Origin of the sequence: Rhizobium tibeticum (genome assembly GCF_900110205.1) — a bacterium.
In the GTDB taxonomy this organism is placed as follows: Bacteria; Pseudomonadota; Alphaproteobacteria; order Rhizobiales; family Rhizobiaceae; genus Rhizobium; species Rhizobium tibeticum.
Window position 1 is genome coordinate 112,330 of sequence record NZ_FOCV01000010.1, and the last position, 57,671, is coordinate 170,000.

Consider the following 57,671-nt stretch of genomic DNA (forward strand, 5'->3'; position numbering starts at 1 on the left):
CGATGCCGGTCCGCATTATCGGGCCGGTATCGAAATCCGGCCTTTCATGTTCGGATGGAACCGACAGTAATAGTCGACCGGCGTGGTTGCCTTCAGCACCAGATGTCCCGATTTCCCTGGAGGAATAACCACCTCCCAGTCCCCCTTCACGGTCGCCGTGTGGGCAAGGATGTCCTTGTTGATCCATTCGATCGTATCGCCCGGCCTTGCGCTGATCTCGGCGGGCGAAAACCTCATCTTTTCGATTGTTACCGTGACTGTTTCCGCCCGTACTGGAACGACACCAATGGTCAACGCAGGTACCGCAACGATCCACAGATGCCGTCTCAGCATGTCGGCATCTCCTATTTGAGCTCGGCAGCGACGTGCTCGGCGTGCTGCTGATGGCCTTGGAAGATTTTCAGACCGGTTTCGAGCAGTTCCTTGAGTTCGGCATTGCTCGCCGACGGGATCAACAGCGTCTCGAGAGCGCCATTGACCTGCTTGTGGTAGGCCACCTCGTTGGCGACATAGGCCTTGTCGAAGTTCGCGCCGTTGAGCGCGGCGAGTTTCGCTCGCTCGTCGGTCGCAGCTTTCGTCAGCGTCTTGCTCGTGTCGTTGTCCTCTGGCGTAACCTTGAGTTTCTTGACCAATGCGAGGGCCTGCGTATTCACGGCCTCATGATCTCGCACCATGTCCTGAGCGAAGGCGACAACCGCCTTGTTTTTGGATTTCGAGATCGCAAGTTTTGCTGCCTCTACGTCGATGACGCCGGCGGTATAGGCGATGTGAGCGATCTGCGCGTCCGTCGGCTTGTCTGCAGCCCATGCCGACGGCACAATTCCAAGCAGGCAAAGCGCGGTCAGGGTGGCAATCTGTCGAGTATGCATAGGAACCTCCTTCGCCCGAACCGGTAAGGCCGGGCGTTATTGTCTGGAACGAAGATTGGATGCCGGTTCGGCCGTTAGGTTCCCGCGATTAATCGAGAAAACCGAGACGGCTCATCACCGCGCTCGTCAGACGCTCGCAGCGGCGGCCGGCAAAGGGAAATGCGGAAAGGAGCACGGGACCGATCTGCTGGTCGAGGCGCTCGCGCACCAGACGCCTGGCACGATGCAATCGGGTCTTGACGGTTTGCGCCCGTATGCCAAGCAGCGCCGCCGTCTCCTCGACACTCAACCCCTCGATGACCCGCGCGACAAAGACCGTTCGGTAGATATCGGGCAGAGCGTCTGTTGCCTGCTCGACCAGTTGCAAGATTTGCCGTTGCGCCATGGTCCGCTCCGGATCGCCGGTGTTGTCGACAGGGAATTGCACGATCGTCGCTCCGCCGCTCTGGTTGGCGACGTTCGCAACGCCCAGGCTCCGCCGCTTTTTGCGCAGCCGCGCGAGGGCTTCGTTAATCACAATGCGCGATAACCAGGTCGCGAGCGACGAGTCTCCCCGGAAGCGGTTAAGATGTGCAAATCCCAGCACATAGGCTTCCTGAACAACGTCCTCCGCCTCGCTGTCGTTGCGAACGATGCTTCTTGCGAGGCGATAGAGCCTCTGATTATGAGCCTTCATGATTGCGCGAAACGCATGGCGATCGCGGGCGACCGCGCGGCGTGCCAGCTCGACATCGGCCAGCGTATCGAGTGCGTCGGCCCTATCGGTTCGAATGTGCGACATCTTCATCTCCTTAGCATGGCTTTAGATGGAGCTCGATGGAGAAGGTTCCCGAAACTCATGCGCCCGTGCCGGGAGCGGGCCAGACGCGTTGCCATGACACATGGCAGCCAGATCGATCTTGGCGCGCTGCCCGCGCCCGTTTTTCGGTGAACGCGTTTGACACAGCGCAAAAGGATGCCGACATTGCCGTAATGGCTTCACCGAAGTGGCCGCGGGAATGGACCCGACACGGTTTCTGGATGGGATGGACACTATGAATCTCAAGGACCCCACGCTCTTTCGTCAGGCAGCCCTGATTGGCGACACATGGATCGAGGCCGATCCGTCGAACGCGATCGAAGTCAACAATCCGGCGACCGGCGAAATCATCGGCCGCGTACCGAAGCTTGGCGCGGCGGAAACAAAGGCCGCGATCGAGGCGGCAAGCGTTGCCCAAAAGGGGTGGGCGGCACGTACCGCCAAGGAACGCTCGGGCATCCTTCGCAAGTGGTTCGAGCTGATGATTGCAAACAAGGATGATCTCGGCCGCATCCTGACGCTCGAACAGGGCAAGCCAATTGCCGAAGCGACCGGCGAGATCGTCTATGGCGCAAGCTTTATTGAATGGTTCGCCGAAGAGGCGCGCCGCATCTATGGCGACCTCGTCCCTGGCCACCAGCCCGACAAGCGCATCATGGTGATGAAGCAGCCAATCGGCGTGGTGGCCGCAATTACCCCCTGGAACTTCCCGAACGCCATGATCACCCGCAAGGCGGGACCAGCCTTTGCTGCAGGTTGCGCCATGGTGCTAAAGCCTGCCAGCCAGACGCCCTTTTCGGCGCTGGCGATTGCAGTACTTGCCGAGCGTGCCGGCCTGCCAAAGGGACTGCTTTCTGTCATCACCGGTTCGGCACGTGAAATCGGCGCCGAGATGACCGGCAATCCGACTGTCCGCAAGTTGACCTTCACCGGTTCTACCGAGATCGGCGCCGAGCTCTACAAGCAGAGCGCTGCGACGATCAAGAAGCTCGGGCTGGAACTCGGCGGCAATGCACCGTTCATCGTCTTCGACGACGCCGACCTCGATGCCGCCGTCGAGGGCGCGCTGATCGCCAAGTTCCGTAACAACGGCCAGACCTGCGTGTGCGCCAACCGGCTGTACGTGCAGGACAGCGTCTATGATGCTTTCGCACAAAAGCTTGCGGTGGCGGTCGGTAAGTTGAAGACTGGCAATGGCTTCGACGAGGGGGTCATTCTCGGGCCACTGATCGATCAGCCAGCACTTGAAAAGGTCGAGGAGCACGTTGCCGATGCGCTCGCCAAGGGCGCGAGCGTCGTGCGGGGCGGAAAGCGCCATGCGCTCGGCGGCACCTTCTACGAGGCGACGGTGCTCGCCGACGTTACCAAGGAGATGGTCGTTGCGCGCGAGGAGACCTTCGGGCCGGTGGCGCCGCTCTTTCGCTTCAAGGACGAGGCCGATGTGATCGCCCAAGCCAACGACACCGAGTTCGGGTTGGCCTCCTACTTCTACGCCAAGGACCTCGCCCGCGTTTTCCGGGTGGCCGAAGCCCTGGAATACGGCATGGTTGGCGTCAACACCGGATTGATCTCGACGCCAGAGGCACCGTTCGGCGGCGTCAAGCTCTCCGGCCTTGGCCGTGAGGGTTCAAGATACGGGATCGAAGAATTTATCGAGATCAAATACGTCTGCCTCGGCGGTATCGGTTGAACGCCTGGGACCGGTGCCAGGGCGCAATCCTTACGCTCTTTTGCTATGGACGGCAGGGCTTTTGGGGCTGCGGTCCATCGCAACGTGCATACCTGGAGTACGATTTTATTCGTCGACGTAGAATTGTACCGACCGAAATGAGGATGTTCATAGCGAGAGCGTGATTACCTTAGCCATGGTTATTGCACGTCTTTCGTGCCATATTAGTGATCAGCACTGTTCAACATTTGAGTCGCGATCTGGCGCGAAAAATGGAGACGATGAGATGCTACATGGCCTTCCCGAGCCAATTTCGAATTCCTGTAAGTCTTTGAAGGAACGAATACTAGCTTGTGCCGTTTTTTCAATGAGCGCGCCGACAGGGCGGCAATCCCGTCTTAATCAACCGGCCGCGGGAGAAAATCATGCAAAAGGGTGAAAGCGACGTCTTTGATCTTTTCTCGGAGATTTACACAAGCGCCGCGCAAGAAGAACTGAGCCTACAAGAATACCTGCTAGCCTGCCGCGATGACAAAAGCCTTTATGCGACCGCGCAAGAGCGAATGGTCGAGGCGATCGGCGAGCCGACGCTGATTGATACGAGCGCCGATGAGCGGCTGGGGCGAATTTTCGCCAACCGCACAGTCAAGATCTATCCGTCCTTCGCTGATTTCTACGGCATGGAGGACACGATCGAGCGGATTGTCGGCTACTTCAGATACGCCGCGCAAGGGCTCGAGGAACGCAAGCAAATCCTCTATCTCCTTGGGCCTGTCGGGGGCGGCAAATCGTCGCTTGCCGAGCGCCTCAAAAGGCTCATGGAGCAGCGCCCGATCTACACCCTGGCCGTCAATGGCAAAATCAGCCCTGTCTTCGAATCTCCTCTGGGCCTCTTCCATCCGGAACGGATGGCGGGTCTCTTGGAAGATAAGTACGGGATTGCGCAGCGCCGTCTCACGGGTCTGATCTCGCCTTGGGCAACGAAACGGCTCGATGAGATTGGCGGCGATATCTCGAAGTTCAGCGTCGTCAAGCTGACGCCCTCCCGTCTGCGACAGATTGCGATCGCCAAGACCGAGCCTGGCGACGAGAACAACCAGGATGTGTCTGCGCTGGTCGGCAAGGTGGACATCCGTCAGCTCGAACATTTCAGTCAGGCCGATCCGGATGCCTATTCCTACAGCGGCGGACTAAACAGGACGACGCAAGGGCTTCTTGAGTTCGTCGAAATGTTCAAGGCGCCCATCAAGGTATTGCACCCGCTGCTGACCGCCACGCAGGAAGGCAGCTATAACGGCACCGAGAACTTTGGCGCCTTCCCGTTCCAGGGGATTGTCGTTGCTCACTCCAACGAGTCCGAGTGGTTGCAATTCAAGAACAACAAGAACAACGAGGCCTTCCTGGACCGCATCCTCGTCGTCAAGGTGCCGTATTGCCTGCGGGTCACCGAGGAGCGGCAGATCTACGAGAAGCTGCTTCGTGAGAGCGAACTGGCAAAGAGCCCATGTGCCCCTGAAGTGCTCGAGAATCTCAGCCGCTTCACGGTAGCAACACGCCTCCACATACATGAGAACTCACCGCTCTATACGAAGATGCGCGTGTATGACGGCGAAAACCTGAAGGACACCGATCCCAAAGCAAAGTCCGTTCAGGAGTATCGCGATGCGGCCGGCGTTGATGAAGGCATGACCGGTATTAGCACCCGCTTCGCCTTCAAGGTTCTCTCAGAAACCTTCAACTACGACACCAAGGAGGTGGCCGCCGACCCAGTGCACCTGATGTACATCATGGAACAGGCAATCCGACGCGAACAGTTTTCCAAGGAAACCGAGGCGCGCTACCTTGATTTCATCAAATCCGAGCTTGCTGCGCGTTACGCAGAATTCATCGGCCATGAAATCCAGAAGGCTTACCTGGAATCCTATAGCGAGTATGGGCAAAACCTGTTCGACCGCTACATCGCATACGCGGATGCATGGCTGGAAGATCAGGACTTCAAGGACTACGACACCGGCCAAATCCTCAACCGCGAAATTCTCGACAGCGAGTTGTCGCAGATCGAGAAGCCCGCAGGCATCGCCAATCCCAAGGACTTCCGCAACGAGGTCGTGAAGTTTACGCTTCGCGCCCGGGCTAGGAACCATGGGCGCAACCCTTCCTGGACGAGCTATGAAAAGCTTCGCGAAGTGATCGAGAAGCGCATGTTCGGCCAGGTCGAAGATCTCCTGCCGGTCATCAGCTTCGGCTCCAAGAAGGACAGCTCGACGGAAAAGCAGCACGCCGAATTTGTCCAGCGCATGACGCAGCGTGGCTACACGGTTCGCCAGGTCCGGCGGCTCGTCGATTGGTACATGAGGGTCAACAAGGCCGGTTGACGATGCCGAACCTGGGGATTGGCAGATGCCGAATTTCATCGACCGCCGGCTCAACCCGAAGGATAAGAGCCTCGGCAACCGGCAACGCTTCCTGAAGCGTGCCCGCGACGAGCTCAAGCGGGCAATCAAGGAACAGGTCAAGTCCGATAAGATCGCCGACGTGGATGCTGCCCATGGCGTCCCGATGCCGAAGCGTGGCGCGGGAGAGCCTACCTTTCAGCCTGCTTCTGGCAGCGGTGAGCGCGAGTATATTCTTCCGGGCAATAAGGAATACATGGCGGGCGACAAGCTATCGCGACCGCAAGGCGGTGGCGGCGGCGGAGGCCGCGGCGCCGGCCACGGCGAGAGTGAGGATGATTTTCAGTTCATCCTATCCCGGGATGAAGTTCTCGACCTTTTCTTCGAAGATCTTGAGCTGCCTGACATGGTCAAGCTGAACCTGAAGGAAACGGTGACCTACAAGCCGCATCGCGTCGGCTTCAGCACGGCCGGCACGCCCACCAACATCAATGTCGGGCGCACCATGCGCAACAGCTACGGCCGCCGCATCGCCTTGCAGCGACCGAGCGAAGCGGCGGTGAAAACGCTTGCGGACGAGATCGCCGTCCTGGAGTCAGAGGAGAATCTGTCGCTGCCGAACCGGCGGCGCCTGCAGGCGCTGCGCGAGGAACTGGAGCAGCTGGAGCGCAGGCGTCGGCGTATTTCCTATGTCGATCCGGTCGACATTCGCTTCAACCGCTTCGAGCGCCAGCCGCTCCCCAATGCCAGCGCCGTGATGTTCTGCCTAATGGACGTATCGGCATCGATGGGCGAGCGTGAAAAGGATCTTGCCAAACGCTTCTTCGTTCTGCTCCACCTGTTTTTGACCCGCCGCTACGAGCGGATCGATATCGTCTTCATCCGCCACACCGACGAGGCGCGCGAGGTCGACGAGGAGACGTTCTTCTACAGCAAGCAGAGCGGCGGCACGGTGGTTTCCACGGCCCTTGAGGAAATGCTTCGTGTGATCGACGAACGGTATCCAGCGCATTTGTGGAACATTTATGCCGCTCAGGCTTCCGACGGCGACAACATCAGCGGCGATTCTGAACGCTGTGCGGCACTGCTGCGCGACCAGCTGATGCGTCTTTGCCAATATTATGCTTATGTCGAGATCATCGACGAGCGCGAAACGGAGATCTTTGGAACAACCGACAATGGCACGTCGCTGTGGCGCGCCTACCGCACCGTCGATGGGGCGGTGCCGAATTTCCAGATGACGCGGATCTCCAGACCAGCAGATATCTATCCAGTTTTCCGCAAGCTCTTTACCCGACAGCCTGCCATGCGCACGCGTAAGTAAGGGACGACCGAATGGCGAGACGCTCGAGTTCAGGCCTGCTGTTTGACGGTTCCGACTGGAATTTCGCGACCCTTTCGCGCGCCTACGATGCCATCGAGACTATTGCGCTCGATGAGTTGGGATTGGACGTCTATCCCAACCAACTGGAGATCATTTCCTCGGAGCAGATGCTGGACGCCTATTCCTCAGTCGGCATGCCGCTGATGTACCAGCACTGGTCTTTCGGCAAGCACTTCATCTTCGAGGATCACCTGTATCGTAAGGGACAGCGCGGTCTCGCCTATGAAATCGTCATCAATTCCAATCCCTGCATTACCTATCTCATGGAAGAAAACACCATGGCGATGCAGGCGCTCGTGACCGCGCATGCGGCCTTCGGCCACAATCATTTTTTCAAGAACAACTATCTGTTCCGCCAATGGACCGACGCCGGTGCCATTTTGAGCTACATGGACTTCGCCAAGAAATACATTGCCAAGTGCGAGGAACGGCATGGATTGAGCGCTGTTGAGGCAATCATCGATTCCGCCCACGCCTTGATGGACCAAGGCGTCTTTCGCTATCGTCGCCCGCCGCGCCTTTCCTCCGAAAAAGTCAGGGAGCGCGCACGCGAGCGACTGGAATACGAGGAGCAAACCTACAGCGATTTGTGGCGCACGCTACCACTGGCAGCGGAACATCGTAATCCGGAGGATGCCGAACGCGACGCATCGGAACGCAAGAAGGTTCTCAACCTTCCAGAGGAGAACCTGCTGTACTTTCTCGAAAAGCACAGCCTCATCCTCGATCCCTGGCAACGGGAAATTCTTCGGATCGTGCGCGTCATTGCGCAGTATTTCTATCCGCAGCGCCAAACCAAGGTGATGAACGAGGGCTGCGCGACCTTCGTGCACTACACGATCATCAACCGGCTCTTCGACCAAGGCAGGATCAGCGAGGGGGCGATGCTCGAATTGCTGAAAAGCCACTCGAATGTAGTGTTTCAGCCAGCCTTCGATGACCCCCGCTTTCCCGGCATAAACCCCTATGCCTTGGGGTTCGCGATGATGCAGGATATCGAGCGCATCTGCATGGAACCGACGGCGGAGGATCGCGACTGGTTTCCCTCGTTTGCCGGCAATGGCGATTGGCGCGGAACCTTGCTTGACGCCTGGGCGAACCACCGAGACGAGTCATTCATGCTGCAATATTTAAGCCCGGCAATTATCCGCAAGTTCCGATTGTTTCTGCTCTCGGATCGCGCCACCGACAGCTATTGCGAAGTGGCCTCAATCCACAACGAACGTGGCTATTCCACAATCCGCTCAGCGCTTGCCCGCAGCTACGATGTCGGTGCCAGACAGGCTGATATCCAGGTGATCGACGTCGACCTCCTTGGCGACCGACAGCTTCGTCTGCAACATAATGTGAAGAACGGCATCCTTTTGGAAGAACGCACCCGCGATGCCACGCTGGGTCACATTCGCCACCTCTGGGGCTACGACGTCAGCCTGAGCGGCGTCGATGCTGCAACCGGCAGCGTTCTCTACGAGTGCTCGACAGACGAGATGTGACGCGCGACGTTGGTCGTGGCCGGCGCGGACACGCTTGACCGGATTGCCGCATCTTGCACCGTTCAAAACGTCAATGCTTGTCCTCTTCGGCATGTCTTCGCCGGATGCTTCGCACGACAAGCCACATGCCGGCAACGACGATCGGAACGGAAAGGCCGGTCAGCGTCTCGGGAGAGAGCTCGAAACCGACATTGTGGGCACCTTTTGCCACATAGCCGAAGAGCCCGACGACATAATAGGAGATTGCCGCCACCGAGAGACCCTCGACCGTCTGCTGCAGACGTAGCTGCAGCTGGGCCCGACGATCCATCGAATTCAGCACCGTCGTATTGATACGCTCGAGTTCGACGTCGATCCAGCTTCGCAACAAAGCCGTGGCCCGGGCGAGCTTGCGCGAAAGGTTCGCCTGACGCTCCTCGACCGACTGGCAGGTTCGCATGGCCGGAGCCAGCCGCCGCTCCAGGAAAGAGCCAAGCGTCTCGCTGCCGGGCATCGCAGTTTCTGCGAGCGCGCGAATGCGTTCCTGAACGATGTCGTAATAGGCGCGGCTGGCTCCGAACCGATAGAGGCTGAGCGCTGCGTTCGCCTCGAGCTCGGCCGCCAGACGTGTTATCTCCGACAGCATCTGATCCGCCTCCTCGCGAGCGTGCAGCTTCATTCGCTGCGTAATTGCGGTCAGGCCAGACTCGATCTGGCGGATTTCAGGCGAGAGCGATTGGGCAAGCGGCAGGCCCATCATTGCAAGCGTGCGATATGTCTCGATGTCGAGAAGACGCTGGACCAATGCACCCCGCGCGCTGTCCGACATGCCGCGATCGATGACCAGAAATTTCGTCAACCCATCGCCGTCCTGGCGGAAGTCGGTAAGGATCGTTGCCTGGCCGTTTCTCAGTTCGCTTCGGCAAAGGCTTGTCGGATCGAAGACGGACATCTCCTGCGCGGTATCGGGCGTGTCATGCCGGATTTCCAGACGAATCCCTGATATGAAGGGGCCCGGCGGCGAAAAACTGTCACCGAAGGGGTGCACGGCGATCGGCGCACCAAACCTCTCCGGAGCCGGGCAATCCCAAAAGTAGGTTGAAAACTCAGTGTGGCGTTCCCAGCGCAGAGTACCCTGGCCCCAGCTTATCGCATGATGACTGGTTTCGCGGGCGGGCGGAGCAACGCCGCTGGAACGGGAAAGATCGGCAAGCATCTCGTGGTCGTTGTCGCCCGCGCTTTCCGTCAAAAAGGCCAACTGGAATATGACACGTGGTGCCTGAACAAGCGCATAGGGTCGCGCATGAATTTCCCCTAAGGCACGTAGTCGAAGATCCGCAGGCGGAAAGCCAAAGCTTCCTTGCGTCATGCGTGCATTCCTTTCGATGGAGGGTTTTTCGGTTATCGATACCGATGCTGCGAGCGGGCTGGGTTTGGCACGAAACTGCTGGATTGGTCGCTTCCTTTCGGCAGCAACGCATTCTAACACCCCTTGCCAACCCGCAAGGAGATTTCGGATATCCATGATGATGTCCCCACATCGGCCCCTCAGCCGACGGCATGCAAGCATCTCGTCATATGCCTGTCCAGCGTGATCCGTTCGCGCGACTGTTTGCCACAGGTCAGCCGAACCATACCGCGGGCAATGCATCCGCGGTGCGCTGACGAGACAGCACCAGCGAAAATCGGAGGCGTTACGAGAGGATGGTAGAAACGGCTCTGCTATGACTGCGCTTGCTGCGCACGGTTGGCATGCACCTCACAGGAGCCCTGAAACCTCAAAACTCATCCTGCACGCGGACTCGGATCTGAGGCTGGCCTTCTCGACGCTAAGTTCTCGCTGAGCGGTTTATGATAAGACGGCCGATGTCTTTAACAGTATCCTCGATCTCAGGGTTGGCAAGGAAATCCCAAATGTGCGAGATGCAGAAACTGGTTGACTGGATCATCGGCAAAGGCTTGTCCTCCGACCGTATCGACGAGATCTTGGAGGGCGTCGCGGAAGCTCTGCTCGGACTGGGATACCCCCTAGTCCGAGCCTCAATCGCTATGCCATCTATCGATCCCCTGCAGCGAGGTTTCTCGGTCACATGGTCGCGCTCAGCAAGCATTTCGGTGGAGATTCAGGGCCATGGCGACGCAGGGGAGGAAATGTTTCGGAGATCGCCGATTTCGTACCTCCTGTCGAATGATCTTCTATACGGTCGCTGGAAGCTACCTTCAAAAGCAAGCTCCCATTTTCCGCTATTGCAAGAACTCGCAAACGATGGAGCGACCGACTATGTGATGAAGCTTATCGGCTTTCCTGAAGGAACCGCCCTCGGTGGTGTCGGATTCTCCTTGGCAAGTAACGGTCCTACCGGCTTCTCGGAAGGACAAATCACCAACCTGGACAGGTTTTTGCCCGCCCTTGCGCTCGCCTGCTACAGGATTGCAGCACTGCGTATCGCAACAGATATGCTCGCCGTCTATACCGGTAGCCGTACGAGTGGCCGGATACTCAACGGACAGACGCGGCGTGGCGACGGAACGGCTATTTACGCGGCTATCCTGCTCGCCGACCTCAAGGATTTCACTTCGCTCAACGAACGTTATGCGCCCGATCGTATCGTGACATGGCTAAACCAGCATTTCGAGGTCATAGGACAGCCCATAGAGCAGGCCGGCGGCGAGATTCTGAAGTTTATGGGCGACAGCCTTCTCGCGATTTTTCCGGCGGAGATCGACAATCCGACCGATGGATGCGAACGAGCACTTTCGGCAGCCAGGATGGCGATGGACGCCAACGACACGCTCAACTGGAAGCGAGTCGACGCTGGGGAGCCGGCGATCCCGATCGATATCGTCCTCCATGTCGGCGAGGTGTTTTATGGAAATGTCGGTTGCACTCGCCGCTTGGACTTCACAGCGATCGGGAAGGCTGTCAACGAAGCAGCTCGCATGGAGAAGCTGTGCGACAACGTCGGTCGCAATCTATTGGCATCCGCGATGTTTGTATCGCGCGTTCAGGCTGATTTCGAAAAACTCGGAAGCTTTGCGTTGAAAGGCGTTGCGAAGCCTGCCGAAGTCTATGGATTACAAAGGTGAACCCACCTCGCTTCGCGAACACGCGCTTGCAGGCTTGTTCCTAGAGCCCGCGATACGGTTATCGCTCCCGAAGTGACATCGCCGGCTTTTTCGAGGATCGACTTGTCGCTCCCCTTAGTATGCAAGGGTTACCTCGTAAGAACGAACAGTGCGCTTTGATGGTTCGGATCTGTCACGGGCGCTAAATTCCGGCTTCTTTTTGCAAGCCTATAGCAATGCCGTTTGATTTAGATCCGCCCGCATGGTGCGCGAGCCCCACAGCGGCAAAACGTGGTGTCGTCGAGGACGCCTCCAGCCAATTTGCAACAGGAGGCGATTATACCCGCACAAACGCTTCCAGTATCCCAAGGTCCCCTTATGATCGATTTCATGACCGAGTTCTGTCAGCGGCTCATCGGCAAGATGCGGGAATAGCGCTGCTCCGCGGCAGGCTCACGATAAATGGTCCGCCGCAACATAATCGTGATGGAACGACTCCCGATCGAATGGATTGAAACCTTCTGTGCAACTGCGCTGAATCGAAAGGCTGTGGAAAGTCAACTTGCGACATCATGCCTTATGCGCAGATCGGGTTCCGGATCGCCGCCGCTGTGGTATTGCCCGATCTTACTCGGGAGAGATTCGATGGCCATAATCGATATTCTGACGTCTGTGGCTGTCGCTGCAACCGTGACAGCGTCCATCTCACCGTCTGAGACCAACACCCCGGTCTTCCGGCCGCTGGGCGTTTCGCAAGATGCCTTGCCGTCAGTGCTCGGCTGCAAACCGATCCATGGCGCCCAGCCGGATGCGACAGGCCAATACTCGTGCAACAATCTGCCCGGCGGAAATGACCTCTTTGACCAATATGTGCTCGCCTATGTCCGCGGGATGGGAATCTGCAACGTCGTCGCGATCTCCCGCTACATCGACGACGATCAGCGCGGCACGACGACACGACAGGTCTACAAAGAAGCGACGTCTCTGCTCGCTTCACAGTTCGGGCCGGCGGACGAGAAGGTCGACCATGTCGCCACGTCCAAGTTCGGGAAGGACGGAATGTTCAGGCAGGCGGTCATTGCACAAGAGCGGCAGGTGTTCGAGCAATGGGACAGCCTGGGTACAAGGTTCCAGAATGCCCAGTCGGCCAGCGTCACCATTTCGGGAAGTGAGGACTGGGGACTGGCGGTCTACAGCATTTTTCGCTTTGCCCACAACGATGTGTGCCTGAGCAATCTGGAGCACCAAACCGGATTGTCTGGCGAAGACGGCGAGTGATCGCAGCTCCGGCGACCGCACGCAAAAAGCCGCCGTTCGCCCGAGCGGCGGCTGGAAGACGGGAGCAGCAATCAACTCCAGTCAATATGTAAACAGTGCCCGCAGGCGAGCGAATAAACCTGGTCGTTCCGCGCCAAGAATACCGCGTACATAGTGAGCAGCTGTCGCAGCGCTGACCGTCGCGCCGAAATGGCAGTAGCAAAGAACGTTATGCAGTTCACCATCGGTGAGACCGAAGAACCTCTTGCCCTGGCCATAGGTATCATCCTCCAGCCCGGCTGCTCGTAGGATCGGATCCTCGAAGGCGACCGAGATCGGCGAGTTATCGCTACGCAGGAGCGATAGGACTGACGTCGGCTGATGTTCGGTCTGGTAGAGGGTTGCCAGTCGTCGATGCGGACTCATCTCGAGGAGCTCCACCCAGCGCTCGAGACGCTCGCTTCGCGACATGATGCGGTGCGGATATGCCTGGTCGATATCCGCAATATTTTGCAGTTGCTCCAATGTCTGATGTTTCATGGTGGGCTCCATTTGGCTGAAATCTGCGCAGCCCCATTTACGCGTACGCCCTGATAAATGAGCTAGGGGACGATGAAGCCCAATCAAGATCGCGCGAAGGAATTATGCGGACGAAAAGCAAGTGGAACGACAGCCCGCGTTCGCATCGCCCTCGCCAGGTCAGCGCAAATGCGGGTTGCTCGCTCCCGCGGTTCAACTCGCAGATCTCATGACTGCGTCAGACGCACAAAATTAGACTGCCGTCAGCCTTGCGCAGCCTTGATTTTCAAACGCCGTTTGCCAAACGCGAAGCAGTGCCAAGCTTCTTTCGGATATCGTTGAAGAACGGCAATCGGTCCAAGGCAACAAGTCCATTCCGAAAAATAATGTCGCGCTCGGAGAGCATCTAAGTTGACAACGATGGTAAAGTTTCGCAGGAGCGTACAAAACCACAACTGCTATCCAAATGGGAACAAAGAGGGCGCATGTCGACAGCCTTTCTAACAATGTCACAGATTGCCTTTCAAGCCGACGGGAGGAGCATCCTTTCGGGAATCGACCTGACATTGAAGAGCGGACGCGTCCATGGCCTGGTTGGGCAGAACGGCAGCGGCAAGAGTACGCTTCTGAAGATCATGGCCCGACAGATCGCCCCGACCTCAGGCGCCGTCGATCTGAAAGGTGAGCCTCTTGCGCGCTGGGGCGGCAGAACATTTGCCCGGCAGGTCGCCTACATGCCGCAATTTACCCCTGCAACCGATAGTATGACGGTGCGCGAACTGGTGGCGCTCGGCCGCTTTCCCTGGCACGGCACGCTCGGCCGCTTCACCGACGCCGATCAAAAATTGGTCGACGAAGCCATAGAGCGCACCAATCTCCATCGTTTTGCAGACAGCTCGCTCGCCAATATGTCCGGTGGTGAGCGGCAGCGCGCGTGGATTGCATTGATGCTGGCTCAGAACGCGCAATGCCTGCTTCTTGATGAGCCAACCTCGGCGCTCGACCTCCTGCACCAGGACGGCGTCCTGGCGCTGCTGGGCGAACTCAGCCATGAGCGCCGGCTGACGATCGTCGTCGTCCTGCATGATATCAATCTGGCCGCCCGCTATTGCGATGAGATCGTCGCTCTGAAGAATGGCCGTATCTTGGCACACGGCAGGCCGGCCGAAATCGTAAGGTCCGATGTGCTGAAATCGGTCTTCGATTTGGAGATGGGCGTTTTTCCGCATCCAGTCAGCAGCGACCCCATCAGCTACATCCTTTAGGTAGAGGCCGTCATGACCGGGTGACAGCCTGAGGCCCGCAACAGTTTATGGGGCCTGACCTGGGGTGCGGTGTCTCTCATTGACGACCCACGAAGGAGCGCTAGCTGAACTGGCAGATTTAAAAGACAAAGTTACTAGGATGGACGAAACAGGTGTGGGCTGGCCAGCGTCGTCATCTGGTCGGCCAGCGATTCAAGGCGGTGGTAGGCGCGTGAGCAGCATCCAACTTCCCGATGGCGTAGAGGATCATAGCCGCTTCCAAAGACGGGTCTGGGCTGTCCAACGTCTTGCCTGGATCCTCTTTGCCATAATACTTGTTGCTTGTCTGTTGGGATTGCTTGGACGCGGCGGCCCCTTCTCCTCGCAAACGGTGACGCTTGCCGGCGCAAGCCTCGAGATCCCATCAATTTCCCGTTGGAACGCCCCTGATCAGATCAGGGTAACGTTTGCCTCATCGGCGGATGCGCGAACGCTGCTGGTGAATAAACAGTTCTTCGAAGCGTTTTCTGTCGAAACGATCGATCCACCTCCGATGACGACGATTGCCTCCCACGGGCGCGTCGGGTACGCATTTCCGCCCGACATGGATGCAGAGATGGTCGTCGTACTCAGACTGCAAACGCAGTTTCCCTGGCTTCATGAATTCGAAATCGGGACTGGCAGTGATATCGTCAAGCGGTCCGTTTTCATTTTCCCATGAGGTGAGATGATGGACGCGGTCGTTCGCGGTCTTGCGATATATTTCATATTGTTGTTGATCATCCGCTTGTCGGGGCGCAGAACCTTGGCGCAGATGACGCCGTTCGACCTCGTGATCGTGCTGGTGATATCCGAGACGACGCAGCAGGCCATGCTTGGAGAAGACTTCTCCATAACCAACGCCATTCTCCTGATCCTAACACTCTTCACCACCGACATCCTGCTGTCTTATATCAAACGCTGGTGGCCCCGCGCCGCGCATGTCATCGATGGGTTACCGACGGTACTCGTCAGCGACGGTGTCTATGACGAGGCAGCGCTGAGGGGATGCAGGCTTGACCGAACAGATATCCTGGAGGCTGCGCGCAGCCAGGAGGGCATCGAGTCGGTAAAGGACATCAAGTTCGCCATCCTTGAAGTGAGCGGCAACATCAGTATCATCAAGAAGAAATAACTCACTCATCTGCTTCATGCCGCCCAGCCGGTCAAGGGAGCAAGATAAGTTCAAACATGCATGGCGCATCCGACCGTAGGTAATTCGCCTTACCCACAGCCGGATGCCTGTTGGTCCGGGAGGGGCTGGGGACGGCTCCAAGATCAACCACCGAAATCTGAGGAATGTAGGCGCGTGTTGCTATCGCCGCTTTCGACGATGTTTCGCCCTTTGTTCCTACTACATAACGTCGAGCGGTCCAAAGAGTACACGATCTCTCAACCAAGGGATGAAAAACACACCTGTCCGAACTCGTCTATTGTCTCTTGCTCGGCTCCTGGTGGCCGAGAACCGGTGGCAGATACTGGCATCGGTGCGAGCCAGCACGACGTCGCCGCGCCCGCAGACCGCGAGCCGCCGGAACGGTTCTGCAGGCGTGGGAAGAGGTGCGAAAATTCGCGCTTCTTTGTCGCCAATGCAACCGGATGAAGAAAGCGGCAAAGCGTGGCCCTCCGGGAACATTTGGACGTCGCACAAGTTCACCCGACATCATTCCGGAATTGAGGAGGATGGTCATGAAATCGTCGACATCTGACGGCGGGCGCCAGTCCGCCAGCGCACTCAGAAAGGAAACTCGTCAGGAGGAGAGGAAGGTCGAGGAGAGGAAGGGCTCCGCGCTTTCCAAGGGAGCCGAGAGGGTGGAAGAGCGTTCGCGCTCCAGCGACGGCAAAAGTGCCGGCCAAAAGCAACATTAAAGGCTGCACGCCGTTGCCGGCAGCACTTTGAAGTGCTGTTGCCATGGGAAAAACGGAAAAACCGGCACATATACAACGCCAGAGCAGCGACGACCGAAGGAAGCGCGCTTCTGCATGCTATTTGCTTGAGCCAACCGTTTGGAGAAACCACGCTCGCGGGTGCGGGGCGGACTAAGAGGGCCGGCGCCGATAGGATCACTAGCTTTGGGAGGCAAGCACAGGCCGCCGCGCATTTCCAGCAACCATAAAAAGGAGTGCGAAGGGCTATCGCCTACGCGAAATTGTGGAAATACCTATCCAGTGGAGCCGTATGCATTGCAACAAGGTGACAGACGCCTGCTGTAATGAGTAGGGTTTCCACGTTAAGAAGGGGAACTTACTATGACCACCACCAACGAAATTGCGGACAAGATTGCCGGTGAACACAGCCTCACCAAGGCGCAGGGCAAGGCCATTGTCGAGGCAGTGTTTGCAGCGATCACCGGTGCGGCAACATCCGGTGCCGAAACCTCTATTCCAGGATTCGGCAAGTTCAAAGTCAAGGACACACCGGAACGTGAAGCCCGCAACCCGGCAACCGGCGCGACCATAAAGATTGCCCCTGCAAAAAAGGTAACCTTCACGCCCGCCAAAGCGCTGAAGGATGCGCTGAACAAGTAGTACTCCGTAGCGCTGCCAGATGAGTTAAAAGCGCAACGAAGTGAAGCAACTCTCGGCCGCCTGGCCGAGTGATATTGGGACCTTCTAGCTGGCCCGCTTCGGCGGGCCTTTTTTCGTATCTAACGGCCAATCGAGGCGTTGATCATGCCGCTGCAGCCGGGTCACCGATGGGCAGCAGTGCCGGATCACGAGGTGGAGCATTGGGATTTTTCGGATCGGAAGGATCCTCAGCAGGCCTCGGAGGTGGCCTGTCTTTGGTTCGATCCGGAAAGTCTGGCGCAGACGTCGGGACATCTGGGGTTTCTTCAGGAGTGGGAACTGTCGTAGGCATTGGGATTCTCCTTTGCCCTTCGAAACGACACCGATGTTGGATGGTTCCCGCTCTTCAGCGGCAGATACGGCAGATTTCGTTCCACCCGGCGCAAATTGGCAAATCAATTGTCGTCCAAGTCGCCATCCCCGTGTCGCCCTCTCATCTTCCACACTTTGGACTTGTAGTCTTGTAGTTCTCATGCCGCCGATGCTCTGAGACCGATTGCCCGATGAATCGCCTGCCGCAGTTGCTCCTGGGTAAATGGTTTCGTCAGCCGCACCAACTCGGTAAGACCCTGTTCGTCGGGAAGCTCTGCATATCCCGAAGCAAGCACAACCGGCAGTTGCGGAAATGAAGAGAAAATCATGCGGGCAAGCTCTGCGCCGGTCATGCCCGGCATCGAATGATCGGTTATGAGGATATCAAAATGCTGGCCTTGCGCGAGCAATTCCAACGCTTGGGAGGCAGACGTTACATCGACCGCGACGTGGCCGAGATCTTCAAGCATCGCCACCGTACCCATGCTCACCAACGGATCGTCATCGACGACGAGCACGGAAAGGTCGCCACCCGCCCGAAGGTCAGCCTCCGCTGCGACTTCCAGGTCGGCCTGTGCCGTTGTGTCCACGCGATCGGCAACCGGCAACCAGAGAGATACCGACGTGCCGATCCCCTGTTTGCTTGTCAATGCGAAGGCACCCCCCGATTGGGCCGTCAGTCCCTGTACCATGGACAGTCCCAATCCGGTCCCTTTCCCAGGGCCTTTCGTCGTAAAGAACGGTTCGGTGGCTCGCGCCGCTGTGGCTTCATCCATCCCCACGCCGTCATCGGACACGCATATGCGTACGTATCGTCCAGGACCGATGGACGTCGGCAAAGCGACCAGATCGGCGTCGACGACCAGAGTGATTGTGCCTGCGCCATCCATTGCATCGCGTGCGTTCATAAACAGATTGAGCAAAGCAAGCTCGAGCTGATTGCTGTCCACGAGGATATTGGGAATATCTTGTGCGAGATCGAGCGTTACCTCGACGCCTGGCCCGACTGCCTTCTTCAGAAGATCCTCGATACTATCGAACAACCGCAGAAAATCGACGGTGGTCGGCTTCAGCTCCTGCCGTCGCGCGAATGCCAGCAGTCGCTGCGTCAAGGCCGCGCCGCGCTCGGCTGCCTGAATTGCATTGTTTACCAGTCGCTGTTCGCGAGCGTCTTCTGGCAGCCGCTTCTTCAACAGGCCGAGGCTTCCGAGGATCGCCATCAGAAGATTGTTGAAGTCGTGCGCCACCCCACCGGTAAGCTGCCCAATCGTGTCCAGTTTCTGGGCTTCGAACAATTGCGCGAGCGCCTCCTCGCGCTCACGTGTTCTTTGCTCGATACGGTGCTCGAGCTCCTCATTCAACTGACGCAGTTGTGTGGAAGAAGCCTCCAGTTCGGCTGTGCGTTGACGCACTCTGTTCTCGAGGTCTGCATTCAGTCGTTCAAGCTCTCTTGTTTTGCGATAGAGCTCCGTAAAGACGCGAACCTTTGCCCGCAAGACTTCCGGGACGATGGGAACAGACACATAGTCGACGGCGCCGGCTGCGTATCCACGTAGCCGGTCGGGCTCAGCCATCATGACGGCCGACACGAAGATAATGGCAGTACTCTGGTAACGTGGATGCTCCCGGATCATGCTGACGAGTTCAAAGCCGTCCTGCTCGGGCATGCAGACATCGACCAGAATTACGGCGATGTCGGTGCGCAGAAGGTGTTCTAACGCCTCCCGCGCGGACTGCGCCTTTATGAGATTTTCGCTGAGGTCTTGGAGGATGACCTCGTAGCTCAGAAGCTTCGACGGCTGGTCGTCCACGAGGAGGATGTTGACAGTATCCACGACGATCTCCCTAGCGGTGCAGCCACATGCGCAGTGCCGAAAGCAGTTGTTCGGTATTGACTGGCTTTGCCAGGTAGTCGGAGGCGCCCGCTTCGAGGCACTTTTCACGGTCCCCCTTCATTGCCTTGGCTGTCAGTGCCAGAATCGGCAGGCGCCGGAAGCGCGGCTGGGAACGAATGACTTCCATCGTCTCGTAGCCATCCATGCCAGGCATCATGATGTCCATCAGGACAATCGCGACGGCGGGCGCGTTGTTCAACACATCAATCGCCTCGCTGCCGGTGGTGGCGGTCAGGACCTTCATGCCACGCCGCTCGAGCACACTGCTGAGCGCGAAGATGTTGCGCGCATCATCATCGACGAGCAGCACCGTTTCGCCGACAAGATCCTCGTCGGAGCTGTGGAGAGCCTCGAGCATCACTTGCTTTGCTTCGGGCAGGTCGGCGACGACGCGATGGAGAAAAAGCGCGGTCTCGTCCAGCAGTCGCTCAGGCGATTCAACACCTTTAACGACGACGCTGCGGGCCATACTGTGCAGACGGCTGTCTTCCTCCGGAGAAAGTTCGCGGCCGGTAAAGACAACGACTGGCACCTCGCGAATGGCGATGTCATCGCCCATTTTCTCCAGGACTTGGAAGCCAGTCATATCGGGCAATGTGAGATCAAGGACAACGCAGTCGGCCGGGTCGCGTCGAAGCGCGGCCAAGGCTTCGGCGCCAGATGCCACGCTTTCTATATCGATATCATCATGGCCAAGCAGCGCCGCAACACTCGCGCGCTCCGCCTCGTTATCCTCCACGAGAAGCAGTCGCTTGCGGCGAGGCTTGGCATAGTCCTTGAGGCGTGACAGGGCGCCACCCAGGCCTTCCGGCGTTGTCGGCTTGCTGAGGCATGCAAATGCTCCCCGCGTCAATCCATGTTGCCGGTCCTCATCGAGACTGATGATCTGAACAGGAATATGACGCGTTTCGACGTTCTGCTTGAGTTGGCTGAGCACGCTCCAGCCGAGCATGTCGGGCAGGAAGATGTCGAGAGAGATCGCCGTCGGCTTGTAGTCCTTGGCCAGTGTCAGTGCTTCACTGCCGCCCAGCGCGACGATGACCTTGAAACCATTGTCATGAGCCAAATCCATCAGGATCCGCGCGTAATGAGTGTCGTCTTCCACGATGAGAAGCACCGTGTCGTCGGCTGCTATTTCCTCGCGGTCGTCCTCCAATCGCTCCAGCCTGTCGGCGCGCCGGCTTGCGGCAATCTCGGCGAGTTGTACCACATTCGTCCGATCAGGCGCGATCCGAGCGGAAGCGCTGCCGGCACCGGCATAGGTGAGCGGAAGAAGAAGAGTGAAGGTGCTGCCCGCGCCCGGGGAGCTGCGAAGCTGGATCTCGCCCCCGAGCAGGTTTGCGAGCTCGCGGCTGATGGCGAGCCCCAGCCCCGTGCCGCCATACTTGCGACTCGTCGATGCATCTGCCTGCTGGAATGCTTCGAAAATGATGCGCTGCTTTTCCGCGGGAATACCGATGCCTGTATCGATGACCTCGAAAGCAATGATGGAAGGCGCCGACCGCAGCGAAGGATGATCCACCGACGCGCTGCCCGTTCCCGTCGATACACGCAGCGTCACCCCGCCCTCGGCGGTGAACTTGAAGGCGTTCGACAAGAGGTTCTTCAGGATCTGCTGCAGGCGCTTGGAATCCGTCATGATACTGTTCGTGACATCCGCGGCGATTTCGACGGAAAATGCGAGGCCACGATCATCCGCCTCGTGCCTGAACGGTCGTGCCATCACCTCAAACAGATTGTTGAGCGAGATTTCCTCAGCGTCGACAGAAACGGTACCGGATTCGATCTTCGACAGATCGAGTATATCGCTGATCAGGTTCAAGAGGTCCGTGCCTGCTCCGTGGATCGTCTTGGCGAATTCCACCTGCTTCGCCGAGAGATTGCCTTCGGGGTTTTCTCCGAGCTGCTGGCCGAGAATGAGGATCGAATTGAGCGGCGTGCGCAATTCATGCGACATATTGGCGAGAAATTCCGACTTGTACTTCGATGTCAGGGCGAGTTCCGTCGCCTTCTCTTCCAGGGCACGGCGGGCCTGCTCGATTTCCTGGTTCTTCGCCTCGACCTCGAAGTTTCGCTCCTCGAGCTGTTGGGCTTTCTGTTCCAACTGCTCGTTGGTCTGCTGCAATTCACGCTGCTGCGTTTGAAGTTCGGTTGCAAGCTGCTGGGACTGCTTGAGCAGGCCCTCCGTTTGCATGGTCGCCTCGATGGAGTTGAGGACGATCCCGATCGACATGGTCAACTGGTCAAGAAACGACAGCTGCAGTTCGGTGAATTGGCCGGCCGAAGCAAGCTCGATCACCGCCTTCACCTGACCTTCGAAGTGAACCGGAAGGACGACTGCGCTGCGTGGCAGGGTAGAGAAAACGCCCGAACTGATCGGCACCACGTTTCCCGGTAGATCGGTGATCACGATCGCCTTCGCGTCGCTGGCGCACTGTCCGACAAGTCCCTGACCAAACTCGAGGCGCACCGGATGGGACGTCTCCGTTCCCTGGGCATAAACCGACAGAAGCGACAGGAGCGGTCGGTCGGCGTCCGACTCGACCTGATAGATGACACCCTGCTGCGCGCCAACCAGTGGCGCCAGCTCCGAGAGCAGCATCTTTCCGACCAGCGTTAGGTCGCGCTGCCCCTGGAGCATGTTGGTGAACCGGGCTAGGTTGGTCTTCAGCCAATCCTGCTCGGTGTTGCGCTCCGTCGTCAAACGCAGGTTGTCAATCATGGTGTTGATGTTGTCTTTGAGCTCGGCAACCTCGCCACGCGCCTCAACCTGGATCGAACGCGTGAGATCGCCCTTGGTGACAGCCGTTGCCACTTCCGCGATCGCGCGCACCTGTGTTGTCAGGTTGGCGGCAAGCAGATTGACGTTGCCTGTCAGATCCTTCCAGGTGCCTGCCGTGCCAGGGACGTTGGCCTGACCACCGAGCCGGCCCTCGACACCCACCTCACGGGCAACGCTCGTGACCTGGTCGGCGAAGGTTGCCAAGGTATTCGTCATGTTGTTGATGGTCTCGGCAAGTGCTGCGACCTCTCCCTTCGAGGCGACCGTCAGATTCTGCTTGAGGTCGCCGTTGGCAACGGCCGTGACCACCTTGACGATACCACGCACTTGTTCTGTGAGGTTGGCAGCCATGACGTTGACGGTGTCGGTCAAATCCTTCCAGGTGCCCGCCACGCCGGGAACCTGTGCCTGTCCGCCAAGTTTGCCCTCCGTTCCCACCTCACGCGCGACACGTGTCACCTCGCCCGCAAAGGCGTTCAGCTGATCCACCATCGTATTGATGGTGTTCTTGAGCTCCAGGATCTCGCCCTTGACGTCGACAGTGATCTTGCGTGACAGGTCACCGCGGGCCACCGCTGTCGTCACTTCGGCGATATTGCGCACCTGGGTGGTGAGGTTTGCGGCAAGAAGGTTGACGTTATCCGTCAAATCTTTCCAGGTTCCCGCGACACCAGGGACAACCGCCTGACCGCCGAGGCGACCGTCCGTGCCGACTTCACGGGCGACACGCGTCACCTCGCCGGCAAAGGATCGCAGTTGATCGACCATCGTGTTCAGCGTGTCCTTCAGGAGAAGAATCTCGCCACGGACGTCCACGGTGATCTTGCGTGACAAATCACCATTGGCGATCGCAGTCGCGACCTCGGCGATGTTGCGGACCTGCGCAGTCAGGTTGCCGGCCATGGAGTTGACGCTGTCGGTGAGGTCCTTCCAGGTGCCCGCCACGCCTGGAACCTGTGCCTGGCCGCCAAGCTTGCCCTCCGTTCCCACCTCACGCGCGACACGGGTCACCTCGCCCGCAAAGGCGTTCAACTGATCGACCATCGTGTTGATCGTATTCTTGAGCTCCAGAATCTCGCCCTTGACGTCGACAGTGATCTTGCGTGACAGGTCACCGCGGGCCACCGCTGTCGTCACCTCGGCGATATTGCGCACCTGTCCGGTAAGATTCGATGCCATGGAGTTGACATTTTCGGTCAGATCCTTCCAGGTCCCGGCAACGCCCGGCACCTGTGCCTGCCCCCCGAGCTTGCCTTCCGTACCCACTTCACGCGCAACGCGGGTTACTTCCGAGGCAAACCGGTTCAACTGGTCGACCATCGTGTTGAGGGTTTCCTTGAGCTCAAGGATTTCGCCGGACACCGATACCGTTATCTTCTTCGACAGGTCGCCGTTGGCAATCGCGGTCGAGACTTCGGCGATGTTTCGCACCTGAGCGGTCAGATTGCCTGCCATCGAGTTGACGCTGTCGGTCAGGTCCTTCCATGTGCCAGCAACGCCAAGGACGTTTGCTTGCCCACCCAGTCTGCCTTCGGTTCCAACCTCACGGGCCACACGCGTCACTTCGCCGGCAAATCCGTTCAGCTGATCGACCATGGTATTGATTGTTTCCTTGAGCCTCAGGATTTCACCGGAAACGGGTACGGTAATTTTCTTAGAAAGATCGCCCTGAGCGACGGCAGTGGCGACCTCCGCGATATTGCGAACCTGGCCCGTGAGGTTCGATGCCATGGAGTTGACCGAGTCCGTCAGGTCCTTCCATGTCCCGGCAACGCCGCGCACGTTGGCCTGCCCGCCCAATCGGCCTTCGGTTCCAACTTCCCTTGCCACGCGCGTCACCTCCGAGGCGAAGGCATTCAGCTGATCGACCATCGTGTTGATGGTTTCCTTCAGCTCCAGGATTTCGCCTTTAACGTCGACGGTGATTTTTTTCGACAGGTCGCCATTGGCAATCGCGGTGGAGACCTCGGCGATATTGCGAACCTGGGCCGTGAGATTTCCAGCCATCGAGTTGACGTTCTCGGTCAGGTCCTTCCAGGTACCGGCCACGCCGCGAACGTTGGCCTGCCCGCCGAGCCTGCCCTCTGTGCCGACCTCTCTTGCCACGCGCGTCACTTCCGAGGCGAAGGCGTTGAGCTGGTCGACCATCGTATTGATGGTTTCTTTCAGCTCAAGAATTTCGCCCGAGACGGTTACGGTGATTTTTTTCGAAAGGTCGCCGCTGGCGATCGCGGTCGAAACGTCGGCAATATTTCTGACCTGCGCGGTCAAGTTGGAGGCCATCGAATTGACGTTGTCGGTCAAGTCCTTCCAAGTGCCGGCAACCCCAGGCACCTGCGCCTGCCCGCCAAGTCGTCCTTCGGTACCAACTTCACGCGCCACGCGCGTCACTTCTCCTGCGAAGCCGTTGAGCTGGTCCACCATCGTGTTGATGGTTTCCTTCAACTCAAGGATTTCGCCCGACACGTCGACGGTGATCTTGCGCGACAGGTCGCCGCGCGCAACGGCCGTGGTCACCTGGGCGATGTTTCGGACCTGAGCGGTGAGATTGCCACACATCGCATTGACCGAGTCCGTCAGATCCTTCCAGGTTCCCGCGACACCTGGCACCAGCGCCTGACCGCCAAGCTTACCTTCGGTCCCGACCTCACGGGCGACGCGCGTGACTTCGGATGCGAAGGATCGCAGCTGATCGACCATTGTGTTGATGGCCTCTTTCAGTTGAAGGATCTCGCCGCGCACATCGACGGTGATCTTCTTGGACAGGTCTCCGTTGGCGACTGCGATCGTCACGTCGGCGATGTTTCGCACCTGTGCCGTGAGGTTGGATGCCATGGAGTTGACGCTTTCGGTCAGATCCTTCCAGACGCCGGTCACCTCAGGTACCTGCGCCTGCCCACCAAGCTTGCCGTCAGTGCCGACTTCTCGGGCAACGCGGGTCACCTCCGAGGTAAAGAGGTTCAGTTGCTTGATCATGGTGTTGACGATGTCGGCTGAACGCAGAAACTCGCCTTTGAGGGGCCGTCCTTCGACATCGAGCGGCACCGTCTGCAGCAGGTCTCCCTTTGCCACAGCCGTGATCGTGCGCGTAACTGCGGTTGTTGGCCAAAGCAGATCGTCGATCAACTGGTTGATCGAGCCTTCCATTTCAGACCAGGAGCCATCGGAAAGGCCTAGACGCACCCGCGTGCTCGTCCGTCCGTCACGTCCGACCACCTCGCCCACATGGTCGAGCTGTTGCGCCATGCGTTGGTTGGCGGCGATAATGTCGTTCAAGGCATCGGCGATCTTGCCGGTCATGTTGGTCAGATCCGTGCGCATCCGGACCGAGAAGTCCCCCCGTCGCACCGCCACTAAGACGTCGAGAAGCGCGCTGGCCTCTTCCGCCGACATTCCCCTTGCCTCCCGCCTGGTGGCTGCTTGCGTCCTGCCTATGGCGCTGGAACTGCTCACGATATCCCTCCCTTAAATCACGGCTAAACTAGAGCGCAGGCAGGCAATATCTATAGGTTGCCGATCAACGGCCCCTCGCGAATTCGGCGTAGCGTCTTACGCTTTCAACGGTACGGAATCGGACGGACCGCACCACTTCGGGCAGGGTGACGGCCGGCCAGCGGCGCTCACGCCTACCGGATCCTGTCGGTCAACGATCGATGAGAGATGAGGAAATGGATTTGGTCTCGGAAGTGCACTTCGCAATGCGAGCCGTCTCGGCCGCATTCGTTAGGCACGCTTTTTTGATCAGGAAGGCCGGGCTCTATTCGCCCTCGATTTTGCTATCGCGTCGGCGCTGCAGGGGAATTACTCCCGAGGCCTAGCCGAGCGACTGATCCTCGAGCGCAAATGCGGCTCGCAGCGGCACACCTATGGCAACAAAGATGAAATCCGGCTCAACGCCGCGATATACAGCGAAACGATCCGACACGATTGGGCTTTCCGAGGCGGTTTGAATTGGAGGGTAGGCTTCCTGGCCATCCTGCCACGCACCGGCCACGCACCGGCCACGCACCGGCCACGCCGATCTAGAATGGAAGGCTCCCGAAAGCAACCAGCCCGACACCTATCCAAAACAGCGAGCACACTTCAGCCGCAACCAGGTAGCCTATTACGCGATCACTCATCATTCCCTCCTCCGCCGAACCGCTCGAAGCGCTCACTCGGCTAAGACCCATGTCGCCAGGCGATATCGTGTTCACGCAGCGACTCGACGTACCGATTTCGGAGAGTGGGAATCTCCGCGAGCCCACTCCTCCAGCCACCCTTCGAACTCCTCAGACGCAAAACTAAAAGCGTATTTCCTAGCCCGCCACCAACCATCGCGCGAGTTTGCCATCACAATGCCGATTTTTACTTAAGGCGTTGCTAAATTACAGCGGTCAGCCATCCTGCCTGAAGATGGCGTTTTGATGGAGGGCTCCATGATCGACCTATGTCTTGATGGAGTGGAGTGCCGATCTAGTTTCTCATGGAGGAGGCGCACGTCGTCGCGACAGGGAGATCACCATGTGCGGAGAAACCTGCAATGACCATCGGCCGGTTGTCGCTCGAGCGCCTACGCCGATTGCGGTCGCCTCCCCACCAGGGGGAAGAAACGTCAGGCATGCGAGGAGCGTCTTCGTGCCTTGCAGGCCGAGCAGCAGCCCCGGCAACTCTAGGCAAAGGCCAAATCCAGAAAGGCGCGATCACTGACGAACGACACCGAGGCTCCAAACGGCAAGGGCTCTGATTCCGGTCCCCTGTGGAGTGCCAAGAGAAGCCAATCTCCCATTATTGGAACGGCGATCCATGATGGTCGCCATGTTCGACCAGGTGTGCGTTCGCTTTCCGCTTTGAGCGAAGCTGAGCGTCTGCGCGAGGAAGACCCGTTCACAGCTTTTCTTATCGGTGACCTGCCAAACCAGATTGTCTTTCACCGCTCTCGGTTTGAGATCGATCTCAATCGAAGGCGCGACGAAGCCGTCTACCTTCGCGCGGAGCAGGCGTGGGGGCTAAAGCTCTGGAAGGACGATCTTCCGCAATCAGAACACGCCAAGTCTCTGATGATCCACGACGACTACTACGCAATGCTTCGCTGCTTCCTAGAAGGTGTCGAGCGAAACCACGGGGAATTTGTCCTCCTCGACGTTCATAGCTACAACCATCGTCGCGCAGATCCGGACACGTTGACCGATCCCGATCAGGCACCAGACGTCAACATCGGTACCTTCTCCATGGATCGAGGCCGATGGGCACACGTCGTTGATCCGTTAATGGACCACTTCCGATCCTTCAAGGCTGGCAGTAAACCGTTGGATGTGCGTGAGAACATCGCCTTCCAAGGCAAGGGAGAGCAAACACGGTTCGTTCACGAACACTTTCCAGAAACAGGCTGTGCGATCGCCATCGAGTTCAAGAAGATCTTCATGGACGAGTGGACGGGGCAACCGGACAAGGCCGTGCTGCGTGAATTGCGGGAGGCCATATCCGCAGCCGTCCCGCTTCTGGAGCGAAGTCTGGGGCGCCATCCATGACGCGGCAGACCTCACTGGTGCAAGACACTTGGCTGCGCGATGTCAAACAATGCCTGCGCGACGACAGGCCGATCCGAAAGGGGCTACCTGAAGGTGGCCGCCTTCATATTGATCGACAACTTCCCTTTCTTTTTGTGCACATCGATACGGGAAAATCGGAAGATGTGGCAAGAGCCATGGTCCAGGCCAACGCTTCCTATCTCCTCGCCACCGATCCCCAGCAGGTGGTGCCAATCGTCGAAGCCGTCACCGCTGTCGCCGCTAAGCGATTTGGTTGCTTCCTGATTGTTCGAAGTGGTGAGCTTGAGCGCGACAGATTCCTGACCGACGACGCACCCTATCTGCCGCCATTTGAGGTTTCGGTTTGGTCATCTGAGCACGCGGCAGCGGCGGGCGCAGCCTTGTCGAAGGCGATCATGGAAAGTGAAGCCCGGTTCCGCACGCCGCGCGTGCAGGAGCGCAGTACGCCGCCCTCAATGATCGACGGTCAACTTGCCACCTTATCCGGTTGCGAAGTGGTTTCTGTCGAGTTTGCGCCAATTTACAGAACACCGGAGTCAGGAGAAATATACCCGGAGCTTCGCGATCAGCTGATTTCGACGCTGTTTGACGCCGGACTGCGGGCGTGCGGTGCCTTCATGGCGGCGACCAAGCTTGTTAAGACAATTTCCTATCGATCCTTGGGCAGACGTGCCTTCATCGATGCTGTCGGCCGCGTTGACCGAGGCGTAGATGAAATTGCATCGGCATTTGATGTTCTCCTCGCCGTCACACCGATCAATGCACAGCAAGCGTTTCAGGAGTTCAAGTCGAACGGGTTAAAAGGCGCGCCCACCTTTCTCTACCGCCCTTTGACGATCCAGATCGAGAATGCCAAGCAACGACTTTTCTCGGTCTCGTTTGACCACATGGAAGACCCGGTCCTGTATGATCTCTATCGAGAAAAGCAGCGCGAGGTTGACTTGCAGCTTTCGCTGATCGCTGCGCGCCAGAACGCAAGTTTCATGGAGTTCGGCAGGGCCCTTTACGGCTCCGTCGAGCCATCACTTCTTGGCGAGGCCAAGACCATCCTTGAGAAGCTGGTCGGTGAGGGCCCGGTGGGTCATGATCGGCCGGATTCAAACGCCCCCCATGCCGATGTCTACTATATCAAGCGACGTGCTGAGGCGATGGTCGCAACCTATCGACGCGCTTGGCCAGCCTTCAAGGCGGACATCGAGCTTCGCGACGATCTTCCCTCTGGCCTGATGGTGGCCGATCATCGCCTGCTGATATCGAAGACAACGGCGATGGACCAGCGACGCGTGGAGCCGCTTCTTGCGCATGAAATCGGCGTTCATCTTCTCACCTACTTCAACGGCTCATCGCAAGGGTTGCGGCTTTTCCGTTCCGGGCTGTCCGGCTATGAAGGAATGCAGGAAGGTCTGGCAGTTTTCGCCGAATACCTTGCGGGCGGATTGACCGCTGAACGGCTCAAACTGATCGCTGCTCGCGTTGTCGCATGTGCCGACATGCTCTCGGGCGCAAGTTTTGCTGAAACGTTCCATCGTCTCGTCATGGATTACGAGTTTACGCACGCCGGGGCATTCAACCTTGCTCTTAGGGTCTACCGCGGTGGAGGCCTGGCCAAGGATGCGATTTACCTCAGAGGCCTGCTGCAACTGCTGGATCACCTCAAGCGCGGCGGCGCACTTGAGCCGTTCTGGATGGGGAAGATCGCATCTTTTCACTTCACCATCATGGAGGAGCTTGCATCACGCGGCTTGCTGAAGCCGCCTTCCGTCCACCCGCTGTTCCTGGCAACCGCCGAGGGCCGAGAACGGCTCGACAGAGCGAGACAGGGAATGCGCCCCATCGACTTGGTTCAACCAAAGGAAATCTAGATGCGAATTGCGTTTTTCGTGAACGCCATCGAAAGCGAGACCTCCTATTACACGACGACATCCCTTGCGATTGCGGCCCTCGCTCGTGGCCATGAGGTTTGCTACGTGACCCCGGGCGATTTTGTGCTTAGGCCCGACGACAGCCTTGCCGTCCGCATCACCACGCCGGGCGCAGGCAAGCCGAAGAGTGCCGATGCGTTCATCGCTGACCTGAATGAGAAGGCCAGTCTCAAAACGATCGATGTAAGAGAGGTTGACGTGCTGTTCCTGCGCAACGACCCTTCGCTGGATGCCGATGAACGCCCCTGGGCAGCCCATGTCGGAGCGATGTTCGGCCGGCTTGCAGTCGAACGCGGCGTGCTGACGGTCAATGATCCAGACGCCTTGGCGAAGGCGCAGAACAAGCTCTATTTTCAGGACTTCCCCGAGGTCATTCGACCGTCCACCCTCATTTCCAAGAGCCTGGACGAGATCAGAGCTTTCATCGACAGCCAAAAGCGAGGTGTCATTCTCAAACCCCTGCAGGGATCGGGTGGGAGACACGTCTTCAAGATCAAATCCAGCAAGGAATCCAACCTCAATCAGATCTTTGAAGCGGTCAGCGATGAAGGATACCTCATCGCTCAGGGATATCTACCGGACGCGGTCGAAGGTGACGTTCGGCTGTTTGTCATGAATGGACGGCCATTGGAGAAGGACGGCTCCTATGCGGCATTTCGCAGGGTTCCCGCGAAAGGCGACATTCGCTCGAATATCAGTGCTGCGGGAACGGCCGCAACAGTGAAGGTCACGCCCAAAATTCTTGAGGTCGCCGAGATCGTCAGGCCGAAGCTCGTGGCTGACGGCATGTTTCTGGTGGGTCTTGATATCGTTGGCGACAGGATTTTGGAGATCAACGTATTCACGCCCGGAGGGCTTCAGAACCTCGAGAAACTCAGCGGTGTGGACTTCTCATCCTCGGTCATCGAGTCGCTCGAAAACAAGGTCAAGATTCGCCGTATTTACGGCTCCCAATTGCCGAACGCCGTCCTGGCGACATTGTGATTGCAAGGTGGTGTTCCCTCGCCTTCTCGGAAGGTCGGGGCAGCCCAACCTAATCGTATCCTCAATAGGTCGGCCCGGCGCTCCCCAAGCTGGGCCGACCTATCAGCAGCTTGACGCCGGACCGATCCAATCGTCAGCACTGATGTCGCGTTGCCAGCCTCGAGGAGGCAGGAGCAGCCTATTGAGTGGATCGTGAAGTCGGTGCGTTGATCAGCACTGCGGTCGGCCCCGGGTACCTGGTGATCAACAAAGTGGTCAACTCTTCCTGAGTGTTATGCCCTTGATTGAAAAGACTGATTGCCGCACTGCAAAGCATTTCAGATGCTCTCTCATTAGGTGTGGCCCGGTAGTGTTTGTACCAGGTTTGGACGGAGCGTGAGAGCATCGCCATATCGGTGTCTCGGATACGTCTAACAAGCATTGCCTACCTCGTCGATTTACCAAACAGGCCGCATCGTAACTTCGCTATATTAGACGTCAATGAATAACATGTGTACGATAGCGTACGGTAGAGACGCCTCGTTTGGAATTCCTGGCTTCCATCGGTGGAACAAGTTCGGCCGCCGCAGATTTTATGCTCATGAAAAACATGATCTTTCTCGCAGCGTCGCTTACCCTATGCCTGCTCGGCACCGTGAGCGCGCAGGAACTAAGTGCGGAATCCATCAACAATGCCGCGATCGAGGCCATTCCGGCGGACCGACCAGCCGATGCCGCGCCTCGACCAGATCCCGCTATCGTTCGTCTTCAGGTCCTTCTGGATCGCGTGGGGTCATCTCCCGGGGTGATAGACGGGCACTATGGTGAGAACGTCAGCAAGGCGATCGCTGGGCTGGAAGCCATGCGGGGCATCGCGACAGATGGAAAGCTGAACCCTGAAGTCATCCGCTTCCTTACAGACCACAGACCGGTCGTACAGCCCTACGTGATCTCCCGGGACGACGCGAAAGCGCTCGTCGACCACATTCCAAAAGACTACGCCAAGCAGGCTAAGATGAGGTACCTCGGCTACATAAGCGTTGCGGAGCGGCTATCGGAGCGGTTCCACATGGATATCGACCTTTTGAAGGCACTGAATGCTGGCTCGACATTTGCCGTCGGAGCAACAGTCATTGTGGCGATGCCAGGCGACCCGAAACAAGGCGCGGTTAAACGGATCGAAGTGCGAAGACATACTGGGCAAGTTCTTGCGTTCGATAAGGACGGTTCGCTGATTTCTGTTTACCCCGCCACGATCGGCAGCGAAGAAACGCCGTCGCCTTCAGGTACTCACAAGGTCAAAGGTGTCGCCCGCATGCCCCCCTACAGCTACAACCCGAAGGTCAACTTTCAGCAGGGCAAGAACACAAAGGTTCTCAGACTGCCAAGCGGTCCCAATGGGCCCGTCGGAACGGTGTGGATCGATCTGACAGAGCCGACTTATGGGATTCACGGCACGCCGGAACCCTCCCTCATCGACAAGACTGGATCACATGGATGCGTTCGCCTGACCAACTGGGACGTTGAGGAATTGGCGGCGATGGTCAAGCCCGGGGTGATCGTCGCGTTCGTCGACTAAACTGCCTCTGCTAGAGATCGCCTCGCACGATTGAAATCGTCCCACCGGAAGGTCCGCAGTCCATCGCTTGCCACTGTGGTCCCGGTGTTCCCGCTATATTGTTACAGTTGCAACACAGCGCCTCAATGGGCGCATGCTGCAAGTTTGAAGCAAGGCCTGCTCTTCAGCCTGTAATTGCATAACGCTGACCTAAAAAGGGATATTGACTTTCATGAAAGTAGGATCGGACAATTCAATTTATAGTCTCTTTGTCCCGAGAGCCCGCAAGGGCTCCTCCGTGGCGGATGAGAAGGTTGGAACCGCGTTTTCGGCGCCGCCGAAGGCTCCGCCACTTCGAACTGACGCTCAGCTCATTGACGACTTCTACGCAAGGCTGACCAAGCAGCAAGTCGAGTGGGCAGACACCGACAAGGACGGAAAGGTCACGAAAAGCGAATATATGGACGGCCAATCGCGCCTAGCACAATTGGACGGCAGGCCATTCGACAGTGTAACCAGTGAGGGCCACTGGGCAAAGCTCGATGCGACTGGCAAAGGGTGGCTCAATAAGGACGAACTGCGCGAGGGCCTCGAAAGGATGCTGCCCGTTGGCGTGGGGCATTTGGACGCCGGTTACGCCGAACGCTTACGCACGAGACAAGCGTAAGATTGATCGCATTGGCGCCTCGTCGGGGCCCTTGCATGTGCGTCAGCAAGGGCCCGCAGTGGTGATCATAGCGTTCATCGTTGCTGAAGCGAAATCCTGGAACTTCTGCGAACGCTTTCATCGTAGGAATGGCCCCTACACGACTTTGAAACTGTGGAGACGAGTTCAGGATCGATTTGCAGAAAGCGTCAAATGACGGCTGCGAGCTCAAACTTGACCGTTTCGCACGTCTGCGCAGCTGAGTTACACGGGGCGCGCGTATTCACCGAAAGTCGATCAATCAATTTCGATCAATGTGCGATATCAATTTCACCATCTTACGTGTTAGTAAGCATCGGTTTTAAAAGTTAGGTGAATTCTTGAAATGCCCAATGATACAAACTTCGATGATGAGGCAAGGCTGCTTGCGCTTCTGGCAAACGAAAAGAGGCTCCTAATTGCCGGCCTGCTCCTGGATAATGAGCTGAACGTCGGCGAGTTAGCGAAAAGAGTTGGCCTTTCCCAGTCGGCACTTTCACAGCATCTGGCAAGACTGCGTGAAGGAAAAGTCGTAACAACGCGGCGTGACGCGCAGACGATCTACTATTCGACGACCCACTACGGTGTCCGAAAAATCCTTGCGACCCTTAGTGAAATCTATGATCAATCGACCGCGACGCTGAGGAATGCTAGCTAAACTTCTGGGGAGTGGCCGATTACTCTGAAGTGCCAACTTGCGGAAGAATGGGGGCTGCGCCATCTTCTCTGCAAAGCGGTCTTTGAGGAGCGGCTATGATACCCGGAGGCGATCAACTGTTTTCCACACAGATATCAGGCGAGCCGATGCCTGATGCTGGATTGTTTACATGGGACCTCAAGAGCAATCTCGTCTATGCGGACAGCGCTCTTGCCTCCTTGTTTGGTCTGGAACCTGACGAAACGGAGCATGGTCTGCCGCTACAGAGCTACATGGAGCGCATCCATCCTCAGGATGCGCCGGCCTTGGCCAAGCAAATCAACGACGCTATCGTTGCCCAGCATCCCACGGTGCAGAACTATCGCGTCCTTAGTCAGGATGGCACTTATATCCCGGTATGTGCGTTCGGCCGGTGCTTTCGCGATCGCGACGACGTTCCCGTTCACTATGCCGGTATTGTCGTGCCCGCCGACACATTGCCAGACAACAGGTCTCACTAGCGCAGCGCAACGGCGTCATATTGAAGCGCTCAGCACCCTTCAGGAGGGGCGCGTGTTCCATATCTCATTAGGCGCCGTGAAGAATGCCTCTGCTCGTCTCGCTATCCGGCCCGAAGGGTGACCCATGGCAATGGCGCGGCCGCGCGCCTTTGAGGTGAGGCAGCGTCTGCTCGCCGATCAAATGTGCTCACCGACAGCTCATGACGTATCGCGCAAGGTCGATGATCAGTCGACCGACGGCTCGAACACGAGGTCTCATGGGATGAAAGAAAAGCGACGCCAAGAGGTTGACGTTTCGCCGCCAGAGGTCGAACGACAGACACTGCTTCCATCGGGTGACCATGACCCGATGGGTGCAGGTGTCGTCCCTTCATCTTCAGCCAGGTCGCCGGCCGGCATCCCAGAACCCGAACGTCCGCATCCCGGTTTTTTGACCTCGCAAAGACGAGGAAGCTTGGTCGGCTCTCAGATTAATAGCTCTTTTGCCCGAGCGTCGATTTTCTTGCAGGCATCGTCGAACGGATCACGCATCGGCACCAAGGGCGAAGCGCCGAGCAGTAGAAGGGCCCGCAAATGCGTCCAGCCACCTTCCTCGCCGACAACCGGGGCATAGGATTTCATCGGGGTGCGCTCCTCCCCCGCGTGAAGACGTATGTATTCCGCAAAATTGGAAAAGTTTTCGTGATTGCCGTCCGAGGGATGGAAAGTCTCGGCCGCAGCGCCTTCAGCAAGGATGACTTCATGCGTATCGAGCAGGACGGCATAGTACTCGATCGTCATGTCGTTGACAGGAACGACTGGCGCGATCGTCGTGCCGTTCACGAGATCCTTCACGCGGATCAGAACGCCGTTCAGGAACAGCGCATGGCCAGGCGATAGGTAGAGATCGGAATGTGGCGTATGCTCATCCAGTGCATGGCGCGAGACTCGGATCGGCACGACACCGTCATGCCAGCGCGCGCCACTCTTCTTAAACATTTGGCGACCGACCCACCTGATCGACCGGTTCCCCCCGTCCGGAAGCGCAACGCGATCGCCGATCCGAAGATCCTCGACACGTTTTTCACCGCAATCTGTCAGGATCGATGTCCCACGCAGGAAGCAATGCGCACCACCGCCGCCGTTCCCGCCGCCGCCAGAGTTGCCATGCCCGCTTCCACCAGAACCACCTCGCCCCCAACGCCTGCCCATCGCGTGCGCAGGGGAAGAGGAAACTGCCATGGCGATGGCCGCAACGCTTGCGAAACGAGCACCGGCAGCGGCGGCCACACCCAGAAAATGCCTGCGTGCGGTATTGCGTGGCAGCTTGGGATCTTCAGTAGATAACATTCCGGCTTCCTCTGAAAACAATGACGCCAGTCGATATTACAATAAGTTGCATTGCATTTAACTTAGGAGAATAGCGCTAACACCTACCGAAAAGGTGGTATGAAAAGTCAGTGGCGCATACGCGCGATCGATCCCGAGAGAGACCTCGCGGTTGAGGACGGGAGGGCGCATAACGATATGAGAGGCAGCGGCCGTGGTCGATTACAATCATCCAAACAAGAACGGGGCGGTCGCTAAGGGCGTGCTTATCATGGCGATGGCCTTGGCCGCAGTGGTCGCCATCGGCGGCTTCATCGCTGTATTCAAGGCTAACTTTGTTTAGCATCCGAATCTTTTTTGCGGGCTGCCGCCAGCATCATCACACGAATGCTGATCGTACGTTGAGAAACATCAAGAACAACAACCAATCCATAAGCGGGGCTCCTCCCCAGGTGAGTGAACCTTCATGAACCTACACGGAACGGATCGCCCTGTGAGCGGTGATACGCCAACACCAGAGCCCCGTTGGCTCTTTTGTCGACGACCACGCGCTTGACGGTCAGTAGTGTTGCCCTAATAATTTTTATAGAGCTTGAGGGCAGACAAAACATGATCCGGAATTTGATTGCGGCGACCAAGGCACCGTTGCAGGACGATGACGTAGCGCTGTGCGAGCGCGTGTTTCATAGGCTGACAGGGCAGCGGCCCATGTCCAATGGAGAGCGAGAGCAGCTGGCGTCCGCCATCCTGCACTTTTACCAAGACGGCGTGCGGGACGAGCAAAGTCTTACCCGCCTGCTGATGGAATAGGCTGAGCAATCGCTTCTACCGCCTTTGCTCGCGAACAGGATCACCCCGCTCGCGTCATGGAAATCTCGCTAAAGATGGCCGAGATTTTCCAGAGTACGGCCTGCGTTCTTTGGAAACGGGCATCGCACGTTCGTTGGTGTTTGCGCCGCTCTCGCGGGCAAGGCACGCTCTCGCGATCGTCCGGATTTCCCGCTTAGCTCACTGCCGTTATAGAGGCTCACTGACCGGCCGCCTTCCCCTTTGCGGCACCTGAATAGCGAACCGAAATCAAAATGGTGCGGTCAGGCTGCGCCAGAATACAAGCCACGCTACCCATGACAAGCAACCTATGGTATCGTCGGTTGCGAGGAGGCCGCGCATGGGTGAACTTGAGCAGAAAGTGCCAAGCAACGATGTCCGGCGCTCGCGGCGGCGGCTTGAGCTTCTTCTTTTTCTGATATTGGCGTTCGGAATCTGGCCGCTGGTGGCGATAGGCGTCGTCGGAGGATACGGGTTCCTGGTTTGGATGTTCCAAGTCGTCTACGGCCCGCCAGGGCCGCCAGCAGCGCACTGAGATCCCCATGGTTCCGCAACCAATCTCGAGACGGCAGTTCTTCTCAGGCAGTCGAGCGGCGGTTCATGTCAGGGTCTGCCCGCCTGGAACGTCTATTGAAAAGCTCATCGAGGCATGCTCCGGATGCGGGCTGTGCGAAGAGCGATGTCCCACCGGCATAATCCGTCTCACCGATGGACTGCCGTTCGTCGATTTCACTCTGGGCGAATGCACCTTCTGTGACGAGTGCAGGCAGGCATGCCCGGAGCCGGTATTTTCGTCAGCACACCTCGAGCAATTTCCGCACGTCGCCGTCATTGGCGCTGAGTGTCTGGCGAAGCGGAATATCGCGTGCCAGTCATGCGGGGAAGCGTGTCCACTACAGGCCATCCGCTTCCGCCCGCGCATTGGTGGCCCGTTCGTCCCTGAACTCGACTTCGATGTCTGCAGCGGTTGCGGCGGATGCATTGGCATCTGTCCGGTCGGCGCGATCGCGATCGAGCCCCGGAGCATGGAAGAAACCGATGCCTGAGAACAGAACACGCTATCACGTATCGAGTGCGGTTGTTGCGACCCTGCCCTTCGGTACTGAGGCTGTCCTTTCGGCACTCGCCGATATGGAGAATGTCGAAGTTCATGGTCATGCCGGCGGCAAGATCGTCGTCGTGATCGAGGGAACGAGTACGGGCATGCTCGGCGAGTGGCTGTCGCGCATATCACTCCTGGAGGGCGTGATCGCTGCGAACATGGTTTTCGAGCATGTCGAGACAGAGGAGATGGGCGATGACGGGAACACTGACGCGACGTGACATCCTGAAGGCGCACGCCGCCGGAATTGCCGCCGCAACGGCGGGTATTGCACTTCCCGCTGCCGCCCAGCCGGTGCCGGGCGGCGTCGAGGCGCTTCAGATCAAGTGGTCGAAGGCACCATGCCGCTTCTGCGGGACCGGATGCGGCGTCATGGTCGGCGTCAAGGAAGGACAGGTCGTTGCCACGCACGGCGACATGCAGGCCGAGGTCAATCGCGGCCTGAACTGCATCAAGGGTTATTTCCTCTCGAAGATCATGTATGGCGAGGATCGGCTGACGAGGCCGCTCCTGCGCAAGCGCAATGGTGTTTACGCTAAGGATGGCGAGTTCGAACCGGTGACCTGGGACGAGGCCTTCGACGTGATGGCCGAACAGTGCAAGAAAGTGCTGAAGGACAAGGGTCCGACGGCCATCGGCATGTTCGGCTCCGGGCAATGGACGATCTTCGAAGGGTATGCGGCCACGAAGCTCATGCGGGCTGGCTTCCGTTCCAACAATCTGGATCCCAACGCCCGGCACTGCATGGCATCCGCGGCCTACGCCTTTATGCGCACCTTCGGCATGGACGAGCCTATGGGCGTCTATGACGATTTCGAGCATGCAGACGCCTTCGTGCTGTGGGGCTCGAACATGGCCGAGATGCACCCGATCCTGTGGACGCGCGTCGCCGACCGCAGGCTCGGCCATCCACATGTTCGCGTCGCGGTACTTTCCACGTTCACCCACCGCAGCATGGATCTTGCGGACATTCCGATCATCTTCAAGCCGGGAACGGATCTGGCGATCCTCAACTATATCGCCAACCACATCATCCAGACCGGCCGGGTGAATCAGGACTTCGTGCAGCGGCACACGCGGTTCGCCATCGGCGTCACCGACATCGGCTACGGCCGGCGGCCGGACGATCCGATGGAAATGAACGCTGCCAATTCTGCCGATCCGACGAAGATGGAGCCGACGGATTTCGAGACTTTCAAGGCATTCGTCTCCGAATATACGCTTGAAAAGACGGCCGAATTGTCCGGCGTCGATCCCGGATTCCTCAAGCAACTGGCGGAGCTCTACGCCGATCCCGACCGCAAGGTCATGTCGCTCTGGACGATGGGCTTCAACCAGCATGTGCGCGGCGTCTGGGCCAATCAGATGGTCTACAACATTCACCTTCTGACCGGAAAGATATCGGAGCCCGGCAACAGTCCGTTCTCGCTGACAGGGCAGCCCTCCGCCTGCGGGACGGCGCGCGAGGTCGGCACTTTCGCCCACCGGCTTCCGGCCGACATGGTGGTGACCAATCCCGAATCGCGAGCGTGCGGAGGAAATCTGGCGCATCCCAAATGGCATCATCCCCGACAAGCCGGGCTATCACGCCGTCCAGCAGGACCGCATGCTGAAGGACGGCAAGCTGAATTTCTACTGGGTGCAGGTCAACAACAACATCCAGGCTGCTCCCAATACAAGCAACGAGACCTGGCAGGGCTATCGCAACCCGGACAACTTCATCGTTGTTTCCGATGCCTATCCGACAATTACGGCAATGAGTGCCGACCTGATCCTGCCGGCCGCCATGTGGGTGGAGAAGGAGGGCGGATACGGTAACGCGGAACGTCGCACCCAGCTCTGGCGCCAGCTTGTCCAGGCGCCAGGCGAGGCCCGGTCGGACCTTTGGCAGATCGCCGAGTTCTCCAAGCGCTTTGCGACCGACGAGGTCTGGCCTGCCGACATTCTCGATTCCAATCCCGAATATCGCGGCAAGACTTTGTATGACGTGATCTTTCGCAATGGCCAGGTCGACCGCTTCCCGCTCAGCGATGTCAATCCGGACTACGACAACAACGAAGCCACGGCCTTCGGCTTCTATATCCAGAAGGGCCTGTTTGAGGAGTATGCCACGTTCGGGCGCGGCCACGGTCACGATCTCGCACCCTTCGACACCTACCACGAGGTCCGGGGGCTGCGTTGGCCAGTCGTCAACGGCAAGGAGACGCTCTGGCGCTATCGCGAGGGCTTCGATCCCTTCGTGAAACCGGGGGAAGGCGTGAACTTCTATGGCCAGCCGGACGGCAAGGCGGTCATTCTCGCAGTACCCTACGAGCCTCCCGCCGAGTCCCCGGACGAGGAGTACGACTTCTGGCTGGTGACGGGCCGCGTTCTGGAGCACTGGCATTCTGGGTCGATGACGATGCGGGTGCCCGAGCTCTTCAAGGCATTCCCCGGCGCGCGTGTCTTCATGAATGCCGGGGACGCGCGCAAGCGGCGCATCAATCAGGGCGCTGAGGTCCGCATCGTCTCGCGGCGCGGCGAGATCCGTTCGCGCGTCGAAACCCGTGGTCGCAACCGCATGCCGCCCGGCGTCATTTTCGTCCCCTGGTTCGATGCCAGCCAGCTGATCAACAAGGTTACCCTCGACGCCACCGATCCCATCTCCAAACAGACGGATTACAAAAAATGCGCGGTCAAGATTGTTCCCGTCTTCGTTTGAGGCGGCCCGAATGGATGGCGGTCGCGGCAGGTCTTCTGCTGTTCGTCGCGACCACCGCGATTGCCCAGGTGATAGTCTCGACGGCGCCTCAGCTGGTTGGACGGACACCCTCGATGGCGACGGGCCCCGCCGGCCCGCTGCCGAAATGGATCGTCGACGACCAGCGCCGTATGCGGGCCTATCCCGACCAGCCGCCGGTGATCCCCCATTCGATCGAAGGCTACGAGCTGTCGGTGAACGCCAACCGGTGCATGTCCTGCCATAAGCGCGAGTTCATCCAGGACTCCGGCGCCCCGATGATCAGCGTGACGCACTACATGACGCGCGACGGCCAGATGATCGCCGACGTTTCGCCGCGGCGCTACTTCTGCACCGCCTGCCACGTGCCGCAGGCGGACGTCCGGCCGCTGGTGAACAACACCTTCCGGGACATGAGCGAGTTGGGATTCAAGCCGGCCGGGAGCGAGTGATGACGATAATGGCCTGGATCAAGAACGCGATTTTGTGGGCCTGGTCGATCCTCACAACACCGGCGGCGACAATCGGGCTAGGCGTCCTGACACTCGGAGGCTTCATTGGCGGCGTGATGTTCTGGGGCGCATTCAACACGGCGCTTGAGCTCACCAATAGCGAAACGTTCTGCACGTCCTGCCACGAGATGCATGACAATGTATACCAGGAGCTTTCGCGCACGATCCATTTCTCGAACCGCTCGGGAGTGCGCGCTACCTGTCCCGACTGCCACGTGCCGCACCAATGGACCGACAAGATCGCTCGTAAGATGCAGGCTTCAAAAGAAGTCTGGGGAAAGATCTTCGGCACGATAAACACCCGGCCGAAATTCCTGGAGAAACGACTGGAACTCGCCCAGCATGAATGGGCCAGGATGAAGGCCAACGATAGTCTGGAGTGTCGTAACTGCCACTCCTCGGTGGCGATGGACTTGCAGAAGCAGACGCAGCGCGCGGCGGAAATCCACACCCGATATCTTCTGTCGGCTCAGGCTACTTGCATCGATTGCCACAAGGGGATTGCCCACGAGCTGCCGAATATGGAAGGCATCGATCCTGGCTGGAAGGTGCCCAAAGAGCTCGAGGGCAACAAGATGGTGAACGCGACGCCGATCGACGACCTTCAAGACGCCATAGCCAAGGCGCACGCATCGTCGATTGATGTACTGGAATGACCCTTCGGGCTTTACGCGAACCTTGCTGCACGGGGTTTGTGATTGTCATGGCAGGCAGGTGTGGCCCGCAGACGAGGAGGGGAGTGAGGGCCTTACTACAGCGGCGCTCTGTCATCCTCTCGATCGGACGTCGGCGAATTGATTGCGACGATAATCACCGCATCGGAAAATCGTGGCGACGCTACATGATGCCGCGCGTCGTTCCCTTTGAGATCACAACACCGCAAAGCATAGCCCCCGCAGCGATCAGATCATGCAGCGAACCTGGGTCATCCTTTCCCGCTGGGCGCAAGCTTGAGGACGGAGCTTGGTCTGATGACCACGCGAGCAACCCCACTCCCCCACGATCCAGCCGACCATCTGCGCTGCTTATTGAATTTGACCTAGCTGTCCGTTTATATATGACGAAATGAAAAATCTCGGAGAGAGATGATGCGGCAGGAAATTGCGGATGAAACTGTCGCGGAAAGCGGCTACCGACAAATACGATCAGACATCATATTCGGTCGGCTTGCGCCGGGTCAGAAGCTCAAACTGGAGAATTTGAAGGGTACCTACGAGACGAGCGTCAGCACGCTGAGGGAGATTTTGAACCGCCTGACGTCGGAAGGGCTCGTCGTGGCAGAAGGCCAAAGGGGCTTTGAAGTCGCGCGAGTGTCTGTTGCAGACCTCAAAGAGATCGCGGCTCTGCGCCTGCTTCTCGAAGAGCATGCGCTTGAGCAGTCGTTCGAACAGGGCGATGTCGAATGGGAAGCGAGGCTGGTGTCGGCACACTACAAGCTAGCGCGCATGGAAGCGGTGATGGCTTCGGGCGACAGCAGCAAGGCGGAAGACTGGAAGCGCTATGACTGGGAGTTTCACCAGGCCCTGATTTCCGCCTGCGGATCGCGTCTGCTTATGGAGACACACTCGGCGGTCTTCGACAAATATCTGCGATATCAGATGGTTGCGCTGTCCTATCGCGGCGGTGTTGCCGAACAGGAACATCGGCAGCTTCTGGAAGTGGCTCTACAGCGCGACAGCAAGACGGCAAAGAAAATTCTTCAGCGTCACATACAAGGAGGCGTCGAACATGCGCTTGGAAAAGGGCTGCTGTTGGCCTCTCCAGCAAAACCATGACAGCGTTCGTTACACGTCTTGACGCTTGAGCAAAGCAGAGGATCTTATGCTAAAAATTGCTGGTGAACCCTCCGAGACCGTTAGCGACGTCGTCTTCCGGCAGATCCGTCGGGACATTATTTCTGGCGCCTTGGCGCCTGGTGCGAAGATCAAACTTGAGCAAGCCAAGGAACGCTATTCGATCAGCGTGTCGTCGCTGCGCGAAATATTAAGCCGTCTGACCACGGAGAACCTCGTGTTGGCGGAAGGCCAGCGCGGCTTCGAGGTGAGCCCCGCGTCGCGCAAGGAACTCGAGGAACTCGCCGATCTTCGCACCGTCCTTGAAACCCATGCGATCGGCCTGTCCTTTGCGGCCGGAAATCTCGAATGGGAAGGACGCATTGTGGCAGCCCATCACAAGCTGGCGGCTGCGGAAAAAAAGCTGCTCGCCGGCGATGCCTCGCGGACCGTCGATTGGGTGCGCTACGACTGGGAGTTTCACCAGGCGATCGTATCGGCCTGTGGTTCAGCGACCCTGATGGCTACACTTTCATCGGTGTTCGAAAGATTTCTGCGCTACCACATGCTGGCACAGAGTTTCCGCGGCAAGGCGGTCGTCGATGACCACAAGCTTCTCTTCGAGCTCGCCTTGAAGCGCGATATCGAGGGGGCTCGGGCTGTGATCCGACGGCATGTCCAAAGCGGGGTGGAACACGTGCTGAAAAGCGGGCGTATCTCCTGACCCGTGCCTGATCAACCGGCGTCCTTCGGAATACCCTCCGGCCGCATCAGCTTCTTCAGCGCGGCAATGCGGAAAATGGCGTTTGGGGCTCCATAGCCGCGATAGCCGCGGCGCTCGACAATCTCGAAGAAGAAGCCCTCGCCATATGTGCCGCTGTAGAGCTGCAGATATTCACCATGCTCGTCACGATCATAGAGGATGTTTTCCGCTTTCAGTCGTTCGGTCAGATCAGGTTGCAAGCCGAAGCGGGCTTCGACATCGTCGTAGTAGTTTGGCGAGATATGGAGCGGCTTGAATCCTCTCTTGCGAAGCCGACGCGCGGTGGCGAATATGTCATCGGTCGAAAATGCCAGATGCTGGATCCCCGAACCGAACTGTTCGGCGATGAAGTGACCGGCGAGCGTACGGCGATTTTCGGCGCCATTCATGGTGATGCGTAGCGTACCGGGCTCATTTTCGATGACCTGGCTGCGCACCACCCCGCTCGGATCGATGATATCCACCATCGGTGTCTTTCCGGTCTTGAAGATCGATGTGTAGAAGAGCAGCCAGGTCAGCATTTCCTCATAGGCCACCGTTTGCGCGATGTGATCGACCCGCAGCAGCCCGGCATCCTCAGCATCGCTCCTTGTTGCAGAAACGGCCTCGAAGTCGATCTCCGAAAACCGGCCGAGCGGGCTTTTGTCGTCGATGAGATAGATCAGGCCGCCACCCACACCGCGAATGGCGGGGAATTCCAGCTCGTCATCGGCAACTGGCTGGCGAAAAGGTTCGGCATCGAGCGCCAGCGCACGCGCGTAGGCTTCGGCAGCATCATCGACGACGAGGGCAAGCGCGTAGGCAGATGTACCGTGGACTGCGTAGGCTGCACCTGCAAAGCCTGCGGTATCGACGTTGACGAGAATGCGGATATTGCCCTGTTCAAATAGGGTGACCTTTTTCGAGCGATGAACGGCTGCCTTGCAAAAGCCGAGAGTGTCAAGCAGAGCGATCAGTTCGCCGGCTTCGTCCTCGTCCGTTGCGAACTCGACGAAGCCGACGCCTTTGACGGCAGCGCGCTCGGGCATGGGAACACCGATCGGCGTCTTCACACTCCGGCGAACCTGATCGGCCAGATAGATCAGCGACCGGTGGCCGTCGGCCGCAATTGCCCGCGTGGAGCCGCCGCGGAACTGGTCATTGAAGATTTCGAGCGAAAAATAGCTGTCATAGCCCGTCGACGCCACGGCCTCAGCAAAAGCAGTGACCGGTAGATCGCCCTCACCCGGCATGTTGCGAAAATGGCGGCTCCAATAGAGCAGGTCCATGTCGATCATCGGCGCATCGGCCAATTGCACGATGAAGATCTTCTCCTTTGGAATCGAACGGATCGAGTTGATGTCGATCTTTCGCGACAGCGAATGGAAGCTATCGAGGATCAGCCCGACATTTGGATGATCGGCGCGGCGTACGATCTCCCAGGCATCGCGGTGATCGTTGACATAACGACCCCAGGCAAGTGCTTCATAACCGACCTTGAGGCCGCGTTTGGCAGCTCGCTCGCCAAGCTCATGAAAGTCGGCGGCGGCGCGATCGATGCCGCCAAGAGCCGCCTGCGAGACGTTCGAGCAGACAAGAACCATCCCGGTCCCGAGTTCCTGGATGACGTCGAACTTGCGTTCGGCCCGGTCGAATGTGCGGCTTCGAAGCGCATCCGGCATGCCCTCGAAATCTCGGAAGGGCTGGAAGAGCGTTATCTCCAGTCCGAGATCTCTCGCCATCTTGCCGACATCTCCAGGGCTTCCGTCAAAGGCCAGGAAGTCGTTCTCGAAAATCTCGACGCCATCGAAGCCTGCTTGTGCAATGGCTTCGAGTTTCTCTGGCAGTTCACCGCTCAGCGTTACCGTCGCAATCGAGGTCTTCATGTTTCAAGGACCCTTTCCACGCGAGCCGGCCACGGCTGATATGCCTGAGAACTGCCAACTCTTCCTCATGGCATTATGGCAAATGTCGTGAATATTGCAATTCAATTGGTCAAACACAAAGCCTCATATGATTTTTAAAAACTCTGTTGATTTATCGCGGATCCTCTGGCAAATATTTTCCCATGCAGTCGGGAGAGGATGACTGTTGGGTCCAAGCGACCGCCAAAAGGAGGAGGAAACAATGTTCAAGTCGATGCTGACACGGCGCCATGCAATGGTGGCTGCGGCCACGCTCGTAGCTGCTATCGGGCTTACGAAGCCGGCGGCCGCCATCACACCCGAAGAGATCAAGGCCAGAGGAAAGCTCATCGTCGGCATCCAGGGCGATAACCCGCCATGGGGCTTCGTGACCAGCGGCGGCAAGCAGGACGGCCTCGATGCCGACATCGCCACGCTCTACGCCAAGGAATTGGGCGTATCCGTCGAATTCGTGCCGCTTGAAGTCAACAACCGCATTCCCGCACTGACCACGGGCCGCGTCGACGTTCTCTTCGCGACGATGGCCATGCTGCCGGATCGAGCCAAGGCTGTTCAGTTCAGCAAGCCCTATGTTGCCAACGCGATCGTCCTGATTGCCCCGAAGTCGATGTCGATCAAGGCCAACGACGATATGGCAAACCTCACGATCGGCGTCGCGAAAGGTGCCGCACAGGATACGCAGGTCACCAAGAATGCGCCACAGAGCGCAACGATCCGCCGCTTCGACGGTGATGCCCCAAGCGTCCAGGCGCTGGTGTCCGGACAGGTCCAGGCTCTCGGCGGCAACATCTTCTACATGGACCGGGTCGAAAAGGCGCGTCCGGGCGAATTCGAAAACAAGCTCGAATTCCAGAAGCTCTACAATGGCGCCTGCACGCGTCTTGGCGAGAAGGAAATCAACGCCTCTATCAATTCCTTCATCGACAAGATCAAGGACAATGGCGAGCTCAAGAAGATCTACGACAAGTGGATGAAGGTGCCGGTTCCGGAGTTCCCTGCGAGCCTCGACGGCATTCCGTTCAGCGCCAACTAAGCCACGCGCTGCTTCGAGCAAAGGCAAAACACGGCGGGCATTGTGGTGCCCACCAGCGATACCGCCATGCTGAGTGGCCCAGGGCCTTGCGCGTTTTGTGGAGCGCGATCATGAACAAGACGATATTTGTGCTGAACGGACCGAACCTCAACCTTCTTGGCCAGCGGGAGCCGACAATCTACGGCACCACAACGCTCGCCGACATTAAGGAAAAATGCCTCGCCAAGGCGAAGGGCCTCGGGTTCGACATTGACTTTCGCCAGACCAATTTCGAGGGGGAACTGGTCGAAAGCGTGCATCAGGCGCGCAAGGACGCATGCGGTATCATCATCAATCCCGCCGGCTATACCTTCACGTCGATCGCACTGCTTGATGCGCTGAAAACATTCGATCCTCCGAAAATCGAGCTGCATATTTCCAATGTGCATGCGCGCGAGAGCATCTACCACAATTCGCTGATCTCGCGCGTTGCGACCGCAATCATGATCGGCTTTGGCGCGCTCGGTTACGAACTGGCGATCGAAGCCATGGCAGACATGGTCGGACGAAGCTGATGATCGAAGACGGTGGATCAGAGAGGCGGCCATGAACTATCAACTGGATTTCACCCCGGTCATCGACGGGCTGCCAAGCCTGCTTCTCGGCTGTCTCGGCACCTTCCTGCTGGCGATCTGCGGCATGCTGCTTGCAATCGTCATCGGCATAGGCGGTGTCGCCCTCAGGGACTCGCATTTCAAACCGCTACGCTGGCTGGTGATCGGCTTTGTCGAGCTCATTCGCAACACCCCGTTCCTGGTTCAGATCTTCTTTCTGTACTTTGCCCTGCCCTTGGCCGGCATTCGACTTGACCCGACACCGACGGCAATCATCGCTCTTGGGATCAACGGCGGCGCCTACGCCATCGAGATCATTCGAGGCGGCGTCCAGTCGATCTCCAGAGGTCAGATGGAGGCGGGTCTTGCGCTTGGGCTGCACAAGGCGCAGGTGTTCCGGCTGATCATCCTCAAGCCGGCTCTCAGGGCGATCTATCCGTCGCTAACGAGCCAGTTCGTGCTTTTGACGCTGTCGACCAGCATCGCTTCGGCGATTTCGGCCTACGAACTGACGTCGGTGTCGCAACGCATCGAATCCGAGAGCTTTCGAAGCTTCGAGGTCTACTTCACGGTGACGATCTTCTACCTCGTCATTTCCTGGCTGATGATGCGCCTCTTTGCGCTGTTTTCGGCACGTTATTTCACCTATCCGATCAAGTAGGGTCCAAGCGATGGGCAGCGAAGAATTCATTTTCCTCCTGATCGGTTTGAAATGGACCGTGTTTCTCTCGGTCGTCGGCTTCATCTGCGGAGGGATTGCCGGGCTTGGCGTGGCGCTGGCGCGCAGCTCCGAGATCCCGATCCTCGAACGCATCATGGCCGGCTATATCGCGGTCTTCCAGGGCACTCCGCTGCTGATGCAGCTCTTCGTCGTCTATTATGGTCTGGCTCTCATCGGCCTGAAGCTCGATGCCTGGGTGGCTGTCGCCGTCGGATTGACGCTGCATGCCAGCGCCTATCTGGGAGAGATCTGGCGAGGCTCAATCGATGCCGTACCGCGCGGTCAAACGGAGGCGGCAAGAGCGCTCAGCCTCAAATACGTCTCGCGCATGAAGGATATCATCCTGCCGCAGGCACTGCGCATCTCACTGCCGGCAACGATCGGATTCCTCGTGCAACTCATCAAGGGCACCTCGCTTGCCTCGATCGTTGGCTTCACGGAGCTTACGCGGGCCGGCAACATCATATCCAACTAGATCTTCCAGCCACTTACGGTCTTCGGCATCGTGGGCGCGCTGTATTTCTTGATGTGTTGCCCGCTGACGATCATCGGGGCGCGTCTCGAACGGCGGTTTGCCGCGTCCGCTCGCTGATGATGCGCGAGCGAATTCACAAGAGATCAATGGAATTGAGACCATGACCAATGCTTCCGCGCCGACCGCAGAGACCGTGATCACCATGAACCAGGTGGAGAAATGGTACGGCGCCTTTCAGGCCCTGCACGATATCAACATGTCGGTGCGCAAGGGCGAGCGGATCGTTCTGTGTGGACCTTCAGGCAGCGGAAAATCAACGCTCATCCGCTGTATCAACCATCTCGAAACCTACCAGAAGGGGGAGATCCGCGTTGGTGGCATTCTGCTTGGAAACCAGGCGAAGTCGATCGACGCGATCCGTCGCGACGTCGGCATGGTGTTCCAGCAGTTCAATCTCTTTCCGCATCTGACCGTACTGCAGAACTGCATGCTGGCGCCGATGCGCGCGCTTGGCGTTGGAAGGGCGCAGGCCGAGGAGCGCGCACGCTTATTGCTTGGTCGGGTCAAGATCCTTGAGCAGGCCGACAAATATCCGGTGCAGCTCTCCGGCGGTCAGCAGCAGCGTGTCGCGATTGCGCGGGCGCTTTGCATGCGGCCGAAGATCATGCTCTTCGATGAGCCAACCTCCGCGCTCGATCCCGAGATGGTCAAGGAAGTGCTTGATACGATGATCAGTCTCGCCGAAGAGGGCATGACGATGATCTGCGTCACGCACGAGATGGGCTTTGCCCGCCAGGTTGCCGACCGGGTCGTCTTCATGGCGAGCGGCGCGATCGTCGAGGAGGCGCCCCCGGCTCAATTCTTCACCAACCCGCGCCACGAGCGCACACGCAAATTTCTGGGCGAAATCCTGCGCAACTAGAGCTTTGGGGAATCCGATGTCAGCACAATCGCAGACGCCCCCCTTGAAGATCGCGGTGATGGGCGCGGGCCTCATAGGCAGGCGCCACATCGAAGGCGTTTTGACCGAGCCGCGCGCCACACTTTGCGCCGTCGTAGACCCGTCAGATGCCGGGCGCGACTTTGCGAAAAGCACGGGCGCGCGATGGTTCCCGACCCTTGCCGAGGCTGCCGCAAGCGAGCGCCCGGATGGGGTGATTGTTGCCACCCCGAACCAGCTTCATGTCGCTAACGCCCTCGAGGCCATCGCGGCTGGCATTCCGGTCTTGGTCGAGAAGCCGATCGCGGACAATGCCGAAGCTGGCGCCGACCTCGTCGATGCCGGCTTGCAGGCGAACGTTCCCATTCTGGTCGGCCACCATCGCCGCTATAATCCCATCATACAGGAGACAAAGCGCATCCTAGACAGCGGTCGGCTGGGCAAGCTTTTGACTGTCCAGGGGACATTCTGGGTTGCCAAACCCGACGACTACTTCGATGTCGCCTGGCGCCGACAGGCAGGCGCCGGACCGACCTTCATCAACCTGATCCACGACGTCGATCTCTTCCGCCATCTTTTCGGCGAGGTGGAGGCCGTCCATGCGATGGAGTCGAATTCGACCCGCAAGCACCCTGTCGAGGACACCACCGTTATCCTGCTTCGGTTCGCAAATGGCATCCTTGGAACCTTGAACGCATCCGACGCGGTCGCCTCCCCCTGGAGCTGGGAAATGACGGCGGGAGAGAACCCGGCGTTTCCGCGACTGGATCAATTCTGCTACCAGATCGGTGGGACCGGCGGTTCGCTGGCCATCCCCCAACTTGCGCTTTGGACCAATGCGTCGAAGCCCAATTGGCTGGAAGCGCTTATTTCAGAACGCGTAGCATTCACACCGACCGACCCACTGAGGGCTCAACTTCACCATTTCTGCGACGTGATCCGTCGCCAAGCTGAGCCTCTTGTCAGCGGCACGGAAGGTCTTGCCACGCTGCGCGTCGTCGAAGCGATCAAGGCGTCGGCGCGTTCAGGCAAGACGATCCATCCGGGTAAAACCGATAGGCGACAAGGTCATTGATATGATTACTGGCACCACAAGGCTTATCGCTCACCTCGGCTATCCGACGGAGTCATTCAAAGCTCCGCTGATCTACAATCCTTATTTCGAAAAAAGTGACATCGATGCCGTCGTCGTACCGATGGGTTGCAAGCCTGAGGACTATCCCTCGTTCCTCAAGCTCGTCTTCAGGCTTTCGAACATTCATGGCGCTCTCGTCACCATGCCACACAAGGTGACGACGATGCGACTGCTCGATGACGTATCGACGAACGCCAAGGTCGCTGGCTCATGCAACGCCGTCAGGCTCGGGCCGGCCGGCAGGCTGATCGGCGATATGTTCGATGGTGAAGGCTTTGTCCGCGGCCTATTGCGCAAAGGGAAACGGGTGGAGGGCGCCCAAGTGCTGATCGTCGGTGCAGGCGGTGTCGGCTCTGCGATCGCCGCTTCAATGGCAGGTGCCGGCGCGCGCCGGATTGTGCTCCACGATGACAACGCGGCCACCTCTGCAGGGCTGAGCGGCCGGCTGAAGACATACTATCCAATGACCGAGGTGAGCATCGGTTCAACAGATCCTGCTGGGTTCGACATCGTCGTCAACGCGACTCCCCTCGGAATGCGTAAGAACGATCCATTGCCCCTCGACGTTTCGCGCCTCTCACCTTCCACCTTTGTAGGCGAGGTCGTCATGAAGGAAGAAATCACGCCGTTTCTGGCGGCAGCGCGCGCGCGTGGATGCGCATTCCAGGTCGGTACAGACATGTTGTTCGAGCAAATACCGGCCTATTTGGAGTTCTTCGGTTTTCCCACGGCAAGCGCAGATTACCTGCGATCGATTGCACGGCTGCAATGATCGCTTAGGCGCTGCGATCAGGTTAAACCCGCACGGGCGATCTCTGAAAAATATCCGCTTCCTGGCTTTGACGTCCTCGAACCGCAGCCCTGTCGTCCAAACTGCCAGTGCGTTCCCCCTTTGCGCGCCTATCGCCTTCGGTATGCGAAAATACCAATCCCCGATCCGATGATCTGTGGGCACGGTGACCCGAGATTTATGATAACATCGCCCCGCTACACGATGTGTGGCGGCGCGCCACCGGAAGCGTCCCGCTTACGAGCCGCAGGTACGACCACCCGTGCGCCATTTTCGTGCAAGTGCATTCTCGTCGCATGTCAATGACCGAAGTTTCCCCGTGATGAGTGCAGTCTTTGCGTCGAGCATGTTGTTTTCTTTGTCGTTTAGGCTTGCTTGAGGTGATCCACGGCATCGAGCACATGGCTGCTATAGACCATAGCACTGGGAGCGAAGTTTATTGCGTCAACGGCGGGCCAGATGCGTCCCCTGCCCTCCACGACCTCATCCAAGCGCAAGTCGAAGGAGAATTGTGATGACCACTGCAATCAAGACCAACAACGAGCGGCCCCTCGAGATGAAGCTCGAAGTCATCGTCATCCCGGTGTCGGACGTCGATCGTGCCAAACAATTTTACGGCAACCTGGGTTGGAGGCTCGATGCCGACTTCGCTGGCAGTGACGACTACCGCGTCATCCAGTTCACGCCCCCAGGCTCCGGCGCCTCGGTCATCTTCGGCAGGCACGTGACGGCGGCGGCCCCCGGCTCGGCACAAGGGCTATACCTTATTGTTTCGGACATCGAAGCTGCGCGTCGCGATCTGCTCGCTCGCGGCGTGGAGGTCAGCGAGGCGTTCCACCACGCCGGCGACGCCTATGCCGGCCCTGATGAACCCTATCTGTTTGGCAGGCGAAGGGTTCGCGGACGGGATCCTGAACGCAGCAGCTATCGCTCCTATGCCTCGTTCAGTGATCCGGATGGCAACGGTTGGTTGCTCCAAGAGGTGACAGCGCGCCTGCCTGGACGCGTGGCCGACGACGATACGACATTCACCTCCCTGACCGAGCTTGAGAGCGCACTTCGCCGTGCCGAGGCGGCCCACGGAGAGCATGAGCTACGGCTCGGCGAGCGCGACGCGAACTGGCCAAGTTGGTATGCCGAGTACATCGTAAACGAGCAGGCTGGCAAGCCGCTGCCAAGTTAAGCATCCGTGGCGACGGTGTGGCTGCGCAGTGTTCCGGAGCGAAGCGCTTGTCGACGACGGTCCAATCGCTGTGTGTTCTTCGCGAGCCATGTATGAAACCACTCGCGATACACGAAGGAAAACCGACCGGCGCCGCAAGGCCGTAATTTCGGACGAGCGCCGCGTCGTTGATGTCGCGGCTCGAAGGTTTGTGCAATCTGCGAAATCTTGCGAAGTCAGCAGCCACAACCACCCGCCAGGGCATAAAACCGTCGGTTCAAGTTTCACCGCTATCCACAGCGCACACGATCGGCAAGGACGCTCTAAACCCGAGGGACTTTCGCACCACCGGGCCGTGCTTCTTTGTCGACGAGCGTCGCACTCGGTTCAGGTCGTTGTGGCCGGCATGCATGCGCCAGCACGATGTTGGCCGTCATTGCGGCAGACACAATGCGTTACAAGAAGCTATCCCGGCGGACACATCCGGCATTCAACCATGCGAAAAAATGCGGTTGCGGCCTTGAAAGGCCCGGCATCAAACCCCTCGATGAAAGGACGAGAGATGAAGACCACCAGGATCATGACGCTCGCCATGTTGTTGCTGGCAAACACAATGGCATTCTCGTCCGCACGGGCAGAACAGCCGCTGCACCGCACTGACCTGCTGAAGAACGACATCGATGTGGCCGGCCACGAGGCTGTCCAGGTGCGCGTCGATTTCGCGCCAGGCGTTCTTGCGCCCAAGCACTCCCATCCCGGCGAAGAACTCGCCTATGTTCTTAAGGGAACGCTTGAATACCAGCTCGAAGGCAGGCCGCCTGTGACCCTCACGGCTGGCCAATCCCTGTTTATTCCGTCGGGCGTCGCGCACTCAGCGAAAAATGTTGGCGGTGGCAAGGCGTCTGAACTGGCGACCTACATCGTCAAGAAAGGTGCGACGCTCGTCGTGCCTGCAAAGTGAGGCAGTGCGATGCCTAAATCATTGGGCACGGGGCTGCGGCATTGACCGCGTCCGGCCCGTCGCGGCGTGCTTTGCTTCGGGCTCGAGCTTCGATCGCGATCGCTGGAGCTTTTCCTTTCGCGATCGCGACAGCTGCCACTGCTTGGACCTTGCCCTCCCCAGGGCTTGGGTCGGCAAGAACGAGCGCCCGCCCCTTGGCGGTGGGAACCAATGGCAGATGGATGGATTTTGACGCAAGTCCCGGCCGCGCGCGCACCACGCCGTGCCCGCGATCGTCCGGTCGGGCCACCACGATCCGACGGGCCATTTTAAGACGAAGCTAAACTAAGGCTTGCCTTCCCCACAATTAGGGTACATCGTCCAACCTTCAGTAGTTTAACTTCAGGGCGCTACTGGTTGGGGGCCACTATACCCTCGCCCCAATTGAAGGAGGACAGGATGTCTTCCCACCCCCTATCAATCGTTACATCAGCGGATGTTGCAATGCTACAAATCATCTTGGACACCGCCGGGTACGATGCTGCCAGCAGTCTCGCCGATCCCAAACGTTACAACGTCGCAGCCAAACTACTCATCAGACGCTTCCAAGAAGGGGGCGCTTCCTCTCGCGCGCTGTCGCAGGAATTGGATCGGCATTTTGGCACTTCATTGTCAAAAGAACCTTTAGAAAGCTTCTCGCGGACCCGCGCTTCCATCCAAGGTCTGCGGGTGTCGCCCTCATAGATTGGCTCGACAGATGAAAAGCCCCGTCGATGTCGCGGGGCGTTTGCTAGTTCACTTCACGGGCCCCTCATGAAAACTGTCCCCACACCAAGGTACCAAGTTGATGACACGCGCCGGCAGGAGGAATGCTCTCATGCTTTTGATGCTGTTGCGCGGGCCATAATGATAAGCGCCGTAGCCGCAGGGTGGCGCGAGGGTGAGGCAGCCCTGGCACTGGCGGACGCCGCCGAGCGGTACGTTATCTATATTGCGACACCCGTTCGCGCGGTCCCGGCACCTGCAAACACCAACACCAGGTAGGTACATCGCCAGACATTGAGTTGATTTGGAGCGCTGTATGACCGAAAGTGCTTAGGCGATCACTTCACAAACAGCTGGCTTGCGCCTCACGCAACCCGACGCTGCTTCGGGACCTCCAGCGCTTGACTCCCTCCATCAAAGGTTGCATTCTCGACCGATCAACCCGTGGAGATGTCATGACATCGCGACTTACCTACGTGCTGACAGTGCTGGTCGTGGCCAGCGTGCTTTTGTGGTGGGCCATGAATTGGTGATCGAACAGCGCCCCGCCGCCACCTGCGTTTATCCGGCCCGAGATGTACTAATCGAGAGCAAAATAACCATCATCGACCAGCCAGCCGCAGGGCTCGCCACGCACTGATCCGCTCAAACGCGCCGGAGCCTTCCACCGATCTCCAGATAGACTGGATTTCGGTTGTGCCCGCCGCTTCTGGCGGCGGTTGCTTTTCTAACCGAAAACTACTTCCGGCCGCCGCTGGGGCGGGATTTGCCGCCGGCACCCCCTGCGGTCTTGGCATCGGGAGCTTGCCCAAAGTTGGTTCCCCCTAGGTGCCCCCCGCCGCTCGTATTTGCGACCTGGCGTTCGGACCTGCGCTGAATCGCAGCGGCATCGGTTTTGCTCATTCTAGGTTCCTTTTCGTTGCACGAGTGATCGCTGCCGGACGTGGGCCCGGCAGATGTGATCGATTTTGAGAGAAAAGGTCTGCCTGACGCCAATGGGCGCGAAGCGAAGCTCGACTGGCAAACTCGACGAGGCAGCCTGATCCGCCATTGTGTTCAAAGCAAGTTCCAAGGTCGGTCGAGCAGTCGACAAAAAAGGCCGGAGCGAAAACGCACCGTTCATGCAAGCAGTTCTTCGAACGATTTTGAACGTGTGATCGGGTGCGGTCATGTATCAGGCCTGTTGTGCGGCTCGAGTACGACCGCTGGCCGGTATGGAGCTACGCGGACGTGGTGCAAAATCAACTCTACGAGCTCGTAGCTCATTGACCCGGATGCATTACCAGACCCACTCTCACCGATTTTCGTCCTTACCGTTCGCTGACCTCCTCACACGCCGACGATCCGTCCTGACCCTAGCTCAGCACTTGCTACGCTGTAGGCAGAACGGAATCCTTGTAATCTTCGTTCTTGGTCATCATTGCCCAGATGGATCGAGCCATTTTGTTGGCGAGCGCGATCGCGACGAGCATGCGAGGTTTGCGCGCCAGCATCCGTGCCAGCCACGAGTTCTCGGGTGGGGCTTTCCGGCATGCCCATCGAATGACGTCATCGCGCCGATGATAAGAAGCCGGCGGATGTCGCGTTGTCCCATCTTCGATGTTCGGCCGAGAACCTGCTTCCCTCCGCTCGAATGCTGTTTTGGCACCAAGCCGAGCCAGGCCGCAAAATCTCGCCCCCTTCGGAAGGTCACCATGGTGGGCGCAAAAGCCTCGACTGCCATTGCGGTAATCGGTCCCATGCCGGGCATGGACATGAGGCGGGCGGTGCTCTGCGAACGCTTCGCTGCCGATCTGAGCGCCTTTTCCAGCGATGCGATCCGAGAGGAGAGCGCGTCTATCTGGTCCAGATACAGTCGAGCGGTCTCTACAACGATAAGCTCAAGGCCCGTGTCGTGGTCTTCAATAATCTCCGCCAGCAAGGCCAGATTCGCGATGCCTTGAGGTGCAATGACACCATGCTCGGCCAGATGTGCTCTAAGGGCATTGATAAGCTGTGTTCGCTGACGGACAAAGAGGTCCCGCGTGCGGAAGAGCATGGAGCAGGCCTGCTGGGGTTCAGTCTTCGGAACGACAAACCGCATCGACGGCCGGGTCGCCGCTTCAACGATCGCTTCTGCGTCGGCCGCATCATTCTTCTGCCGTTTGACAAAGGGCTTAACGTAAGCCGGCGGGATCAAGCGAACATCGTGGCCAAGTTTGCCGATCTCACGCGCCCAGTAATGCGCTGTGGCACAGGCCTCTATCGCGACCGTGCATTTGGGCAGTTCCGTAAAGAAGGTGACGACTTGGCCGCGAGACAGTTTCCTGCGCGCAAGACCACACTTCCATCGCTTCCGGCGGCATGAACCTGAAACACCCGCTTTGCAAGGTCCAGGCCGACAATGCTAACTTCCTTCATGGATGCTCTCTCCTCTAAGTGACGTTCTGGCGAACATCACTCTGGCACATTGCGATGCCGTCGGGAGGGGGCATCCACTCCATCAACTCTACTGTTATGTCGATCTGGAGGATCGTGTTCGTCGTGATCATCCGCTGCGGGCAATCCGGCAGATCGCGAACGACGCGCTCGTTTTGCTGGAACGGGAGTTTGCAGCGCGTGAGGAACCTCGGCGAACAAGCGGAGTTTTCATTCGCCAGCAAGGAGGCTCACCATGGACGACAACGAACAGCGGAAGCGCGAGCGTGCATATATGATCTGGGAAGCGGAGGGCCGTCCTGACGGCTTTCATGAAGATCATTTGGAGGCGGGCTGAAGAGCCACTGAGGCCGCTGCAGAAGAAGCTGCCGAGGTCACCGAAGCGAACCGCCTCCGAACAGTTCGACGGCGATCGCAAATCCAACTCGGTGACAGACATCCGCCCACCCTCGACGATCAGCCCCGCTGATGATTCCTAGGGTCGCGGTCAGGCGCGATCGATGGCCGCCCAATCGGTGAATAGAGCGCGTCGCTCAAGGTTCTCGCTGCAAAGGAATGAGCGGAACTGGGTGCGAGACTTTTTTCTTTCGGCGGCTCCGGCCTTTGAATCGGCGGCTCCGGCCTTTGAATTGTTTCGCGAGCTCCTGCCATGCGACCTCGCCAGCGCGGCCGGCGCCGGAAAGGAACAGCTCGGCGGCAACTAGGGGGTGCTTCTTTATCAGGCGCGCCGTGATCCTGGCCAACCCCGCGACCGCGGCTCTTTCCATGCCGTTGCGCGCCAGCCGATCGACGGCGTAGCGCTCGAGATAGCTCGCGGTCGGTTCTTCTCCGAGAGAGGGCGCGGCCTCTAATGAACCGCGCCCCGTCGAGGGCGGTCCTCGACGTCTTTCCGCAATTTCTTCGGCAGGGCGTCATGGGCGGCGCTCCTCACGACGTCCATCGCGGCGTGGGCGGCTTCACCCATCGCGGCGCCTGCGATGTTCAGGGCGCGTTTCCCCTTGCGGGCGCCCTTGCCTGTGGCGTCCGCAATCTCTCCGCGTTCAGCAACGAGCACCGTCGCAGCCGCGCCCGCGGCGGCAGTCAACGCGTTCGCCAGTATGCCTCTGCCGATCTCGCTAGCCAGAAGCGTTTTGATCACGGTGGATTTCCGGATCGCTCTTGGCACCTTGTAGCCAGCTATTTTCTTCGGGACTTTGTTCTTTGCCATGTCATGCCTCCTGTCCCCTCAAACTCTCGCTTCTGCAGTTGGTTCCCGCGGAGGGCTTCTCGAACTTCAGACGCATTTCCGTCGCCCCGTGGAACCAGCACAGAAAGGCTTTCCGGTTTCGGACCAGCCGATGTCGAAATGGTTCCGTGTCATCGTCCTGATGTATATGCAGCGGTGTTTGCCTCAGCCTCGTGAACGTGATCTGGCACGCAAGGCAGCGAGTTCATGAGCTGATATCACAGTGGGTAGAAAGTCATTGAGAATGATTCGCGTCGAGGCGGAACGAATCACCTCCCGAACGATTGAGTCGCGACTCATGGATTCGGGAGTACAGCGTCATGGCGGCACATCGCGCCCAGTGGAAGGGGTTCATCAAATTCGGCGAGGTCGCGTGCGGCGTCGCCTTGTACACCGCCGCCAGCACCTCGGATCGGATCACCTTCAACACCATCAACAAGGCGACGGGCAACCGGGTGAACCGTATCTTCATCGACAGCGA

General features: G+C 58.4%; 49 protein-coding genes and 4 pseudogenes (1 of these 53 running past the window's edge). 42 read left to right on the forward strand and 11 right to left on the reverse strand.

Going from position 1 to position 57,671, the window contains the following annotated elements; genetic code table 11:
- Nucleotides 1-15: 15 nt before the first annotated feature.
- The 3 genes from BSG20_RS13195 to BSG20_RS13205 form a co-directional block, all read right to left on the reverse strand.
- The gene (locus tag BSG20_RS13195; RefSeq protein ID WP_072375877.1) at nucleotides 16-333 is read right to left on the reverse strand and encodes a plastocyanin/azurin family copper-binding protein; all 318 of its coding nucleotides are present in this window, start codon (nucleotides 331-333) and stop codon (nucleotides 16-18) included.
- Between the two features lie 11 nt (nucleotides 334-344).
- Nucleotides 345-869, reverse strand: coding sequence for a DUF4142 domain-containing protein (locus BSG20_RS13200; RefSeq protein WP_072375879.1), 525 nt, complete (start codon nucleotides 867-869; stop codon nucleotides 345-347).
- Between the two features lie 88 nt (nucleotides 870-957).
- Nucleotides 958-1,650, reverse strand: a complete 693-nt coding sequence (locus BSG20_RS13205) for an RNA polymerase sigma factor (protein WP_072375881.1) — start codon at nucleotides 1,648-1,650, stop codon at nucleotides 958-960.
- 253 nt (nucleotides 1,651-1,903) lie between these two features.
- Here BSG20_RS13205 and gabD point away from each other — a divergent pair, with 253 nt between their 5' ends.
- The 4 genes from gabD to BSG20_RS13225 all read left to right on the forward strand — a co-directional run bounded on the left by gabD (nucleotide 1,904) and on the right by BSG20_RS13225 (nucleotide 8,607).
- Nucleotides 1,904-3,358 carry an NADP-dependent succinate-semialdehyde dehydrogenase gene (gene gabD, locus BSG20_RS13210; protein WP_072375883.1) on the forward strand — a complete coding sequence of 485 codons (1,455 nt, stop codon included), beginning with the start codon at nucleotides 1,904-1,906 and terminating at the stop codon, nucleotides 3,356-3,358.
- A 404-nt stretch (nucleotides 3,359-3,762) separates the two neighbouring features.
- A complete protein-coding gene (locus tag BSG20_RS13215) occupies nucleotides 3,763-5,712 on the forward strand; it encodes a PrkA family serine protein kinase (RefSeq protein WP_072375885.1) in 1,950 nt (649 codons plus the stop codon).
- 25 nt (nucleotides 5,713-5,737) lie between these two features.
- Nucleotides 5,738-7,054 (forward strand): YeaH/YhbH family protein, encoded by a 1,317-nt coding sequence (locus tag BSG20_RS13220; protein WP_072375887.1) that lies wholly within the window; start codon nucleotides 5,738-5,740, stop codon nucleotides 7,052-7,054.
- Between the two features lie 11 nt (nucleotides 7,055-7,065).
- The gene (locus BSG20_RS13225; protein ID WP_072375889.1) at nucleotides 7,066-8,607 is read left to right on the forward strand and encodes a SpoVR family protein; all 1,542 of its coding nucleotides are present in this window, start codon (nucleotides 7,066-7,068) and stop codon (nucleotides 8,605-8,607) included.
- A 70-nt stretch (nucleotides 8,608-8,677) separates the two neighbouring features.
- Here the strand turns inward: BSG20_RS13225 and BSG20_RS13230 are convergent, their stop codons facing one another.
- Nucleotides 8,678-9,955: a DUF3422 family protein gene (locus BSG20_RS13230; protein WP_072376049.1), complete on the reverse strand. Its 1,278-nt coding sequence runs from the start codon at nucleotides 9,953-9,955 to the stop codon at nucleotides 8,678-8,680.
- Nucleotides 9,956-10,500: 545 nt separating this feature from the next.
- On the opposite strand from BSG20_RS13230, the gene BSG20_RS13235 reads away from it, so the two are divergent.
- From BSG20_RS13235 to BSG20_RS13240, 3 genes and pseudogenes are all read left to right on the forward strand, one after another.
- On the forward strand, nucleotides 10,501-11,673 hold the full coding sequence (locus BSG20_RS13235; RefSeq protein ID WP_083539915.1) for an adenylate/guanylate cyclase domain-containing protein: 1,173 nt from the start codon (nucleotides 10,501-10,503) through the stop codon (nucleotides 11,671-11,673).
- A gap of 265 nt (nucleotides 11,674-11,938) precedes the next feature.
- Nucleotides 11,939-12,087 (forward strand): annotated as a pseudogene (locus BSG20_RS35580) (LysR family transcriptional regulator); the annotation flags it as partial.
- 210 nt (nucleotides 12,088-12,297) lie between these two features.
- Nucleotides 12,298-12,930, forward strand: coding sequence for a hypothetical protein (locus BSG20_RS13240; protein ID WP_072375893.1), 633 nt, complete (start codon nucleotides 12,298-12,300; stop codon nucleotides 12,928-12,930).
- A gap of 81 nt (nucleotides 12,931-13,011) precedes the next feature.
- On the opposite strand, the gene BSG20_RS13245 is transcribed toward BSG20_RS13240, so the two are convergent.
- On the reverse strand, nucleotides 13,012-13,449 hold the full coding sequence (locus BSG20_RS13245; RefSeq protein ID WP_072375894.1) for a hypothetical protein: 438 nt from the start codon (nucleotides 13,447-13,449) through the stop codon (nucleotides 13,012-13,014).
- Between the two features lie 464 nt (nucleotides 13,450-13,913).
- Between BSG20_RS13245 and BSG20_RS13250 the strand changes: the two genes are divergently transcribed.
- The 6 genes from BSG20_RS13250 (at nucleotide 13,914) to BSG20_RS36440 (ending at nucleotide 17,567) form a co-directional block, all read left to right on the forward strand.
- Nucleotides 13,914-14,693, forward strand: coding sequence for an ABC transporter ATP-binding protein (locus BSG20_RS13250; RefSeq protein WP_072375896.1), 780 nt, complete (start codon nucleotides 13,914-13,916; stop codon nucleotides 14,691-14,693).
- Between the two features lie 79 nt (nucleotides 14,694-14,772).
- The gene (locus BSG20_RS13255) at nucleotides 14,773-15,393 is read left to right on the forward strand and encodes a hypothetical protein (protein ID WP_143147480.1); all 621 of its coding nucleotides are present in this window, start codon (nucleotides 14,773-14,775) and stop codon (nucleotides 15,391-15,393) included.
- A gap of 9 nt (nucleotides 15,394-15,402) precedes the next feature.
- Nucleotides 15,403-15,846: a DUF421 domain-containing protein gene (locus BSG20_RS13260; RefSeq protein ID WP_072376051.1), complete on the forward strand. Its 444-nt coding sequence runs from the start codon at nucleotides 15,403-15,405 to the stop codon at nucleotides 15,844-15,846.
- A 548-nt stretch (nucleotides 15,847-16,394) separates the two neighbouring features.
- A complete protein-coding gene (locus BSG20_RS13265; RefSeq protein ID WP_072375900.1) occupies nucleotides 16,395-16,580 on the forward strand; it encodes a hypothetical protein in 186 nt (61 codons plus the stop codon).
- Between the two features lie 381 nt (nucleotides 16,581-16,961).
- Nucleotides 16,962-17,240, forward strand: coding sequence for an HU family DNA-binding protein (locus tag BSG20_RS13270; protein ID WP_024316755.1), 279 nt, complete (start codon nucleotides 16,962-16,964; stop codon nucleotides 17,238-17,240).
- A 144-nt stretch (nucleotides 17,241-17,384) separates the two neighbouring features.
- A complete protein-coding gene (locus BSG20_RS36440) occupies nucleotides 17,385-17,567 on the forward strand; it encodes a hypothetical protein (RefSeq protein WP_177309839.1) in 183 nt (60 codons plus the stop codon).
- Nucleotides 17,568-17,749: 182 nt separating this feature from the next.
- Here BSG20_RS36440 and BSG20_RS13280 read toward each other — a convergent pair whose 3' ends face one another.
- Nucleotides 17,750-19,426 carry a response regulator gene (locus BSG20_RS13280; protein ID WP_072375904.1) on the reverse strand — a complete coding sequence of 559 codons (1,677 nt, stop codon included), beginning with the start codon at nucleotides 19,424-19,426 and terminating at the stop codon, nucleotides 17,750-17,752.
- Nucleotides 19,427-19,436: 10 nt separating this feature from the next.
- A complete protein-coding gene (locus tag BSG20_RS13285; protein ID WP_420884118.1) occupies nucleotides 19,437-25,661 on the reverse strand; it encodes a HAMP domain-containing protein in 6,225 nt (2,074 codons plus the stop codon).
- Between the two features lie 1,292 nt (nucleotides 25,662-26,953).
- On the opposite strand from BSG20_RS13285, the gene BSG20_RS13290 reads away from it, so the two are divergent.
- From BSG20_RS13290 to BSG20_RS13325, 7 genes are all read left to right on the forward strand, one after another.
- Nucleotides 26,954-27,778, forward strand: coding sequence for an N-formylglutamate amidohydrolase (locus BSG20_RS13290; protein WP_083539916.1), 825 nt, complete (start codon nucleotides 26,954-26,956; stop codon nucleotides 27,776-27,778).
- Complete coding sequence (locus tag BSG20_RS13295; protein ID WP_072375910.1) at nucleotides 27,775-29,661, forward strand: flavohemoglobin expression-modulating QEGLA motif protein; 1,887 nt, start codon at nucleotides 27,775-27,777, stop codon at nucleotides 29,659-29,661. Before BSG20_RS13290 ends, BSG20_RS13295 begins: the two co-directional genes overlap by 4 nt.
- Entirely contained in the window at nucleotides 29,662-30,705 is a 1,044-nt protein-coding gene (locus BSG20_RS13300) for a glutathione synthase (protein WP_072375912.1), read from the forward strand. It begins immediately after the preceding gene.
- A gap of 574 nt (nucleotides 30,706-31,279) precedes the next feature.
- Nucleotides 31,280-32,263 carry a L,D-transpeptidase family protein gene (locus BSG20_RS13310; protein ID WP_072375916.1) on the forward strand — a complete coding sequence of 328 codons (984 nt, stop codon included), beginning with the start codon at nucleotides 31,280-31,282 and terminating at the stop codon, nucleotides 32,261-32,263.
- A gap of 211 nt (nucleotides 32,264-32,474) precedes the next feature.
- Nucleotides 32,475-32,909: a hypothetical protein gene (locus BSG20_RS13315; protein ID WP_072375918.1), complete on the forward strand. Its 435-nt coding sequence runs from the start codon at nucleotides 32,475-32,477 to the stop codon at nucleotides 32,907-32,909.
- 364 nt (nucleotides 32,910-33,273) lie between these two features.
- Nucleotides 33,274-33,585 (forward strand): ArsR/SmtB family transcription factor, encoded by a 312-nt coding sequence (locus BSG20_RS13320; protein WP_072375920.1) that lies wholly within the window; start codon nucleotides 33,274-33,276, stop codon nucleotides 33,583-33,585.
- 95 nt (nucleotides 33,586-33,680) lie between these two features.
- A complete protein-coding gene (locus BSG20_RS13325) occupies nucleotides 33,681-34,085 on the forward strand; it encodes a PAS domain-containing protein (RefSeq protein WP_072375922.1) in 405 nt (134 codons plus the stop codon).
- Between the two features lie 465 nt (nucleotides 34,086-34,550).
- On the opposite strand, the gene BSG20_RS13330 is transcribed toward BSG20_RS13325, so the two are convergent.
- Nucleotides 34,551-35,414: a Hint domain-containing protein gene (locus tag BSG20_RS13330; RefSeq protein WP_072375924.1), complete on the reverse strand. Its 864-nt coding sequence runs from the start codon at nucleotides 35,412-35,414 to the stop codon at nucleotides 34,551-34,553.
- 193 nt (nucleotides 35,415-35,607) lie between these two features.
- Between BSG20_RS13330 and BSG20_RS38385 the strand changes: the two genes are divergently transcribed.
- From BSG20_RS38385 to BSG20_RS13375, 10 genes and pseudogenes are all read left to right on the forward strand, one after another.
- On the forward strand, nucleotides 35,608-35,736 hold the full coding sequence (locus BSG20_RS38385; protein ID WP_280142189.1) for a hypothetical protein: 129 nt from the start codon (nucleotides 35,608-35,610) through the stop codon (nucleotides 35,734-35,736).
- Between the two features lie 266 nt (nucleotides 35,737-36,002).
- Nucleotides 36,003-36,203: a hypothetical protein gene (locus BSG20_RS13335; protein WP_072376053.1), complete on the forward strand. Its 201-nt coding sequence runs from the start codon at nucleotides 36,003-36,005 to the stop codon at nucleotides 36,201-36,203.
- A gap of 358 nt (nucleotides 36,204-36,561) precedes the next feature.
- A complete protein-coding gene (locus BSG20_RS13340; protein WP_072375926.1) occupies nucleotides 36,562-36,756 on the forward strand; it encodes a periplasmic nitrate reductase, NapE protein in 195 nt (64 codons plus the stop codon).
- 7 nt (nucleotides 36,757-36,763) lie between these two features.
- Nucleotides 36,764-37,267, forward strand: a complete 504-nt coding sequence (locus BSG20_RS13345) for a ferredoxin-type protein NapF (protein ID WP_072375928.1) — start codon at nucleotides 36,764-36,766, stop codon at nucleotides 37,265-37,267.
- Complete coding sequence (locus BSG20_RS13350; protein ID WP_072375930.1) at nucleotides 37,260-37,544, forward strand: chaperone NapD; 285 nt, start codon at nucleotides 37,260-37,262, stop codon at nucleotides 37,542-37,544. Before BSG20_RS13345 ends, BSG20_RS13350 begins: the two co-directional genes overlap by 8 nt.
- Nucleotides 37,519-40,024 (forward strand): annotated as a pseudogene (gene napA, locus BSG20_RS13355) (periplasmic nitrate reductase subunit alpha). Before BSG20_RS13350 ends, napA begins: the two are co-directional and overlap by 26 nt.
- A gap of 14 nt (nucleotides 40,025-40,038) precedes the next feature.
- Nucleotides 40,039-40,494 carry a nitrate reductase cytochrome c-type subunit gene (locus tag BSG20_RS13360; protein ID WP_024317532.1) on the forward strand — a complete coding sequence of 152 codons (456 nt, stop codon included), beginning with the start codon at nucleotides 40,039-40,041 and terminating at the stop codon, nucleotides 40,492-40,494.
- Between the two features lie 8 nt (nucleotides 40,495-40,502).
- On the forward strand, nucleotides 40,503-41,210 hold the full coding sequence (locus BSG20_RS13365; protein ID WP_072376055.1) for a NapC/NirT family cytochrome c: 708 nt from the start codon (nucleotides 40,503-40,505) through the stop codon (nucleotides 41,208-41,210).
- A gap of 432 nt (nucleotides 41,211-41,642) precedes the next feature.
- Nucleotides 41,643-42,329, forward strand: coding sequence for a GntR family transcriptional regulator (locus BSG20_RS13370; protein WP_072376057.1), 687 nt, complete (start codon nucleotides 41,643-41,645; stop codon nucleotides 42,327-42,329).
- Nucleotides 42,330-42,375: 46 nt separating this feature from the next.
- Nucleotides 42,376-43,050, forward strand: coding sequence for a GntR family transcriptional regulator (locus BSG20_RS13375; protein ID WP_072375932.1), 675 nt, complete (start codon nucleotides 42,376-42,378; stop codon nucleotides 43,048-43,050).
- A gap of 11 nt (nucleotides 43,051-43,061) precedes the next feature.
- Here the strand turns inward: BSG20_RS13375 and BSG20_RS13380 are convergent, their stop codons facing one another.
- Complete coding sequence (locus BSG20_RS13380; protein ID WP_072375934.1) at nucleotides 43,062-44,954, reverse strand: bifunctional sugar phosphate isomerase/epimerase/4-hydroxyphenylpyruvate dioxygenase family protein; 1,893 nt, start codon at nucleotides 44,952-44,954, stop codon at nucleotides 43,062-43,064.
- Between the two features lie 241 nt (nucleotides 44,955-45,195).
- Between BSG20_RS13380 and BSG20_RS13385 the strand changes: the two genes are divergently transcribed.
- The 10 genes and pseudogenes from BSG20_RS13385 (at nucleotide 45,196) to BSG20_RS13435 (ending at nucleotide 53,526) form a co-directional block, all read left to right on the forward strand.
- Nucleotides 45,196-46,026, forward strand: coding sequence for a transporter substrate-binding domain-containing protein (locus BSG20_RS13385; RefSeq protein WP_072375936.1), 831 nt, complete (start codon nucleotides 45,196-45,198; stop codon nucleotides 46,024-46,026).
- A 110-nt stretch (nucleotides 46,027-46,136) separates the two neighbouring features.
- Complete coding sequence (locus tag BSG20_RS13390; RefSeq protein WP_072375938.1) at nucleotides 46,137-46,580, forward strand: type II 3-dehydroquinate dehydratase; 444 nt, start codon at nucleotides 46,137-46,139, stop codon at nucleotides 46,578-46,580.
- 31 nt (nucleotides 46,581-46,611) lie between these two features.
- A complete protein-coding gene (locus tag BSG20_RS13395) occupies nucleotides 46,612-47,280 on the forward strand; it encodes an amino acid ABC transporter permease (RefSeq protein ID WP_072375941.1) in 669 nt (222 codons plus the stop codon).
- Between the two features lie 10 nt (nucleotides 47,281-47,290).
- A pseudogene (locus BSG20_RS13400) lies at nucleotides 47,291-47,932 on the forward strand (amino acid ABC transporter permease).
- Nucleotides 47,933-47,975: 43 nt separating this feature from the next.
- The gene (locus BSG20_RS13405; protein WP_072376059.1) at nucleotides 47,976-48,737 is read left to right on the forward strand and encodes an amino acid ABC transporter ATP-binding protein; all 762 of its coding nucleotides are present in this window, start codon (nucleotides 47,976-47,978) and stop codon (nucleotides 48,735-48,737) included.
- 16 nt (nucleotides 48,738-48,753) lie between these two features.
- Entirely contained in the window at nucleotides 48,754-49,830 is a 1,077-nt protein-coding gene (locus tag BSG20_RS13410; RefSeq protein WP_072375943.1) for a Gfo/Idh/MocA family protein, read from the forward strand.
- Between the two features lies 1 nt (nucleotide 49,831).
- Complete coding sequence (locus BSG20_RS13415; protein ID WP_072375945.1) at nucleotides 49,832-50,662, forward strand: shikimate dehydrogenase family protein; 831 nt, start codon at nucleotides 49,832-49,834, stop codon at nucleotides 50,660-50,662.
- A 532-nt stretch (nucleotides 50,663-51,194) separates the two neighbouring features.
- Nucleotides 51,195-51,863 carry a VOC family protein gene (locus BSG20_RS13420; protein ID WP_072375947.1) on the forward strand — a complete coding sequence of 223 codons (669 nt, stop codon included), beginning with the start codon at nucleotides 51,195-51,197 and terminating at the stop codon, nucleotides 51,861-51,863.
- 559 nt (nucleotides 51,864-52,422) lie between these two features.
- Nucleotides 52,423-52,803 (forward strand): cupin domain-containing protein, encoded by a 381-nt coding sequence (locus BSG20_RS13425; RefSeq protein ID WP_420884119.1) that lies wholly within the window; start codon nucleotides 52,423-52,425, stop codon nucleotides 52,801-52,803.
- 483 nt (nucleotides 52,804-53,286) lie between these two features.
- Entirely contained in the window at nucleotides 53,287-53,526 is a 240-nt protein-coding gene (locus BSG20_RS13435) for a hypothetical protein (RefSeq protein ID WP_244541329.1), read from the forward strand.
- A 1,391-nt stretch (nucleotides 53,527-54,917) separates the two neighbouring features.
- On the opposite strand, the pseudogene BSG20_RS13450 reads toward BSG20_RS13435, so the two are convergent.
- Nucleotides 54,918-55,947: pseudogene (locus BSG20_RS13450) on the reverse strand (IS110 family RNA-guided transposase).
- Between the two features lie 253 nt (nucleotides 55,948-56,200).
- Between BSG20_RS13450 and BSG20_RS35585 the strand changes: the two are divergent.
- On the forward strand, nucleotides 56,201-56,302 hold the full coding sequence (locus BSG20_RS35585; RefSeq protein ID WP_072375962.1) for a DUF2934 domain-containing protein: 102 nt from the start codon (nucleotides 56,201-56,203) through the stop codon (nucleotides 56,300-56,302).
- 510 nt (nucleotides 56,303-56,812) lie between these two features.
- Here BSG20_RS35585 and BSG20_RS13465 read toward each other — a convergent pair.
- Entirely contained in the window at nucleotides 56,813-57,172 is a 360-nt protein-coding gene (locus tag BSG20_RS13465; protein ID WP_072375964.1) for a hypothetical protein, read from the reverse strand.
- A 338-nt stretch (nucleotides 57,173-57,510) separates the two neighbouring features.
- On the opposite strand from BSG20_RS13465, the gene ku reads away from it, so the two are divergent.
- Nucleotides 57,511-57,671, forward strand: partial view of a non-homologous end joining protein Ku gene (ku, locus tag BSG20_RS13470; protein WP_072375966.1) — the 5' end (the start) only. The gene runs 739 nt beyond the window's last position; 161 of the gene's 900 nt are visible here — the first part of the coding sequence; it begins with the start codon at nucleotides 57,511-57,513; its stop codon lies beyond the right edge, outside the window.

What these genes read in the sequence shown, in the direction of transcription:
- BSG20_RS13195 (WP_072375877.1), bottom strand. Translation starts at nt 333, where the DNA reads ATGCTGAGACGGCATCTGTGGATCGTTGCGGTACCTGCGTTGACCATT.
- BSG20_RS13200 (WP_072375879.1), bottom strand. Translation starts at nt 869, where the DNA reads ATGCATACTCGACAGATTGCCACCCTGACCGCGCTTTGCCTGCTTGGA.
- BSG20_RS13205 (WP_072375881.1), bottom strand. Translation starts at nt 1,650, where the DNA reads ATGTCGCACATTCGAACCGATAGGGCCGACGCACTCGATACGCTGGCC.
- gabD (WP_072375883.1), top strand. Translation starts at nt 1,904, where the DNA reads ATGAATCTCAAGGACCCCACGCTCTTTCGTCAGGCAGCCCTGATTGGC.
- BSG20_RS13215 (WP_072375885.1), top strand. Translation starts at nt 3,763, where the DNA reads ATGCAAAAGGGTGAAAGCGACGTCTTTGATCTTTTCTCGGAGATTTAC.
- BSG20_RS13220 (WP_072375887.1), top strand. Translation starts at nt 5,738, where the DNA reads ATGCCGAATTTCATCGACCGCCGGCTCAACCCGAAGGATAAGAGCCTC.
- BSG20_RS13225 (WP_072375889.1), top strand. Translation starts at nt 7,066, where the DNA reads ATGGCGAGACGCTCGAGTTCAGGCCTGCTGTTTGACGGTTCCGACTGG.
- BSG20_RS13230 (WP_072376049.1), bottom strand. Translation starts at nt 9,955, where the DNA reads ATGACGCAAGGAAGCTTTGGCTTTCCGCCTGCGGATCTTCGACTACGT.
- BSG20_RS13235 (WP_083539915.1), top strand. Translation starts at nt 10,501, where the DNA reads ATGTGCGAGATGCAGAAACTGGTTGACTGGATCATCGGCAAAGGCTTG.
- BSG20_RS13240 (WP_072375893.1), top strand. Translation starts at nt 12,298, where the DNA reads ATGGCCATAATCGATATTCTGACGTCTGTGGCTGTCGCTGCAACCGTG.
- BSG20_RS13245 (WP_072375894.1), bottom strand. Translation starts at nt 13,449, where the DNA reads ATGAAACATCAGACATTGGAGCAACTGCAAAATATTGCGGATATCGAC.
- BSG20_RS13250 (WP_072375896.1), top strand. Translation starts at nt 13,914, where the DNA reads ATGTCGACAGCCTTTCTAACAATGTCACAGATTGCCTTTCAAGCCGAC.
- BSG20_RS13260 (WP_072376051.1), top strand. Translation starts at nt 15,403, where the DNA reads ATGGACGCGGTCGTTCGCGGTCTTGCGATATATTTCATATTGTTGTTG.
- BSG20_RS13265 (WP_072375900.1), top strand. Translation starts at nt 16,395, where the DNA reads ATGGTCATGAAATCGTCGACATCTGACGGCGGGCGCCAGTCCGCCAGC.
- BSG20_RS13270 (WP_024316755.1), top strand. Translation starts at nt 16,962, where the DNA reads ATGACCACCACCAACGAAATTGCGGACAAGATTGCCGGTGAACACAGC.
- BSG20_RS36440 (WP_177309839.1), top strand. Translation starts at nt 17,385, where the DNA reads ATGCCGCTGCAGCCGGGTCACCGATGGGCAGCAGTGCCGGATCACGAG.
- BSG20_RS13285 (WP_420884118.1), bottom strand. Translation starts at nt 25,661, where the DNA reads ATGTCGGCGGAAGAGGCCAGCGCGCTTCTCGACGTCTTAGTGGCGGTG.
- BSG20_RS13295 (WP_072375910.1), top strand. Translation starts at nt 27,775, where the DNA reads ATGACGCGGCAGACCTCACTGGTGCAAGACACTTGGCTGCGCGATGTC.
- BSG20_RS13300 (WP_072375912.1), top strand. Translation starts at nt 29,662, where the DNA reads ATGCGAATTGCGTTTTTCGTGAACGCCATCGAAAGCGAGACCTCCTAT.
- BSG20_RS13310 (WP_072375916.1), top strand. Translation starts at nt 31,280, where the DNA reads ATGCTCATGAAAAACATGATCTTTCTCGCAGCGTCGCTTACCCTATGC.
- BSG20_RS13315 (WP_072375918.1), top strand. Translation starts at nt 32,475, where the DNA reads ATGAAAGTAGGATCGGACAATTCAATTTATAGTCTCTTTGTCCCGAGA.
- BSG20_RS13320 (WP_072375920.1), top strand. Translation starts at nt 33,274, where the DNA reads ATGCCCAATGATACAAACTTCGATGATGAGGCAAGGCTGCTTGCGCTT.
- BSG20_RS13325 (WP_072375922.1), top strand. Translation starts at nt 33,681, where the DNA reads ATGATACCCGGAGGCGATCAACTGTTTTCCACACAGATATCAGGCGAG.
- BSG20_RS13330 (WP_072375924.1), bottom strand. Translation starts at nt 35,414, where the DNA reads ATGTTATCTACTGAAGATCCCAAGCTGCCACGCAATACCGCACGCAGG.
- BSG20_RS13335 (WP_072376053.1), top strand. Translation starts at nt 36,003, where the DNA reads ATGATCCGGAATTTGATTGCGGCGACCAAGGCACCGTTGCAGGACGAT.
- BSG20_RS13340 (WP_072375926.1), top strand. Translation starts at nt 36,562, where the DNA reads ATGGGTGAACTTGAGCAGAAAGTGCCAAGCAACGATGTCCGGCGCTCG.
- BSG20_RS13345 (WP_072375928.1), top strand. Translation starts at nt 36,764, where the DNA reads ATGGTTCCGCAACCAATCTCGAGACGGCAGTTCTTCTCAGGCAGTCGA.
- BSG20_RS13350 (WP_072375930.1), top strand. Translation starts at nt 37,260, where the DNA reads ATGCCTGAGAACAGAACACGCTATCACGTATCGAGTGCGGTTGTTGCG.
- BSG20_RS13360 (WP_024317532.1), top strand. Translation starts at nt 40,039, where the DNA reads ATGGCGGTCGCGGCAGGTCTTCTGCTGTTCGTCGCGACCACCGCGATT.
- BSG20_RS13365 (WP_072376055.1), top strand. Translation starts at nt 40,503, where the DNA reads ATGGCCTGGATCAAGAACGCGATTTTGTGGGCCTGGTCGATCCTCACA.
- BSG20_RS13370 (WP_072376057.1), top strand. Translation starts at nt 41,643, where the DNA reads ATGCGGCAGGAAATTGCGGATGAAACTGTCGCGGAAAGCGGCTACCGA.
- BSG20_RS13375 (WP_072375932.1), top strand. Translation starts at nt 42,376, where the DNA reads ATGCTAAAAATTGCTGGTGAACCCTCCGAGACCGTTAGCGACGTCGTC.
- BSG20_RS13380 (WP_072375934.1), bottom strand. Translation starts at nt 44,954, where the DNA reads ATGAAGACCTCGATTGCGACGGTAACGCTGAGCGGTGAACTGCCAGAG.
- BSG20_RS13385 (WP_072375936.1), top strand. Translation starts at nt 45,196, where the DNA reads ATGTTCAAGTCGATGCTGACACGGCGCCATGCAATGGTGGCTGCGGCC.
- BSG20_RS13390 (WP_072375938.1), top strand. Translation starts at nt 46,137, where the DNA reads ATGAACAAGACGATATTTGTGCTGAACGGACCGAACCTCAACCTTCTT.
- BSG20_RS13395 (WP_072375941.1), top strand. Translation starts at nt 46,612, where the DNA reads ATGAACTATCAACTGGATTTCACCCCGGTCATCGACGGGCTGCCAAGC.
- BSG20_RS13405 (WP_072376059.1), top strand. Translation starts at nt 47,976, where the DNA reads ATGACCAATGCTTCCGCGCCGACCGCAGAGACCGTGATCACCATGAAC.
- BSG20_RS13410 (WP_072375943.1), top strand. Translation starts at nt 48,754, where the DNA reads ATGTCAGCACAATCGCAGACGCCCCCCTTGAAGATCGCGGTGATGGGC.
- BSG20_RS13415 (WP_072375945.1), top strand. Translation starts at nt 49,832, where the DNA reads ATGATTACTGGCACCACAAGGCTTATCGCTCACCTCGGCTATCCGACG.
- BSG20_RS13420 (WP_072375947.1), top strand. Translation starts at nt 51,195, where the DNA reads ATGACCACTGCAATCAAGACCAACAACGAGCGGCCCCTCGAGATGAAG.
- BSG20_RS13425 (WP_420884119.1), top strand. Translation starts at nt 52,423, where the DNA reads ATGACGCTCGCCATGTTGTTGCTGGCAAACACAATGGCATTCTCGTCC.
- BSG20_RS13435 (WP_244541329.1), top strand. Translation starts at nt 53,287, where the DNA reads ATGCTACAAATCATCTTGGACACCGCCGGGTACGATGCTGCCAGCAGT.
- BSG20_RS35585 (WP_072375962.1), top strand. Translation starts at nt 56,201, where the DNA reads ATGGACGACAACGAACAGCGGAAGCGCGAGCGTGCATATATGATCTGG.
- BSG20_RS13465 (WP_072375964.1), bottom strand. Translation starts at nt 57,172, where the DNA reads ATGGCAAAGAACAAAGTCCCGAAGAAAATAGCTGGCTACAAGGTGCCA.